Here is a 56,966-nt window from a genome sequence, read left to right as displayed (position 1 = left end):
CGGGTCGGCCTGGACCTCGCGGGAGGCGAGGTCGAGCGGGTGGCGGCTGTTGCGGCCGAAGCCGGTGTCGACCAGCCACTGCCGGCCGTCGAGGGTGACCCGCAGGGCGAGGTGGCACATGGCGGCGCCGAGCTCGCCGCCCGGGCGGTGGACCCGGCCGGGGAGGATCTCGACCTGGTAGCCGAGGGCGGTGAGCAGGAAGGAGAAGGCCGGGTTGACCTCGTAGCAGCCGCCGCCGCGGTGCTGGCGGACGATCTTGTCGAGGACCTGCTCGTCCATGTGGATCGGCTCGTCGAGGTGGTAGCCGAGGTTCTCGAACGGGACGGCGAGCACGTGGCGCTCCTGCAGGTGCCGCAGGGCGTCCAGGTCGGCCCGCTCGGGGCGCCGGGCGCCGATCCGCGCGAGGTACTCGTCCACCAGGGTGTCGTCCAGCACCGCTGTCTCCTTGTCGGGCGAACTGTCGGGAAGTCTTGAAGGGGTGGGGTCGGGGCCCCGGGGTCACCAGCGCAGCAGCGCGAGGCCCATGGCCATGCCGCCGCCGAAGCCGGCCAGCAGCACCAGGTCGCCGGGGGCGAGGTCGCCGGCGCGGGCGGCCAGGTCGAGGGTGATCGCGATCGAGGCGGAGCCGGTGTTGCCGTACTCCTGGAAGCTGGTGGCGGTGTGCCCGAAGGGGATGCCGAGGCGGTCGGCGAGGTCCTCGAGCATCCGTCCGTTGGCCTGGTGCGGCACGAAGCGGGCGACGTCGGCGGGGGTGTGTCCGGCGTCGGCGAGGAAGGCGTGGACGGCGGGCGGGACGTTGTCGTTGACGAAGTCCCGGACGCCGCGGCCGTTCATCCGGAAGAAGTGCAGGCCCTCCTGGACCGTCTCCACGGTGGCCGGGAGGCGGCTGCCGCCGGCCGGGACCTCGATCAGGTCGCGGTCGGCGCCGAAGCTCGCCAGCCGGCCGGCGATCAGGCCGCGGCCGGGGCCCGGCGCGAGGCCGAGCACCACGGCGCCGGCGCCGTCGCCGAACAGGATGGCGGTCTTGCGGTCGGCCGGGTTGAGGATCCGGGAGTAGATGTCGGCGCCGATCACCAGGGCGTAGCGGGAGTCCGAGTCGCGCAGGATCCGCTCGGCGGTGGTGAGGGCGAAGACGAAGCCGCTGCAGACCGCGTTGACGTCGAATGCGGCGGTGCCGGGGGCGCAGCCGAGTTCGTCGGCGACCACACAGGCGGTGGGGGGCTGCGGCGAGTCGGGGGTGGAGGTGGCGACCACGACCAGCGAGACGTCCGAGGGCCGGATTCCGGCGTCCTCCAGGGCGGCCCGGGCGGCGATGACCGCGAGGTCGCTGGTGGCCTCGTCGGGCTTGGCCCGGCGGCGGTTCAGAATTCCGGTCTTCGCGTGAATCCATTCGCCGGTGACTCCGGCCGGCTCGCCGACCTCGGAATTGGTCACCACATGGGCCGGAAGGTACGAGCCGGTTCCCACGATGCCGATGGCGGAATCGGCCCGGACGTTGCCGGGAATTCCCGTCGTGATCATCCTTTTCCCCTCGCTCTTTCGAATTCCTCCGCCCTTCGATGGTCCCGCTCCGGTATTCGGCCGGGCAAAGCCCTCGGGCGCACCTTGTCAGGTAGTCGGAAATGCCAGCCCGAGCCGGGCCAGGGTGGGCAGTTGGTGTACGCCCTCGGTGGTGGCCTCGACCTCGAACGAGAGCCGTTCGTCGGGCAGGCGGCCGATCAGTTCGGCGGCCCGGGTGGAGAGCGGCTGACGGGCCGCCTCGGCGGACTCCCAGAGCTGGAAGGCGCCCCAGCGGTTGCGCTCGCGGTCGGCGATCCACACCTTCAGCAGGAGGCCGGGGTAGCCGGCCCAGCGCTCGACCGCCTCCTCGCGCAGGAACTCCCGCAGCGAGTCGACGGTCTGCGCCGAGCCGTCCAGGTCCCACCAGGCGACGACCGCCCTCATCGGGCCGCCGCCGCGACGGCGCCGAGCACCTGGGCGATCAGGTCGCCGGTGATGCGTACGCCGTCCTGGGTGAGCACCGATTCGGCGTGGAACTGCATGGAGGCGAAGTGCGGCCCGCGCAGGGCGTGCACCTCCCCGGTGGCCGCGTCCCGGCTGACCGTGACCGGCCCGACGCCGGGGGCGTCGAACTCGTCGGCGGGGCTGTTGGCGGCGAAGGTGTTGTAGAAGCCGACCCGCTCGGGCCGGCCGAACAGGTCGATCGGCTTCTGCACGCCCTGGTTGGGCACCTCGCGGCGGCGCAGGTCGAGTCCGAGCGCCAGCGAGAGCACCTGGTGGCTGAGGCAGACCGCGAGGAACGGGCGGCGCTCGTCCAGCAGGCGCCGTACCGCGCCGCGCAGGTGGGCGATCTTCGGGTGGCCGGCCTCGCGCGGGTCGCCGGGGCCGGGGCCCATCACCACCAGGTCGTGGCCGTCGAGGTCGTACGGCTCGTCGAAGCGGCGGACGGTGACGTGCAGGCCGAGCGAGCGCAGCTGGTGGTCGATCATCGAGGTGAAGGTGTCCTCGGCGTCCACCACCAGGACCCGGCGGCCGGCCAACTCGTGGCGCGGACGCTCGCGTTCGGCGTCCTGGGCGAGCCAGAAGCCGGCGATCGAGCGGTTGCGCTCCTCGAGGGCGGCGCGCACGCTCGGGTGGGCGCCGAACCGGGTCCGGTCGCCGGACTCCAGGGCGGCGATCAGGCCGGCCGCCTTGGCCCGGGTCTCGGCCACCTCGGAGAGCGGGTCGGAGTGGCGGACCAGGGTGGCACCGACGCCGATCCGGACCTTGCCGGCGGCGTCGATGTCGGCGGTGCGGATCAGGATCGCCGAGTCCAGCGAGCGTCCGCCGGCCGCGTCCCGGCCGATCAGCGCCGCCACGCCGCTGTAGTAACCGCGGCCGTCCGGCTCGTACTTGCGGATCACCCGGGCGGCCGACTCCAGCGGGCTGCCGGTGACGGTTGGGGCGAACATGGTCTCCCGCAGGATCTCCCGCGGGTCGCGGGCGGTGCGGCCCTCGATGAAGTACTCGGTGTGCGCGAGGCGGGCCATCTCCTTGAGGTACGGGCCGACCACGCGGCCGCCCGTCTCGCAGATCCGGGCCATCATCTTCAGTTCCTCGTCGACCACCATGTAGAGCTCGTCGGCCTCCTTGCGGTCGGCGAGGAAGTCCATCACCTCGGGCAGCGAGGGCCCGGCGGCCGGGTAGCGGTAGGTGCCGCTGATCGGGTTCATCACCGCGGTGCCGCCGTGCACGCTGATGTGCCGCTCGGGGGTGGCGCCGACGAAGGTCCGCTCCCCGGTGTGCACCACGAAGGTCCAGTACGCGCCCTGCTCGCGCTGGAGCAGGCGGCGGAACAGGGCCAGCGCGGCGGCCGGGGTGTAGCCGGTGATGTCGACGGTGAAGGAGCGCTTGACGACGAAGTTCGCCCCGGCGCCCTCGCCGATCTCCTCGGCGATCACCCGGCGGACGGTCTCGGCGTACGCCTCGTCGTCCACGTCGAAGTGCCCGCCGGTGAGGTGGATGTCCACGTCGGGGATCCGCGCGGACACCTCGGCCAGCGGCAGCACCTCCTGGCCGGTGACGGTGAGCGCGATCAGCGGGGCGCCGTCGTCCGGCGCCTCGAAGCCGCGCTCGGCGATCTGCCGGTACGGGACCAGCGCGAACACCTCGTGGCGGGGGCCGCCGGCCGGGGTGCCGTCCGAGGGCAGCGGGATGCCGGCCAGGGTGGCCGGGGTGGAGACCTCGCCGAGCAGCACCTCCACCAGGCCGGGGCCGGTGGCCTCCGGCCGGTGGAGCAGCGCGAACGCCGGCGGCCGCTCGGCGAGGACGGCGTCGAGCAGCGTCATGCCGCCACCTCCTTGGCGGTCAGCACCACGGCGCAGCGCTGGGCCGCGTACTCCAGGGCCATCCAGTGGTGGTCCTCGGTGAAGTCGGCGACGGCGTCGGCGACCAGGAAGGTCTCGATGTCGTTGGTGAACGCCTCGACCGCGGTCATCAGCACGCCGACGTGCGCGTACACCCCGCAGACGACCAGCTGGTCGCGGCCGGCGGCGCGCATCCGGTCCAGGAAGTCGTTGTTGAAGAACGCGCTGTAGCGCCACTTGGTGACCAGCCAGTCCTCCGGTCCGGGGGCGAGCCGGTCGACGATCTCCCGGTCCGCCGGGTCGACCTTCATGCCGGGGCCCCAGAAGTCCATCAGCAGTCCGCGCTGCTCGGTGGTCATCCCACCGGGCTGCGCGGTGTACGCGACCGGGACGCCGTGGGCCACGGCCCAGTCGCGCAGCAGCACGGCGTTGGCGAGCAGCTCGGTCTCCTCGCCGAACGGCTTGAGGAAGTAGCGCTGCATGTCGTGGACGAGCAGCACGGCGCGGGCCGGGTCGACCGTCCACAGGGCGGTGTTGGCGGGCAGGTCGCCCGCGGTGGGCATCGGGTAGGGGGCGATGGCGGGTATGCCTGTCATGGGGGTTTCTCCTGGTTCGGCTGGGTGAGGACGCGGCCGGTGCCGCGTCGGGCAGCCCTGGTCGCAACAGGGGGCGACGACTGCCCGACGCGGCACTAGGCACCGAGTCCGGCACCTCCGTCCACGGTGAGGTCGTGCAGGGTGATGTGGCCGGCGTCGTCCGAGAGCAGGAAGACGACGGCGTTGGCGACGTCGGCGGGCGCGGCGAGCTTGCCCAGCGGGATGCCGACCCGGTACGCGGCCGGGCGGCCCTCGATGGTGCCGCGGCGACCGCTGTCGTCGTGCCACATCGAGCTGAGCATCGCGGTGTCGGTCGAGCCGGGCGCCACCAGGTTGCAGCGGATGCCGTACTGCGCGACCTCCAGGCCGAGGCTCTTGGTGAAGAGCGTCGCGGCCGCCTTGGAGGCGGCGTACGCGGCCATCTCGGTGCGCGGGGTGACGGCGGCGTTGGACGCCACCGTGACGATGGCGCCGGACTCGCGCGGCACCATCCGGTTGACCACGGCGCGCGAGACGTGGAAGACGCCGTCGACGTTGACCGAGAAGGTCGTGTGCCAGTCCTCGTCGGTGAAGTCGCGGACCTCGCCGAGGCGCAGCACGCCGGCCGCGTTGACCAGGTAGTCGAGCGGGCCGAGGCGCCGCTCCACCGCCTCGACCATCGCGTTGACCGAGCCGCTGTCGGTCACGTCGGCGGGGAACGCCTCGGCCTTCAGGCCGTCCGCGACCAGCTTGCCGACCACCTCGTCGAGGCGGTCGGCGTCCCGGTCGACGGCCGCCACCGAGGCGCCGCGCTCGCCCAGCGCCCGGACCACCGCGGCGCCGATACCTCCGGCCGCCCCGGTGACCAGGGCCACCTTGTTCTCCATGTGTTCGGACCTCCCTGGGTGCCGGCCCGGATCCCGGGCCGGCGGCAGTGGGTTGGGGATCCCCGCGACCCGAGGTCAGCCGCGCCAGGCCGAGACCACGGAGATGGCCTGGGCCGGGTTGAGCCGTGGGTCGCAGAAGCTCGTGTACTTGTCGCCGATCCCGGGCAGGCCCGCGGCGTCGTGGGCGCACTCGGTGACGTCGTCCGGCGTGGTCTCCAGGTGGAGGCCGCCGGCGGTGCCGCCGGCCGCGCGGACGGCGCGCTGGAAGTCCTCGACCTCGCGGACGACGGTCTCCACCAGCCGGGTCTTCAGCCCGTCCGGGCCGGTGACGGTGTTGCCGTGCATCGGGTCGGTGAGCCAGATGACCGGGTGGCCGGCCGCGCGGGCGGCCTGGACCAGGGCGGGCAGCCGCTCGGCGGCGTGCTGCGCGCCCATCCGGGCGATCAGGGTGAGCCGTCCGGGCTCACGGTCGGGGTCGAGCAGCTCGCACAGGCGGGTCAGCTCGTCCGGGGTCATGGTGGGGCCGACCTTGCAGGCGATCGGGTTGACCACCTTGGCGAGGAGGGCGACATGGGCGCCGTCGAGCTGCCGGGTGCGCTCGCCGATCCACGGGAAGTGCGTGGAGGTGAGCAGCAGTTGGCCCTCCTCGTCGCGGCGCAGCATCGGCAGCTCGTAGTCCAGCAGCAGCGCCTCGTGGCTGGTCCACACCGGCGGGCAGCTCGGGGAGCGTCTGCCGGGCTCGACCCAGCCGAGGTGGACGTACGCCTCGCGGGCGGCCTCGTAGCCGGCCAGCAGGCGGCGCGGGTCGGGGATGCGGCCCTGCGGGTCGGGTTCCGGGCTGTTGACCATGTGGCCGCGGTAGACCGGGAGTTCGACGCCGTTGCAGGTCTCGGTGGCGCTGGAGCGGGGCTTGCCGAACTGGCCGGCCATCCGGCCGATCCGGACCACCGGGCGGTGGGTGGTGATCTTCAGGACGCCGGCCAGCGCGTCCAGCAGGCCGGCCTTGCGGGCGACGTAGCCACCGGAGCACTCGGCCGGGTCCTCGGCGCAGTCGCCGGCCTGGACCACGTGCGCCTCGCCGTCGGCGACCTGCGCGAGCAGCGAGCGCAGCCGCCGTACGTCGTGCCCGTTGACCAGCGCCGGGCGGACGGCCAACTCATCTCGTACGGACTGGAGTTCGAACCGGTCGGGCCAGTCGGGCTGCTGCAGCGCAGGCCGCGCCTCGACCATCTCCTTCTCCGACCGCCGGACGTCGTCCGGGAGCCGGAGGTCGAGCAGGGCGTTGTCCACTGATGTCTCCATGGGTGAGGTGCGCGGCCCGGGAGGGCCGGACTCAGGCGGTGTTCAGGTTCCGGACGACGGAGGCCACCTGGACCACGCGGCGGGCCTGGAACTCCACGGCCGCCAGGTTCTCCTCGTGCACGTTGCCGGGACGGTTCCGCGAGACCGCGCTACTGCCGTACGGGTTACCGTTGTTGGGCTTGAACAGGACCGGATCGGTGGAGCCGTTGCCGAGGATGAGCGAGCCCCAGTGGCAGAAGGCGTTGTGCAGCGCGAGGATGGTGGTCTCGTGGCCCCCGTGCGGGGCGGACCCCGAGGTGAACGCGGAGACCGCCTTGTTCGCCAGGTGGCCCGGGATCGACAGCGGGGCGGTGGTGTCGATGAACCGGGAGACCGCGGCGGCCGGCAGGCCGAAGCGCACCGGCGAGCCGACCAGGATGCCGTCCGCCCAGGCGAGGTCGTCCAACTCCACCTCGGGAACGGTGGCGTTGTGCTCGCGCAGGGCCGCGACCGCCGCCTCGGTACCGGGCACCACGGTCTCCTGCGCCGGATCGGCGATCCGGCGCAGCCGCACCTCGGCGCCGGCCTTCTCGGCGGCCGCAGCCGCGGCCTCGGCGAGCCGCGCGACATTTCCGGTCGACGAGTAATAGATGACGGCTATCTTGGTCATGGCCATGAACTCCTACGGGTGGCTGCTCGTTCAGCAGATCCTCGGCAGCGCGGGGAGAGCCGGCCAACGGCTGGATCGGCACTTCGTCAGGTGACCGGGACTCCATCGAATACTTCATCAGGTACACGATTCGGGTCCGACCTGACATGGAGTACCGAGGCGGGTTTTCCGGGCACGAATGGCTCCATATCCTCGTGCTCCCAGCACCCTGTCCACGTGCTGATGCAGAGCCGAGGAGCAGTGATCCCACCGTGAAGGAAACCCCCGTCGCACCGGTGAATCGCCGAGATCTGCGGCCGCTGGTCGCCGAAGGCGTCTCCCCCTGGCTGGACGGGATCCATCGCGACCTGACCAGTTCGGGCGAGCTGTCCCGGCTGGTCGCCGAGACCGGCCTGCGCGGTGCCACGTCCAACCCCGAACAGCTGGCCGCCCGGCTGCACCGCGACCCGGTGTACCTGGAGCAGCTGGCCCGACTGGCCGACCACCGGGTCTCGGTGGAGGGCGCGGTGTGGGCCGCCTCGGTCCACGACCTGCGCCAGGCCTGCGACGTGATGCTCCCGGTGTTCACCGACACCCACGGCTACGACGGCCTGGTGTCGATGGACATGGACCCGCGGATGGCGCACGACGCCGCCGCGACCACCGCCGAGGCCACCGAGCTGGCCCGCGCGGTCGCCCGGCCCAACATGCTGGTGAAGATCCCGGCGACCCTGGAGGGCCTGGAGGCGCTGCGCGGCTGCGTGGCCGCCGGCATCGGCGTGCACGTCACCGGGGTGTACTCGGTGCGCCGCTACGGGGAGGTGGTGGACGCCTACTTCGACGGCCTGGAGAAGGCCCTGGCGGACGGCCGCCAGCTCTCCGCGATCGCCTCGGTGGCCTCCCTGCCGGTGGGCCGCCTCGACCGCGAGGTGGACGGCCGGCTCGCCGAGATCGGCGGCCCGGACGCCGGCACCCTGCGCGGCCGGGCCGGACTCGCCGTCGCCCGGCTGATGTACCGGGCGTACGAGGAGCGGCTCGGCTCGGCCCGCTGGCGGGCCCTGCGCGCCTCCGGAGCCCGTCCGCAGCGCCTGCTGTGGTCCGCCTCCGCGCTGGCCGATCCGGCCGCCGCCCGGGCCCGCTACGTCGAGGGCCTGGTCTCCTGGGGCACCGTGCACGCGATGACCCGTCCGGTCCTGGACGAGGCGGCGGACCGACTGGAGCTGCGCGGCGACACCCTGATGGGGCAGCACGAGACGGCCCAGACCGTCCTCGACTCGCTGGGCCGCCTGGGCATCTCGTACGACGCGGTGGAGCGCCGGCTGGAGGCCGACACCGTCACCGGGCTGATCGACTCCTGGCTCGGTCTGCACACCGCGGTGGGCGCGCGCATGCACGCCCTCGCGGTCACCCGACCGGGATCCTGACCGGCTCCGCCTGCCGGACCGGGCCCGTGCGGACCGGTTCCGTGCGGACCGCTTCCGTCTGCCGGGCGGCACCCTCGGGTACGGCGCCCGCCGCTGCCGCGGTCCGGCGCGCCCCATCCGTCCTCGCCCGCCCGACCGGGAACTCCCCGCCGGTCAGCGCGATCACCGGCGCCGCCTTCATCACGGTCTCCTGGTACTCCGCCTCGGCGTCCGACAGCGCGATCACCGCGCCGCCGACCCCGTAGCGGATCCGGCCCTTGGTGACCACCGCGGTGCGGATCACCACACTGAGGTCGCATGCCCCGTTCGGGGAGAACCAGCCGATCGCGCCCGAGTAGACGCCGCGCGGCCCCTGCTCCAGCCGGTCGATGATCTGCATGGTGCGGCGCTTGGGCGCGCCGGTCATCGAGCCGGGCGGGAAGGCGGCCCGGACGCAGTCCACCGAGGTGTGGTCGGCGCGCAGGGTGGCCCGCACGGTGGAGACCAACTGGTGGGCCTTGGCGAAGGTCTCGACCCGGAAGACGTCGTCGGCCTCCACACTGCCGACCTCGGCGACCCGTCCCAGGTCGTTGCGGACCAGGTCGACGATCATCAGGTTCTCGGCCCGGTCCTTCTCGTTGGTGAGCAGGTCCTCGGCGAGCGCCCGGTCCTCGCGGTGGGTGGCGCCGCGCGGCCGGCTGCCCTTGATCGGGCGGGACTCGGCCCGGCGGGAGCGGTCCACCTTGAGGAAGCGCTCCGGGGAGCTGCTGAGCACCGAGACCCCGCCGAACTGGAGCAGTGCGGCGAACGGCGCGGGATTGACCCGGCGCAGGTAGCGGTAGCCCTCCCAGGGGTCCATCTCCCCGTCCACCCGGAGCATGTTGGTCAGGCAGACCTCGTAGGTCTCGCCGGCCGCGATCTCCTCCTGGCAGCGGGCGATCAGGTCGAGGTACTCCTGCCGGTCGTGGCGGGCCTCGATCCGGCCGAGCGGCATCGGCTGGGCGGTGAGCCGCAGTCCGCTGCGCACGGCCCGGGCGAGCCGCTCGGCGGCGTCGGCCAGCCAGGCCCGCGCCCCGTCCTCGTCACCCTCCTCGGCCAGCGCCAGCAGGTAGGTGGTGTCGGTGGCGTGGTCGAGCACCAGCGCCCGGCCGCTGAACACCATGGCGGCGTCGGGCAGGTCGGAGCGGTGGGTGCGGTCGCCGCCGCACTCGGCCTTGAGTTCGTAGCCCAGGTAGCCGACCCAGCCGAGGGCGAAGTCGAAGGGCAGCTCGGGCGTGTCCACGGCGGTCTGCCGCAGGTCCTGGTCGAGCCAGTCGAGGAAGGTGCCGGAGACCACCTCGGCGCCGGAGGCGTCGCGGACCAGCACGGTGGAGTTCCAGGCGTCGGCGGTGGCGACCCGGCCGAGCGGGCCGGAGGCGTCGCCCATGATCGAGAAGCGGCCCCGGTCGGCGTCCGGCCGGCTGCTGTCCAGCCAGTACGCGTGCGGTCCGCCGCGGAAGAGCCGGTCGTAGGCGACCTCGTCCTCCCAGCGGGTGGGCAGTTCCTCGACCAGCAGCTTCAGTTGCCGCTGCGGCGCGAACCGCAGGTCCGGGACCGGCAGCACCGGGCGGGCCGGGCGGAGCCGGCGGCCGGTGCGGCGGGCGTGCTCCTCGGTGAGGTCGCGGAAGTTGGCCAGCAGCCGGTGGCCGTACTGGCCGGAGATCGACTCCGGGTGGAACTGCACGCCCCACTGCGGCCGTTCGCGGTGGCGCAGGCCCATCAGCACGCCGTCCTCGGTCCACGCGGTGGCGACCAGGTCGGGCGAGAGCCGGTCGACCGCGAGCGAGTGGTAGCGCACCACCTCGAACGGCGAGGGCAGTCCGGCGAACAGCTCGGTGCCGTCGTGCACCACCGAGCAGACCCGGCCGTGGTACGGCTCGGGGGCGCGGGAGACCCGGCCGCCGTGCAGCGCCGCCAGGCCCTGGTGGCCCAGGCACACCCCGAGCGTGGGCAGGTGGCCGCGCTGCAGGATCTCCCGGCAGATGCCGAAGTCGGCGGGTCGTTCCGGGTTGCCGGGTCCGGGCGAGATCACCACGTTGTCGAACTCGTCGAGCCGGGTGTACTGCCAGGCGGGGTCGTCGTTGACGACCACCTCGGGCTCCCGGCCGTTGACCTCGGCCAGGTAGTGGAACAGGTTGTAGGTGAACGAGTCGTAGTTGTCGACCAGTAGCGTGCGCATCGTCTCTCCTCGCCTCAGCCCCGGCGGCCCTGTCGCGGCACCTCGCGGGTGCGCTGCCCGGGCACGAACGGCTGCCGGTGGCGCGGGGCGACCTCTATCAACATGTGCTGGACCTCGTGCTCGCCCTCCTGGACCGGCAGCACCCGCAGCATCCGCAGCGCCCGGCCGACCTCCCCGGCGATCCGGAGCAGGCTGACCAGGTCACCGCGGCTGGAGAAGTGCAGCAGCACCGATCCGCCCGGGGTGAGCCACTCCGGCGCCTCCGCGAGGAAGCGGCGGTGGGCGGTGTAGCCGGCGTCCACGTACGCCCGCTCGTGCGGGTGCTCGTAGTCGTAGTCCGCCGGCGCCATCACGTAGTTGGAACTCCAGAAGATGGTGTCGAAACGCTCGCCGGGCTCCAGCGCGTCGAACAGGTCGCTGTGCACGGTGCGGACCTTGTGCGCGACGTCGTGCCGTTCGGCGTTGAGCTCGGCGTTCTCGGCGGCGACCGGGTTGATGTCGGAGGCGACCACCCGCTCGCAGCCGGCCAGCGCGCTGGTGACCGCGATCAGGCCGGTGCCGCAGCCGATCTCCAGCACCGAACCGCGGGCGGTGACGGCCGGGCCGGCCAGGCCCAGCAGGTCCAGGGCGATCTGGGTGGAGGGGGAGTCGCTCGGCGCGAAGACGCCGGGCAGCAGGTCCCACTCCCGGCCCTGCATGGTGAACACGGACGCCCCGTCCCGGCGCATCCGGGAAAGCCGGCTGCGCTCGAGCGAACGCCTGTAGTCCATCACGTCCTGCATGTTGGGGCCCCCTCGCAGCTTCACTGGCTGACTGCCGCACTGACGTTCCGTTAGGCCACAAGCGTCACTCAAGCCCGCCGTACACCGGAAGGTGATCCGGCAACACACCGTGCGACCGTCATGGGTGGCCCGGGCACCGGTGGCCCGACCACATCACTTGACCAAAGCTTGACGAGGGCATACGCAGGCGCATACCGTCCGGTCGCAGGCAGTCACGTAGTCTTGGCGACTCGATGGCGCTGGGGGGTGTCGGGGGAGGGGAACCCAAAGGTGAACGGTCGGCTGGCCGATTCGGTCGCGTTCAGCGTCCTTGAACTGCTGGCCAGCGAGGCACCGCTCGCCCAGTTCGAGGACCTCATCGAGGAGGCCCGGCGCGCCTGCGCGGCCGACGAGGAGCTCGAACTGCTCGGCCGCCTGAAGCAGCTGAGCCTGTCGATCCGCTCCCAGTCCAAGCGCCGCCAGCAGCGCGAGGCCGGCCTGTCCGCGCTGGTGGACACCGCGCGCGACCTGGCCATGCCGTACGACCTCGACTCCCTCCTCAAGGTCATCACTCGCCGGGCACGCCTGCTTCTCGGCGTGGACATGTCATACATTAGCTTCCCCGACGACGAACACGGCTACGTCTACGTCCGCACCTCCGACGGGCACACCTCCACCCTCAGCGTCGGACTGCGGCTGCCGGACGGCTCCGGCCTCGGCTCCAGCGTGCTGGCCAACCCCGCCCCGTTCTGGACCCCGGACTACCTGGCCGACGAGCGGATCCAGCACAGCCCGGTGATCGACGACGTGGTGTCGGCCGAGGGCCTGCACGCCATCATGGGCGTGCCGCTCAGCCACCGCACCCGCCCGTTCGGCGTGCTGTACGTGGCCGACCGCAACGTCCGCTACTTCACCACCGACGAGATCGCGCTGATGAGCTCGCTCGGCGACCTGGCGGGCGTGGCCATCGAGAAGGCGCGGCTGCTGGACCAGTCCACCGCCACCGTCTCCAAGCTCGAACTGCACAGCTCCCGCGCCGAGGCCGGCCTCCAGGAGGTCCGCGAACTCAGCGAGGTCCACGTGGAACTGCTGGACCTCGCGCTCTCCGGCGCCGACCCGCACGCACTGGTCCGCGAGGCCGGCCGCCGGCTCGACCTGGGCCTGCGGGTGCACGCCTCGGACGGCACCGTGGTGACCTCGGCCGGCGACCTGCCCGAGCTGGACGAGGCCGGAGTGGTGGCCGCCGCGATGGACGCGCACGCCACCCGCCGAGCGGTCCCGCTGGCCGACGGGCTGTGGGCCGCCCCGGTCCGGGCCGGCTCCGCCCACCTGGGCACCCTGCTGATCCGCCCGTCCGCCGAACACGCCGACCACGCCGAGCAGTTCGCCCGACTGATCGCCCAGGTGGTGGCGGTCCCGCTGCTGCTGGACAACAGCCGGGCCGCCACCGCGCTCGGCCACGTCCGCGACGAACTGCTGGACGAACTGCTGGCCACCCCGCAGCGGCCGCCGCAGCAACTGGCCCAGCGCGCCCGCCGGATCGGCATCGATCTCTCCCACCCCCATGTCGTCGTGATCGCCCGTCCCGAGGGCGACTCCCAGGGCAAGGCCGCCACCTGGGCCTCGCTGTACGCCCACCGGCTGAGCGGGCTCAAGCGGGTGGACAACGGCCGGGCCGTCCTGCTGCTGCCCGGGAGCGACCCCGGCGCCGCGGCCCGCGCGGTCTCCGAGGAGCTCACCCCGCTGCTCGGCGGCCCCGTCACGGTCAGCGCGGCCGGGCCCGCCGCCGATCCGGTGTCGGTGTTCCACGCCTACCAGGAGGCGCTGCGCTGCCTGGACGCGATGACCTCGCTCGGGGCCGTGGGCCGCGCCGCCTCCGCCCGCGAGCTGGGCTTCATCGGCGTGCTGCTCTCCGACAACCACGACGTCGCGGGGTTCATCGACTCCACCATCGGCCCGGTGCTCGACTACGACCAGCAGCGGTTCACCGAGCTGGCCCGTACGCTGACCGCCTACTTCGAGACCGGCAACAGCCCCACCTACGCCGCCCAGAAGCTGCACGTGCACACCAACACGGTGGCCCGGCGGCTGGAGCGGATCAGCGAGCTGCTCGGCCCGGAGTGGCAGAAGCCCGAGCGGTCCTTCGAGATCCAGCTGGCCATGCGGCTCTCCCAGGTGCAGCAGCTGCTGCTGGACCGGCCGGGCGGCGAGGACACCGCCGGCCAGGAGGCCTGAGCCGCGGTCAGGAGGCGTGGCTCATCCTCCCGTCGTGCACGTCACGGGTGAGGGCGGCCACCGCGTGCGCGGCCGAGGCCAGCGTGATGTGGCGGTGCCACCCGCCGAACGAGCGCCCGGCGAAGTCCCGGACACCCACCTGCTCGGAGATCCGGTCGAAGTCCCGGTCCACCCGACCGACCAGCCGGCTGAGCCGCAGCAGGCCGGTGAGCTGCATGTCCACCAGGTCGGTCAGCCACAGCTCGGTGGGCCAGCGCCGGCCGGGCACGCCCACGCCGAGCAGCAGCAGCTCCTCGCCGCGCGACCCGGTGGCCGTCCGGGAACCGGGCACCCGGACCCGCACCGGAGCGACCAGCGCGGTGCGCACCCCGCCGGTGTGGCCGGACCACACCACCGGGCGGCGCTGGTCGCGGGCGGCCCCGATCAGCTGGAAGGCGGGGGTCGGCTCGGCCGGGCGGCCGGGCACGGTGGTGCCCGCGGGCAGCAGCGGGAAGGAGCCGTTGATCCGCGCCAGCATCGGCACCCGCTCGGCGCGCAGCCGGCGCACGGTGCGCGGCGCGTCGGCGTCCCGGGCGTCCAGCACCACCGGACGGGTGGGCAGGCCCCACCGGGCGGGCAGGCCGAGCACGGCCTCCAGGGCGCAGTCGGCGAGCGTCTCCGCGTCCACCTCGTCCGGGATCAGTGCCTGGTTGCGGCGCGGCTCGTTCTCCAGCCAGGCCTGCGGCAGGTGCAGCCGCCAGTTGATCGGGCTGGTGAGACCCTCGGACGCGGCCCAGACGCCGACCGCCTGCTGGGCGTTGAGCACCTGGCCGAGCGCCGGGATGAAGCGCCTGTCGACGCCGACCGAGTGGTCGCCGGCCTTGGGGATGACCATCGGGCGCAGCACGTACGCCTGCGGCGGCGCGATTCTGGCGAGGTGCTGGGCCAGGGCCTGGCGGACCGGGCTCCAGTCCCAGGTCGAGCTGGTGATGAAGTGGTGCAGGCTCTGCTCGGCGGCCAGGCCGCCGACCACGGTGGCGATGTTCCGGATGGACTTGCGTCCCTGTGCCCCGAGCAGGCCGCGCAGGTACTGCGCGCCCTTGAGCCGCTGGTCGCTCCGGGGCAGGGAGGCGAACAGGACGGAGCCGAGCTCCGCGAGCATGACCTCGTGGGAGTGCGTGTGCGAGTACGAGGCCGCGTGCGAGTGGGACTGGGAGGACAGGGCGAGACCGCTCATGGGGACCCCTCGGATGGATGGTTGCCTGGTGCGCGCCGCCTCTCCAACCTAGGAATCGGGCCCTCTCCCGCTAAGGTGCGCAGCTCACCCGTCTCGGCCCGCCGATGGTGGCCGCACCACCTCCCCCATCCCGCCACCGGCGCGGATCCCCGACCGGAGCCCACCGCCGGTGTGGTGGGGCCACCACCCCCGATCGGCCCCCGGAACGCCGCGAGGCTCCCGCGGGCGGGGCGGACCCGGGGGTCCGCCGCCGTCCGCGGGAGCCTCGTGCTCCCCGGCCGGGGTCAGGCGGTGAAGTCCTGCGCGTGGTCCTTCGCCCACTCGGCGAAGGTGCGGGCCGGCTTGCCGGTGATCTTCTCGACGTTGTCGGTGAGGTGGCTGGGGACGCCGTCGGAGCCGGCCCAGTAGCCGACCACGGCGTCCATGACCCAGATCGGGACGATCGGGGAGAGCGCCTCGCGGGCCTCGGCCTCGGTCAGCTCGACGTACTCCAGCGGGCGGCCGAGCACCTCGGAGAGGACCTCCAGCTGGCGGCGCTGGGTGATCGACTCGGGGCCGCTGATGAAGTACGCCTGGTTCTCGTGGCCGGGCCGGGTGAGCGCGGCCACCGCGACGGCGGCGATGTCCTTCTCGTGGATGGCGTCGCTGTGCGACTCCGGGAACGGGAAGCGGATCCTCCCCTCGGTCCTGATCGACTCCGGCCAGCCCCACATCAGGATGTTGGTGGCGAAGTTGTGCGGCCGCACGAAGGTGTACGCGATGCCGGAGGCCACGATGGCGTCCTCGACCGCGCGGTGCATGTCGGTGATCGGCTTCTGCACCGGGAAGGCGTCGACGACGGTCTGGGAGGAGAGCAGCACGATGTGCTCGACACCGGTGCTCCTCGCCGCCTCCAGGAAGGCGTCGATGCCCTGCGGCACGGCGTAGAGGAAGACCTTGGAGACGCCGTTCAGCGCCTCCTTGAGGCTCTCCGGCTCCAGCAGGTCGGCCTTGACCACCTCGACCGAGGCGGGCAGGGAGAGCTTCTCGGGGTTGCGGGCGCTGGCGCGGACCTCGGCGCCGGTCTCCAGCAGCTGCTCGACGACCGAGGCGCCGACCTGACCGCCCGCACCGATGACCAGGATCTTGCTCATGGGGAATCTCGCTTTCTCGACGGCGGGTCAGGCGGAGAGCTTGCGGCGCGGCTTGGAGAACCGGCGGACGATCGGCGTCTCGACCAGGCGGTAGAGCGCCCAGGAGAGCGCCAGGGTGGCCAGCGCGGCGCCGACCAGCAGGCCGATGCCCTCGGCGGTGGAGAACATCCGGGTGCCGAGCAGGTTGCGCAGGTAGGCCAGCACGACGAAGTGCAGCAGGTAGAAGGCGAAGGAGACCTCGCCCAGCCAGGTCATCGCCCGGTTGCGGAAGAGCGTGAAGCGGCCCTCGTTGTCGGCGATCGCCGCGGCGGCGATCAGCAGCACGATCGGGACGATGGTGACCACGCGCTGGCCGTACAGGTAGGGGACGTAGTTCGTGGCCACGTAGCCGGCGACCAGCAGCAGCGAGGACCAGACCATCCCGATGTTGCGCCAGCGTCCGCTGCGCACCGCGTGGGCGACCAGCATGCCGAGCGCGAAGTCCATCATCCGGACCGGCGGGAGCACGTAGGTGAACCAGTACTGGACCACCGAGGACTGCAGGCCGCCGGGGACGCCCGGGGAGTCGGGGAGCAGCGCGTAGGCGACGGCCGGGGTGGCGACGATTCCGGCCACCGTGCCGAGCAGCCAGTACTTGATGTTCTGCGGACGGATGGTGCGGAACACCCGGTGCAGCAGCGGGAAGGCGAGGTAGAAGATCGCCTCGGCGCCCAGCGACCAGCTCGGCGGGTCCACGCTGAAGTTGGTGTTGAAGTCGGGTATCCAGACCTGCAGCATCAGCAGGTTGAGGATCGCGGTCCGCATCGGCGTGTAGGCGCTGGCGAAGAGGACCATCGCCAGCACCCAGGCGACCACGTAGTTCGGGTAGATCTTGACGAAGCGGCGGCGCCAGAAGCCGGTGGTGGTGTCGGTGGCGCGGGCCGACCAGGTCAGCACGAAGCCGCTGAGCACGAAGAAGAACGAGACGCCGAGGCCGCCGGCCTGGCCGGCCAGGTCGGCGAAGCGGAACTCGGTGGCGTCGTCGCCGAACAGCCTGAGCGAGGGGATCGGCAGCGCGGCGTGGTACGCGAACACCGCGAGCGCGGCCGGGAAGCGCAGGCCGGTCAGCGAGGGGAGTCTGTTGGTGAACGAGCGAGCCGGCTGCTCCGGCGCCGCGGCCGCCGGCTCGGGCCGGACGACGAGTTGATCGGTGGCCATGGGATCCGTCCTTACAGATGTGGTGGCGACGGGGATAGGAGTACCGGCCGCGGCCGCCGGCCGCCCGGATCCCCGCGGCACTGCGTCAAGTCGGCTCCGCGTCGGGCTTCCCGTTCGGGAGAAGGGAGTTGACGAACGATGCGGTAATTTCGGCGCGGCCGCCCCGGGCTGTCGCAGGATCGGGCTCATGCGTGCAGCCTTCATCGAGCGGCTCGGTCCCCCGGCGAACATCCGCCACGGTGACCTGCCCGCCCCCGTCCCCGGCCCGACCGACGTCCTGGTCGATGTCGCCGCGGTCTCCGTCAACCCGGTGGACACCTTCGTCCGCTCCGGGGTGTTCCGTACGCCGGTCGCGTTCCCGTTCGTGGTCGGCCGCGACCTGGTCGGCACGGTGGCGGCGGCCGGCCCCGGCGCCGCCGGGTTCGCGGTCGGCGACCGGGTGTGGAGCAACAGCCTCGGCCACGAGGGCCGGCAGGGTGCGGCGGCCGAGCAGGCCGTGGTGTCCGCCGACCGGCTCTACCACCTCCCCCCGGGGGTGGACGAGGACGAGGCGGTCGCCACCGTGCACCCGGCCGCGACCGCGTACCTGGCGCTGTTCACCCACGGGCGGCTGCGCGCGGGCGAGACGGTGCTGGTCGCCGGCGCCGCCGGGAACGTCGGCAGCGCCCTGGTGGTGCTCGCCGCCGGGGCCGGGGCACGGGTGGTCGCCACCGCCCGGGCCGAGGACGCCGAGTACTGCCGGGGCCTGGGCGCCGCCGAGGTGCTCGACTACCGCGACCCCGAGCTCGCCGCCCGGCTGCGCGCGGCCTGCCCGGACGGCGTCGACGTCCACCTGGACACCTCCGGCGCCAACGACCTGACCGGCGCGGTCGAGCTGCTCGCGCCGCGCGGCCGGATCGTCCTGCTGGCCGGCGCGCGGTCCACCCCCGTGCTGCCCGCCGGACAGCTCTACATGAAGGACGGCTCGATCCGCGGGTTCGTCATCTCGCACGCCACCTCCGCCGAGCTCGCCGAGGCGGCCGGGGCGATCAACCGGGCCCTGCTCGGCGGGCGGCTGCGCCCCCGGGTGCTGGAGCGGCTGCCGCTGAGCGCCGCCGCCGAGACCCACCTCCGGCTGGAGCGGGGCGAGTTGAACGGCAAGCGGGCCGTGCTGCGCACCGATCTCTGAGCCGGCCCTCCCTCACCACAGAAAGGCACACCATGTCCCCGTCCGACGGCGCCGTCCAGGCGTCCGGGCAGCGCCGCCCGGGCCTGCTCCTGGCCCTGCTGGCGTTCGCCCAGCTGATCGTCTCCATCGACTACAACATCGTCTACGTGGCGCTCCCCGAGATCGGCAGCGGCCTCGGCTTCTCCGCGCAGAACCTGCAGTGGGTGGTCAGCGCCTACGCCGTCGCCTTCGGCGGCTTCCTGCTCTTCGGCGGCCGCGCCTCCGACCTGTTCGGCCGCCGCCGGATGTTCGTCCTGGGCCTCGGGCTGTACGCGGTCTCCTCGCTGGTCGGCGGCCTGGCCTCCGGTCCCGGCCTGCTGATCGGCGCCCGGGCGGTGCAGGGCCTCGGCGGTGCCTTCCTGTTCCCGGCCACCCTGGCGCTGGTGGTCACCAGCTTCGCCGAGGGCCGCGAGCGCAACCGCGCGCTGTCGGTCTGGGCCGCGGCCGGCGCCTCCGGCATGATCATCGGCTCGCTGCTCGGCGGTGTGCTCACCGAGGCCTTCGGCTGGCAGGCGGTCTTCTATGTCAACGTCCCGCTGGCCGGCGGCGCCGCGCTGCTCGCCTTCTCCCTGATCAGCCCGGACGGCGCCCGCGAGAAGGGCCGCACCTTCGACCTGCCCGGCGCGCTGACCGCCACCGTAGGCGCCACCCTGGTGGTCTTCACCCTGGTCCAGGCGCCCACCTCCGGCTGGACCTCGCCGCTGATCCTCACCACCGCCGTGGCCGGCCTCGCCCTGGTCGCCGCGTTCCTGGTGATCGAGTCGCGCAGCGCCGACCCGCTGATGCCGCTGCGGCTGTTCGGCAACCGCAACCTGTCCACCGGCGTGGTCACCACGTTCCTGTTCATGGCGACCTTCGGCACCCTGCTGTACTTCCTCACCGTCTACTTCCAGACCGTGCACGGCTACAGCGCGATGGAGACCGGCAACGCCTTCCTCATCCCGATGGTCTGCGGCTTCCTCGGCTCGATGCTGGGCGGCCGGATCGCCACCCGCTTCGGCATCCGCTCCACCCTGATCGGCAGCTTCGTGCTGGGCGCGATCGGCACCGCCGCGATGGCCCTCGCCATGGCGCCGGACGGCAGCTACGTCGCGCTGCTGCCCGGCCTGGTGGTGCTCAGCGTCTGCCAGGGCGTCATCTTCACCACGATGTTCGCCGCCGCCTCCACCGGCGTCCACCCGTACGAGCAGGGCATCGCCTCCGGCATCGTCTCCACCGGCCAGCAGGTCGGCAGCGCGGTCGGCCTCGCGGTGCTGGTCGCCATCGCCAACTCCGGCACCGCCGGCCTGACCGGCGAGGCGCTGCGCACCGCCACCACCGACGGCCTGCGCACCGCGGTGTTCGTCGCCACCGCCGGCATCGTGCTGCTGATCCTGGTCGCGCTCAACTTCGAGCGCGGCCCCGAGCAGTCGCCGGCCGCCGAGGCGCCGGCCGAGGAGCCGGTGCTGGTTGCCGGCTCCTGACCCGCACCACCCGTCCGTCCGGACCGGTGGCGGCCCGACCTGACACTCTCTCGGTCGTGGCCGACCGATCGGCGCCGCCGCCGGTTTGAATGGACAACGACACCACACCCCGAAGGAGTACAACCACCATGCCTACCGTCTCCGCCGGCAACGCCAACGTGCACTACCGGGTGAACGGCACCGGCCCGGGCCTGGTCTTCGTCCACGGCACCGGCTTCGGCGCCGAGGGCACCTGGGGCCACCTCGCCGAGAACTTCACCGACAGCCGCACCGTGATCCTCCCCGACTTCTCCGGCTGCGGCGAGACCACGGACGACGGCGGCGAGCTCACCGTCGAGCAGCTGGCCGCGCAGATCATCGGCGTGATCGAGGACGCCGGCGACGGCCCGGTCGACCTGGTCGGCTTCTCGCTCGGCGCCGTGGTGTCGGCCACCGTCGCGGCCCTGCGCCCCGACCTGGTCCGCCGCCTGGTGCTGACCGCCGGCTGGACCCGTCCGGACGACGCCTACCTCAGCAACCACATGACCACCTGGAAGGCCACCCGGGGCGACGCGGAGGCCTTCGGCCGCTTCGGCACCCTGACCGCCTTCAGCCGCGACTTCCTCGCCATGATCGGCCCCGAGCAGGTCGAGGCCATCGTCAAGGGCAACCAGCCCAGCGAGGGCGCGCTGCGCCACATCGAGGTCAACCTGCGCACCGACATCCGCGACCTGCTGCCGAAGATCGAGGCGGAGACCCTGGTCGTCGGCTGCGGCAAGGACCACACCGTCCCGGTCGAGCTGCACCGCGAGCTGGCCGAGGCCGTCCAGGGCAGCACCTACGTGGAGCTGGACAGCGGCCACGTGGTGGTCTTCGAGAAGGGCGCCGAGTACGTCGAGCTGGTCAAGGGCTTCCTGCTCAAGGACTGACGCCCCGTCTGCGGCCCCACAGGGCCCCCCGGAACGCCGCGTGCCCGCCAGGGCGCGCGGCGTTCGGCGTTCCCGCCGGTCCGCTCGGGCTCAGAGCACGTCGGCCAGGCGCTTCACGGCCTGGCTCAGCTCGGCGAGCTCGTCGGCGACGCCGTTCAGCTCCTTCATCCGGCCCTGCGCGTGCGAGGTGAACGCGTCGGCCGCCGCACCGTGCCAGTGCAGTCCGCCGAGGGTCCGGCCGACCTCCTGGCCGAGTCCGTCCACCTGCTTGCCCAACTCGGCCAGCTCGCCCGCGATCCGGCCCAGCTCGCCGTCCGCGTCGCCGAACATCTGTCCCAGCGCCCAGTGCGCGATCTGCGCCGGTGCCATGACCAGGTCCTCACCGACCTTGACCACATCTCCGGCGAGATTGGTGACGTCGTCCCACAGCCCCATGGCCCACTCCCCCGTACGGTTCGAACCCAACCGGTGCCGCCGGACCGACCCGGTCCGCCTGACACGGCACCAATGAGGTTATCCGACCACCCGGTTGGCAGGGAGTACCGGCGCCGCTACCGCACCGCCGTGGCCAGCAGCGCCACCGCGGGCACCCGCAGCAGGCCGTCCGGTCCCGCCTCGGCGGCCGCCAGCCGGTCGTACGCCGCCTTCATCCCCAGGTACGCCTCCGGCTCCAGCCCGCGCACCACCAGCCCCAGGTTGGCCACCCCCTCGGCCGGGCCGCGCCACCACTCCTGCGGGTCGACCAGGTGGGTCCAGGACACCTTCCGACACTCCACCTCCGACCAGCCCGCCTCGTCCAGCAGGCCGGCCAGGCCCTCGGTGGTCCGCTCGTAGTCCACCGGCAGCCGGGGGAAGGCCGGCCGCTCGATCGCCGCCTCGTCCATCGCCCGGCTGAACAGGCCCATCGCCTGCGCGCCCACCGCCGTGTCCCAGACGGTCACCGCGGTCCGCCCGCCGGGCCGGACCACCCGGCGCAGCTCGGCCAGCGCCGCCACCGGCTCCTCGACGTGGTTCACCACGAAGTTGCCGAGCGCCGCGTCGAAGGCGCCGTCCGCGAACGGCAGCGTCGGCAGCGCCGCGCAGTACAGCTCCGCCTCCGGCGCGTTGGCCGCCGCCAGCTCCAGCATCCCCGGCTCGGCGTCCACCGCCGCCACCCGCGCCCCGCGCCGCCCGGCCTCGGCGGCCACCGTCCCGGGCCCGGTGCCGACGTCCAGCACCCGCGCCCCCGGCCGCACCGCGGCCGCCGCCACCAGCTCCGGCACCGCCCCGGCGCACAGCAACCCGAAGGTCCCCGCGTACGCCTCGGCACTGCCCGCCCACATCCGCCGCTCATGACGGTCGAAGTCCCCACCCATGCGACGCACCCTAGCGGCCGCCCCACCGGCCCGACACCGCCCGAATCCGGCCCCGACCGAAAACCGCCCCCGCCGTCCCCGGTGCGGACCCCGCAGCCGCTCCCGGCGGTGCGCGAAATCCGCGTCGCGTCCCCGTTGGCCGTCCGTGCTGCGGGCCTGTGACACTGGAGGCGCTCGAAAACCGAGGTGCGCCCAGCCCGTACCTCCTTGCAACCTAGAGGGATGCCCGCAGTGAGTTCTCCCGTAGCCCAGCCCTCCGATGCGCCCACCATCGGGGAGCTGGCCGCCAGGCTGCCCGATCTGATGCTGCGCGACCAGCAGCGGATCGGCCGCCGGCTGGACGGCACCCGCCGCGTCCGCAGCCCCGAGGCCCGCGCCAAGGTCGCCGCCGAGCTGGCGGCGGACGTGGCCGCGGCGGAGCTGCGCGTGGAGCAGCGCCGTGCCGCCGTGCCGGCGATCCGGTATCCGCAGGAGTTGCCGGTCAGCCAGAAGAAGGACGAGATCCTGGCGGCGATCCGCGACCACCAGGTGGTGATCGTCGCGGGGGAGACGGGTTCCGGCAAGACCACCCAGATCCCGAAGATCTGTCTGGAGCTGGGCCGCGGGGTGAAGGGCCTGGTCGGCCACACCCAGCCGCGCCGGATCGCGGCCCGTACGGTCGCCGAGCGCGTCGCGGAGGAGTTGGCGACGCCGCTGGGCGAGGCGGTCGGCTGGAAGGTGCGCTTCACCGACCAGGTCGGCCAGGACACCCTGGTGAAGCTGATGACGGACGGCATCCTGCTGGCCGAGATCCAGACCGACCGGGAGCTGCGCCAGTACGACACCCTGATCATCGACGAGGCGCACGAGCGCAGCCTCAACATCGACTTCCTGCTCGGCTACCTGAAGCAGCTGCTGCCCAAGCGCCCCGACCTCAAGGTCGTGATCACCTCGGCCACCATCGACCCGGAGCGGTTCGCCGAGCACTTCGGCGACGCCCCGATCGTCGAGGTCTCCGGCCGCACCTATCCGGTCGAGGTCAGGTACCGGCCGCTGCTGGACGACGACGCCACCGAGGACGAGGACGTCGATCGCGACCGCGACCAGATCCAGGCGATCTGCGACGCGGTGGAGGAGCTGCAGGCGGAGGGCCCGGGCGACATCCTGGTGTTCCTCTCCGGCGAGCGGGAGATCCGCGACACCGCCGACGCGCTGAACCGGCTCAAACTCAAGTTCACCGAGGTCCTGCCGCTCTACGCCCGGCTGAGCTCCGCCGAGCAGCACCGGGTCTTCCAGCGCTCGAACTCCCGCCGGATCGTCCTGGCCACCAACGTCGCCGAGACCTCGCTCACCGTCCCCGGCATCAAGTACGTGATCGACCCCGGTACGGCGCGGATCTCCCGCTACAGCCACCGCACCAAGGTCCAGCGCCTCCCGATCGAGGCGGTCAGCCAGGCCAGCGCCAACCAGCGCAAGGGCCGCTGCGGCCGTACCAGCGACGGCATCTGCATCCGGCTGTACTCGGAGGAGGACTTCCTCTCCCGCCCCGAGTTCACCGACGCGGAGATCCTGCGCACCAACCTGGCCTCGGTGATCCTCCAGATGACCGCCGCGGGCCTCGGCGACATCGCCGCCTTCCCGTTCCTGGACCCGCCGGACTCCCGCAACATCCGGGACGGCGTCCACCTGCTCCACGAGCTGGGCGCGCTCGACCCGGAGGAGAAGGACCCGAAGAAGCGGCTCACCCCGCTCGGCCGCAAGCTCGCCCAGCTGCCGGTCGACCCGCGGATGGCCCGGATGGTGCTGGAGGCCGACCGCCTGGGCTGCGTCCGCGACGTGATGGTGATCGCCGCCGCGCTGTCCATCCAGGACCCGCGCGAGCGGCCCGCCGAGAAGCGCCAGGCCGCCGACGACCGGCACCGCCGCTTCAACAGTGAGACCTCCGACTTCCTCTCCTACCTCGCGATGTGGAGGTACGTCCGGGAGCAGCAGAAGGAGCTGTCCTCCTCGGCGTTCCGCCGGATGTGCAAGACCGAGTTCCTGAACTACCTGCGGATACGGGAGTGGCAGGACGTCTACACCCAGCTCCGCACGGTCGCCAAGCAGCTCGGCGTGACGATCGACGAGCCGCTCCCCGATGCCGAGCCGGACGCCGACCGGATCCACCAGGCGCTGCTCTCCGGTCTGCTCTCCCACCTCGGCCTGTTCGACGTGGAGAAGCGCGAGTACGCGGGCGCCCGCGGCGCCCGGTTCGCGGTCTTCCCGGGCTCGGGGCTGTTCAAGAAGCCGCCGCGCTGGGTGATGTCCGCCGAGCTGGTCGAGACCTCGCGGCTGTGGGCGCGGATCAACGCCAAGATCGATCCCGAGTGGGTCGAGCCCCTCGCCGGCCACCTGATCAAGCGCAGCTACAGCGAGCCGCACTGGGAGAAGAAGGCCGGCGCGGTGATGGCGTACGAGAAGGTGACCCTGTACGGGATGCCGGTCGTCGCCCAGCGCAAGGTCAACTACGGCCGGATCGACCGGGAGCTCTGCCGCGAGCTGTTCATCCGCAACGCGCTGGTCGAGGGCGACTGGGAGACCCACCACAAGTTCTTCGGCGAGAACCGCAAGCTGCTCTCCGAGGTGGAGGAGCTGGAGAACCGGGCCCGCCGCCGGGACATCCTGGTGGACGACCAGACCCTCTTCGACTTCTACGACGCCCGGCTGCCGGAGGAGATCGTCTCCACCCGGCACTTCGACTCCTGGTGGAAGAAGGCCCGGCACGACCAGCCGGACCTGCTGAACTTCGAGAAGTCGATGCTGATCAACGAGTCGGCCGACGGCGTCACCGAGGCCGACTACCCGGACCACTGGCAGCAGGGCAAGCTCCGGTTCCGGCTGACCTACCAGTTCGAGCCGGGCAGCGACGCGGACGGCGTGACCGTCCACATCCCGCTGCCGGTGCTCAACCAGGTGACCTCCGAGGGCTTCGACTGGCAGATCCCGGGCCTGCGCGAGGAACTGGTGACGGCCTACATCCGGGCGCTGCCCAAGGCGATCCGCCGCAACTTCGTCCCGGCCCCGGACTTCGCCAGGGCCGCCCTGCGCGAGATGAAGGACCGTCAGGAGCCGCTGCTGCCGACCCTGGAACGGGTGCTGCACCGGATGGCGGCCATCCCGATCCCGCCGGAGGCGTGGGACGACGAGCGGGTGCCGGACCACCTGAAGGTGACCTTCCGGGTGGTGGACGGCAAGCGGAAGCTGGCCGAGTCCAAGGACCTGGAGGAGCTGCGGCTGAAGCTCCAGCCCAAGTTGAGCGCGACGCTCTCCAGTGCGGCCTCCGGGCAGGGCATCGAGCGCTCCGGGCTGACCGCCTGGCCGGCCGACCTGCCGACCCTGCAGCGCACCTTCGAGCAGCGCTCGCGGGGCCACTCGCTGCGCGCCTACCCGGCGCTGGTGGACGAGAAGGACGCGGTGGCGATCCGGCTGTTCGACACCCCGGAGGCCCAGGAGCGGGCCATGTGGGCGGGCACCCGCCGGCTGCTGATGCTCCAGGTCAACTCGCCGGCCAAGTCGATCCAGGGGCGTCTGGGCAACCAGGCGAAGCTCGCCCTGTCGTACAACCCGCACGGCTCGATCCCGGCCCTGTTCGAGGATGTGGTGGCGGCCGCCACCGACCGGCTGATGGCGCTGCACGGCGGCCCGGCGTGGGACGAGGCCGCGTTCACCGCGCTGTACGACAAGGTCCGGGCCGATCTGTACGACCTGTCGGCGGACACCACGCTGAAGACGGCCACCGCGCTGATCGCCTTCCACAAGGCGTCCAGCCGTCTGAAGTCGGTCTCCAGCCCGGTGCTGCTGACCGCGGTGAACGACGTGAAGCTGCACCTGACCTCGCTGGTCCACCCGGGCTTCGTGACGGACACCACCTGGCAGCGGCTGCCCGACCTGAAGCGCTACCTGCTGGCGGTGGACCGCCGGCTGGAGGCGCTGCCCAACCACCCGCAGCGGGACCTGCAGCACCTGCAGAAGGTCCAGGCGGTCCAGCAGGCGTACGGCGAGCTGCTGGCCCGGGTGCCGGCCGGGCGGGAGCCCTCGCCGGAGATCCGGGCGATCCGCTGGATGATCGAGGAGCTGCGGGTGAGCTTCTTCGCCCAGGGTCTGGGCACCCCGAGCCCGGTCTCGGAGAAGCGCATCCTGAAGGCGATGGAGGCCGCGGCGGCGACCCTGTAGAGCTGGTTCGACCTGGGGGTCGACATGCAGTACGATCTGTCTTGTTCGCAAGCGAGAGCAAGCGGGCAAGGATCAGATCTCTGGTCCCGTGGAGCAGTTGGTTAGCTCGCCACCCTGTCAAGGTGGAGGTCGCGGGTTCAAGTCCCGTCGGGATCGCAGTGCAACGTAAGGCCCGGAGCCGCAAGGTTCCGGGCCTTCGTCGTCATCGGGTGACGCGTGGTCAGCTCATACCTCATTCCAGGTCTAGACCACAAGATTACGAGACTGTGACAGTCGTCACTTTTCTTTTCCTGATACCGACCATCACGAGACCCCCTCCGAAGCCCCATAATTTAATATATAAAATTGCACTGTTATTCACTGAATTCCCCCCACCCCCACCGACCCCAATGGGAATGGTCGATTCCGAGGGCGTGCGGACATGCGGACGGACACGCAAAGGGGCCGCGCCTCCCGACCCGGCGGAGTCGGGGGACGCGGCCCCTTTGGAAAAGCCTCAGGAAGGCGCTCAGGCCTCCGTACGCTGCGCCGGAATCCCGGCCAGCAGGGCACGCACCTCCGCCTCGCGGTAGCGGCGGTGGCCGCCGAGGGTGCGGATCGACGTGAGCTTGCCGGCCTTGGCCCAGCGGGTCACGGTCTTGGGGTCCACACGGAACATGGTGGCTACCTCTGCCGGCGTCAGCAGAGGTTCAGCGTCAGGGGTACGAGCGGTCATGAGCGGCCTCCTCGGGAGAACCGAACCAGGGCGGTTCTATCCTTCAAATTCTGCACCTTGACCCGCGATGCCCGAAATGGCACACGCGGGCCGAGTCGGTTATAGGACGAACGGCTTGTCCTGATGTCTACAACTACACCATCCGTCCAGCCCCATCGACCAAACCGCCAAAATTGACCCCTCACGGGCTCAAGCGCGACGGATGGCCATGGACCATCCCATAACGGACAGTCACACAGCGATGACATCCGGTTACGGCACCCGAACTCGCTCCACCTGAGTGAACTTGGGCTGGTTGTCCCATTTTGGCACATAGGGGTGAGTTCGCGTCAACGGTGAGTAGTGTCACGTTCGGAGGCTATTGACCCGAACCGGGACCATGGTCCCGAACACCAGCCCGAAGGTATGTACCATCCTGCCGGGTGGCACCGACATTCGACCAGGGCCGCTCTCTGACCCCCGCTCAGCTGGCCTGACGCAGCGCGAGCACCTTCCGCCAGCGAGCGGTCAGCGTCTCGTACGCCGCCAGCGCGGCCTCCCCGTCACCGGAGCGCAGCGCGCCGAGGCCCGCGGTCAGCTCGGCCACCGAGTTCTCCTCGGCCAGTTGCGCGGGGCCCAGCAGGTGGACCAGGCCGCCGTAGTCCAACTCCACCAGCGAGCGCGGGTGGAACTCCTCCAGCCAGCGCCCCACCTGCTCCGCCCCCTCCACCAGCGGCCCGCGCGGCAGCCGCTCGCGCAGCACCCGGTAGCCGCGGGCCACCCGGCGGCGGGCCTGCACCATCGGGGTCAGGTAGAAGAGCGCCGGCGGGGTCGGCCGCTCGCCCTCGCCGGCCGGCACGTAGCGGCGGTCCTCCTCGCCGAACGGCAGGAACCAGCGCACCGGCACCTCCCACCGGCTGGTCAGGATCCACGGCCGGGCGTCCGGGTGGGCGGTCCGCCAGGCGGTCCGGTCGGCCTCCGCGGCGGCTCGTACCGCCGGCGGCAGCACGGTGTCGAGCAGATGCGCCGGAAGGGTGCGGTGCAGCTCCTCCAGCGCCTGCCAGCTGCGCAGCCGGGTGGTCCGCGGGCAGACGTGGACCACCCCGTCCAGGACCCGGACGAAGGCCCGCTCGCTCTCGTGCTCGGGCAGTGGGCGCGGGGTGCGGGCGGCCAGTTCGGCCAGCGCCTCGCGCTGCTCGGCCAGCGCGGCCCCGGCCACCGGCTGGTCGGCGCCCTCGGCGTCCGGGCCGCCCGCGGCGGCGTACGCCTGCCAGCGCGTCCGCGCGGCCGCCGGGAAGGCGGCCAGCGGCTCGTAGACCCGCAGATGGGCGGCGTAGGGGGGCAGCACCGAGGTTCGCACAGCGGTCACGTTCGGCATCGTCGCACGCACCACGGGTGTGCCGGGAGGGTACCGGCGCGGCTTTCCGGTCGTTATGTCTCAGGGACCGTCAGGGGGCAGCTCGGCGGACGGTCCCGGGGCTAGGCTTCGATCAGACGCCCGCACCACAGCCGCGGGCCACGCAAATTACTGGAGTCACCACCGTGACCGACGTACACACCACTTCTGCCACGCACCCCGCACCCGGCGTGCTCGGCAGGATCTTCGGCAGCGACGCCGGCGGCGCCCCGGGCGACGGCCACGAGCAGGTCGTGTTCTGCCACGACCGCGCGAGCGGCCTCAAGGCCATCGTCGCGATCCACTCCACCGCGCTGGGCCCGGCCCTCGGCGGCACCCGCTTCTTCCCGTACGCGACCGAGGAGGAGGCGCTGCAGGACGCGCTGAACCTCTCGCGCGGCATGAGCTACAAGAACGCCCTCGCCGGGCTGGACCTCGGCGGCGGCAAGGCCGTCATCATCGGCGACCCGAACAAGGACAAGAACGAGGCGATGCTCCGTGCGTACGGCCGCTTCGTGCAGTCGCTGCGCGGCCGCTACATCACCGCCTGCGACGTGGGCACCTACGTGCAGGACATGGACGTGGTGGCCCGGGAGACCGAGTTCGTGACCGGCCGCTCGCCCGAGCACGGCGGCGCCGGCGACTCCTCGATCCTCACCGCCTTCGGCGTCTTCCAGGGCATGCGCGCCTCCGCGCAGGCCCGCTGGGGCCAGCCCACCCTGCGCGGCAAGCGGGTCGGCGTGGCCGGCGTCGGCAAGGTCGGCCACTACCTGGTCGGCCACCTGGTCGCGGACGGCGCCACCGTGGTCGTCACGGACGTCTCCGAGGCGGCCGTCAACCGCGTCAAGGCCGCCCACCCCGAGGTGGAGGTGGCCGCGGACACCGCGGCCCTGCTGCAGGCCTCGCTGGACGTCTACGCCCCCTGTGCGCTGGGCGGCGCGCTGGACGACCACACCGTCGGCGCGCTGGGCGCGGCCGGCACCTCGATCGTCTGCGGCGCGGCCAACAACCAGCTGGCCCACGCCGGTGTGGAGAAGGACCTGGCCGACCGCGGCATCCTGTACGCGCCCGACTACCTGGTGAACTCGGGCGGCGTGATCCAGGTGGCCGACGAGATCGACGGCTTCAACTTCGAGCGCGCCAAGAACAAGGCGACCCGGATCTTCGACACCACCCTGGAGATCTTCACCCGGGCCGCCAGCGACGGCGTGCCGCCGGCCGTGGCCGCCGACCGCCTCGCCGAGAAGCGGATGCGGGAGATCAGCGCGCTGCGCTCGATCCTGCTGCCGGGCGCCCGCCGGGCCTGACCGTGAGCGAGGGGGCGGACACCCTCCGCCCCCTCGCATCACGATGTGGAACCGGATTCTCAGTTCGTCGCCCGATCGGGCGATGCCAGGGCCTCCTTCGGGGGATAATCACTGCGGGAACGACGGGCCCGGCGATGCTCCGGGCAGCCTGCGAAAGCCCGGAAAACCTGCCCTGACCAGCGAAGACCTGGTTCGGTGAGGCGAAGGTGCGCGCCACGTCACACGCGCGACGTACCGTCCGGCGGCGGAAACAGGTACCGTTAATGCTCCAAGGGACGGTTCTCCCACTGAGGGCGGCCGGACCTGATCATCGAATGTGTCAGACTCGGGGCTGCGAGCCCCACCGTTGAGGGGGTCGACCCATGGGGCGCGGCCGGGCCAAGGCCAAGCAGACGAAGGTCGCCCGCCAGCTGAAGTACAACAGCGGCGGCTTCGACGCTAACCGTCTGTCGAATGAGCTGGGCGTATCTCCGTCCACCGCGATCGAGCCGGAGCCGATCGAGGACGAGGACGAGGACGACCCCTACGCGGCGTACGCGGATCTCTACGACGACGAGGACGACGACGAGGACGCGGACAGCGGCCCGTCGCGCCGTCGGGCGTAACAACAGCTGGACCCGGGACCGGTCCCGCGCTCACCGAGCGCCGGACCGGTCTTCGGCGTGCCCGCGGCCGGGAGCCGGACGGCCCCGGTAGCACGAAGGGCCCCGCCGGAGCGGGGCCCTTCGCGGTGGTCGTCTCAGAGCTGGAAGCCCTCGTACGCGTTGTAGAGCGCGGCACCGTCGGTGTGCTCGTCGGTGCGGTCGACGATGTCGCCGAGCAGCCAGGCCTCGACGCCGCGGTCCTCCAGGATGGAGAGCACCACGTCGACCGAGGACGGCGGGACGACGGCGACCATGCCGACGCCCATGTTCAGGGTCTTCTCGATCTCCAGGGCCTTCATCCGGCCGACCTCGGCGACGGTCTGGAAGACCGGCATCGGGGTCCAGGTACCGCGGTCCAGGCGGGCGTGCAGGCCGGCCGGGATGACCCGGGCCAGGTTGGCCGCCAGGCCGCCGCCGGTGACGTGCGAGAAGGCGTGGATCTCGGTGGCCCGGGTGAGCGCCAGGCAGTCCAGGCTGTAGATCCGGGTCGGCTCGAGGAGCTCCTCGCCGAGGGTGCGGCCGAACTCCTCGACCCGGCGGTCCAGCGACCAGCCGGCCTGGTTCAGCAGCACGTGGCGGACCAGCGAGTAGCCGTTGGAGTGCAGGCCGGAGGCGGCCATCGCGATCACCACGTCGCCGGCCCGGACGCGGTCGGCGCCGAGCAGCGCGTCCGCCTCCACCACACCGGTGCCGGCGCCCGCGACGTCGTACTCGTCCGGGCCGAGCAGGCCCGGGTGCTCCGCGGTCTCGCCGCCGACCAGCGCGCAGCCGGCCAGGGTGCAGCCCTCGGCGATGCCCTTGACGATCGCGGCGACCCGCTCCGGGACGACCTTGCCGACGCAGATGTAGTCGGTCATGAACAGCGGCTCGGCGCCGCAGACCACCAGGTCGTCGACGACCATGCCGACCAGGTCGTGGCCGATGGTGTCGTGCTTGTCCATCGCCTGGGCGATGGCCACCTTGGTGCCCACGCCGTCGGTGGCGGTGGCCAGCAGCGGACGCTCGTAGCGCTTGAAGGCGGAGGCGTCGAAGAGCCCGGCGAAGCCGCCGAGGCCGCCGACCACCTCGGGCCGGTCCGCCTTCTTCACCCACTGCTTCATGAGCTCGACGGCCCGGTCGCCGGCCTCGATGTCGACACCCGCGGCGGCGTAGGTCGCCCCGTTCTCGTTGCTGGTCACCTTACGTGGCCCTTTCAGAAATGGGTCGGAGCAGACAGGGGCGCGAGGAACCGCGCGACCGGCCCACCCTGACGGTGGGCATGTGGTCGGTCGCGCAGTTCCTCGCGCCCCCAACGTGTTGCATGGTTACGGCCGGCGGAGTGCATCCGCCGCGCCCGCGCCGCCGAACAGGGACTGGACGCCGTCCAGGTCGCTGGTCGGCTTGCCGCCGCGGACGGCGGGCTTGGCCTGGCTGCCCGCGATCTCGGCCTCCAGCAGCAGCTTGCCGAGCAGCGCCGGGTCCGGCAGCTCCATCGGGTACTCGCCGTCGAAGCAGGCCCGGCAGAGCCGGTCCTTGGGCTGCGCGGTGGCCTCGATCATGCCGTCGAGCGAGATGTACGCGAGCGAGTCGGCCCCGAGGGTGCGGCCGATCTCCTCGATGGTCATGCCGTTGGCGATCAGCTCCGCGCGGGTGGCGAAGTCGATGCCGAAGAAGCAGGGCCACTTGACCGGCGGGGAGGAGATCCGGATGTGGACCTCGGCGGCGCCGGCCTCGCGGAGCATCTTCACCAGCGCCCGCTGGGTGTTGCCGCGGACGATCGAGTCGTCCACGACCACCAGCCGCTTGCCGGCGATGACCTCCTTCAGCGGGTTCAGCTTGAGCCGGATGCCGAGCTGGCGGATGGTCTGGCTGGGCTGGATGAAGGTGCGGCCGACGTAGGCGTTCTTCACCAGGCCGGAGCCGTACGGGATGCCGCTGGCCTCGGCGTAGCCGATGGCGGCCGGGGTGCCGGACTCCGGAGTCGCTATCACCAGGTCGGCCTCGACCGGGGCCTCCTTGGCGAGCCGGCGGCCCATCTCCACCCGGGAGAGGTGCACGTTCCGGCCGGCGATGGTGGTGTCCGGGCGCGCCAGGTAGACGTACTCGAAGACGCAGCCCTTGGGCTTGGCCTCGGCGAAGCGCGAGGTGCGCAGGCCGTTCTCGTCGATGGCGATGAGCTCGCCGGGCTCGACCTCGCGGATGAAGGAGGCGCCGCAGATGTCGAGCGCCGCCGTCTCGGAGGCGACCACCCAGCCGCGCTCGAGCCGGCCCAGCACCAGCGGGCGGATGCCCTGCGGGTCGCGGGCCGCGTAGAGGGTGTGCTCGTCCATGAAGACGAGCGAGAAGGCGCCGCGGACCCTCGGCAGGATCTGCCGGGCGGTCTCCTCGATGGACAGGTCCGGGTGGCCGGCCAGCAGGGCGGTCACCAGGTCGGTGTCGTTGGTCGCTGCCGAGCGGCCGGAGCGGGAGACGTGCTCCTCGCCGGGCAGCTCGGCGACCATCGCCGCCAGTTCGGCGGTGTTGACCAGGTTTCCGTTGTGGCCGAGGGCCAGCGAACCGTGTGCGGTCGCCCGGAAGGTCGGTTGGGCGTTCTCCCAGACCGACGAGCCTGTCGTCGAATAGCGGGCATGTCCGACGGCGATATGCCCGTGCAACGACCCCAGGGAGGTCTCGTCGAAGACCTGGGACACGAGGCCCATGTCCTTGAAGACGAGAATCTGGGAGCCGTTGCTCACTGCGATGCCCGCGGATTCCTGTCCGCGGTGCTGCAGGGCATAGAGGCCGAAGTACGTGAGCTTGGCGACCTCCTCGCCGGGAGCCCAGACACCGAAGACGCCGCAAGCGTCCTGGGGGCCCTTCTCGCCGGGAAGGAGATCGTGGTTGAGTCGTCCGTCACCACGTGGCACGTCTTCGAGTCTAGGGCAGGTCGCCGGGCCGTCCCGAAAGGGCGGCCGACGGACGCGCGTAGACCCAGCCCCTTACCGCACTTTCGTCCAACTCGCCACCCACTTCACGCCCTTGTCGCAGGCGCTTCGCACAGTGGACGGGCACCGGAAACGTGAGCCTGCTCACCCGGACGGCAGCAGCAGCGCCCAGGACCCGGCGTGCACCGTCCAGGTCCGCTGGCGGACCGGCCCGAGCGGCACGCCGTCCGCTTCGTACCCGAAGGCCCGGCCGGTGACCGAGAGGGTGGCGACCCGGTGCAGCTGGTGCCGGCCGTCGAGCCGCAGCGACAGCTCCATCACCCCGTCGGCCATCCCCACCCGCAGGCGGCCCACCTCCTGGTGGATGTCGGCCAGCAGCCGGCCGTCGGCCTCGATCCGCAGTTCCTCCACCGCGGGACCCTTCGCCTGCTCGGCCGCAGCCAATTTCGCCCATAGCGAACGCCAGCCACCCGGACGGCCCAGCCGGGGTCCGGTGAAGCGGACCTCGCCGAGCACCACCCCGCCGCCGTCGTCCACCAGCAGGTCGAGCTTGCGCGGGGCGCCGCCGAGCACCGCGCGGGCCGCCGCCACCGGCTCGGCCGGCACCCCCAGCGCGCGCACCGAACCGGTGGCCGCGGGCCGCCCGACCGGGACCACCCCGACCGGGTCCGCGCCCAACTCGCGCTGGCGGTGCAACGCCTGGAGCACCCGCTGAACGGCCTGATCGGATCCGATCACCACCGGTCGGCGCCGCCCACGATGGGACAGCACCCGGTCGAGTTCGGACGGCGACTCGGGCAGCGCCACCTTGCAGTCCGCGCCGCCGCACAGCACGTCCTTGGCGATCCGCATCGACTCGCCGTCGGCCTGCTTCGCCACCGGGTCGAGGAGGACCAGCAGCGGCCCGGGGGCGTCGGGGTCCAGGGGGTGGGATGCGGGCGTGGACAGCGACGACACGACCGGTCCTTCCTCAGGTAATCTCTCGGTGCAAGAGCCCCTTGCGCTATTGCGCCAGGGGCTTCGTCTATCTCGGGTCAGACTGCGGCCTACGCAGGATGCCCCAACCGGAAGGGGTGTACGCCTGTGCCGGCACTCGTGCTCGTTGGTGCTCAGTGGGGAGACGAGGGCAAGGGGAAGGCCACCGACCTCCTCGGCGGCTCCGTCGACTACGTCGTCCGCTACCAGGGCGGCAACAACGCCGGTCACACGGTGGTCATCGGCGACCAGAAGTATGCCCTGCACCTGCTCCCTTCCGGAATCCTCAGCCCCAATGTCGTTCCGGTCATCGGCAACGGCGTGGTCATCGACCCGGGTGTGCTGCTCTCCGAGCTGAGCGGGCTGAACGAGCGCGGCATCGACACCTCGAAGCTGCTGGTCTCGGGCAACGCCCACCTGATCACCCCGTACCACCGCACGCTGGACAAGGTCACCGAGCGCTTCCTCGGCAAGCGCCGGATCGGCACCACCGGCCGCGGCATCGGCCCGACCTACGCGGACAAGATCAACCGCGTGGGCATCCGGGTGCAGGACCTGTTCGACGAATCGATCCTCCGCCAGAAGATCGAGGCGGCGCTGCACGACAAGAACCAGATCCTGGTCAAGCTCTACAACCGCCGCGCCATCCCGGCCGAGCTGGTGCTCGAGGAGTACCTCGGCTACGCCGACAAGATCAAGCCCTTCCTGGCCGACACCACCCTGGTGCTGGACGAGGCGCTGAAGGCGAACAAGGTCGTCCTGCTGGAGGGCGGCCAGGGCACCCTGCTGGACGTGGACCACGGCACGTACCCCTTCGTGACCTCGTCCAACCCGACCTCCGGCGGCGCCTGCACCGGCTCCGGCATCGGCCCGACCAAGATCGACCGGGTCATCGGCATCCTGAAGGCGTACACCACCCGCGTCGGCTCGGGCCCGTTCCCGACCGAGCTGCTGGACGCCGACGGCGACGCGCTGCGCCGGATCGGCGGCGAGCGCGGTGTGACCACCGGCCGTGACCGCCGCTGCGGCTGGTTCGACGCGGTGATCGCCCGCTACGCGACCCGGGTGAACGGCCTGACCGACTTCTTCCTCACCAAGCTGGACGTGCTGACCGGCTGGGAGCAGATCCCGGTCTGCGTGGCGTACGAGATCGACGGCCGCCGGGTCGAGGAGCTCCCGTACAACCAGTCGGACTTCCACCACGCGAAGCCGGTCTACGAGACCCTCCCCGGCTGGAGCGAGGACATCTCCAAGGCCAAGACCTTCGCCGACCTGCCGAAGAACGCGCAGGCCTACGTGAAGGCGCTGGAGGAGATGTCGGGCGCCCCGATCTCGGCGATCGGCGTCGGCCCCGGCCGCGACGAGACCATCCAGATCAACTCCTTCCTGTAGGAGCCTGCAGGAGTCCGGTCACGACCGAGCCCCACTTTGCACTAGTGCAGATATACATTGCGCCTAGTGCAAAGTGGGGCTACGTTGGCGTGCCATGACCGCGAAACTGCCTGCCCCGATCACCCTGACCGGCCGCCACGTCCGGCTGGAGCCGCTCACCCGCGCCCACACCCGCGACCTGTTCACGGCCGGCGGCGGCGACGAGGAGGTGTGGCGCTGGGTGCCGGTCCCGGTGCCGCGCACACCGGAGGAGATGGCGGACACCGTCGACGCGCGGCTCGCCGACCGGGAGTGCACGCCGTTCGCGGTGGTCGACCTCGGCTCGGGCCGGGCCATCGGCGTGACCTGCTACTTCGACGCCGACGCGGCGGAGGAGCAGGTGGAGATCGGCGGCACCTGGTACGCCCGCTCGGCCTGGCGCAGCGCCGTCAACACCGAGTCCAAGCTGCTGCTGCTCACCCACGCCTTCGAGGACCTCGGCATGGGCCGGATCTACTGGAAGACGGACCACCTCAACGAACGCTCGCAGAACGCGATCCGGCGGCTCGGCGCCACCTACGAGGGCACCTTCCGCCGGTCCAAGCAGCGGCCCGACGGCAGCTGGCGGGACAGTGTGTACTTCTCGATGCTGGGCGAGGAGTGGCCCGCGGCCAAGGCCCGGCTGACCGAGCGCCTGGCGGCGGGCTGAGCGACTCGCGGGCCGGGCGACCCGCGAGCCGGTCAGTAGATGGCGGCGGAGACGATCGCGGCGACCGCCAGGTTGGTGCTGGCGGTGACCCAGACCGCGGGGTGCGGTTCCGGGTCCACCAGCACCGCACCCAGCTTGCCCGGCGTGAAGACGTCGATCGCCCAGAACGCGAGGGCCAGCAGCACCAGGCCGAACAGCCCGAACACCGCGGCCGCCGCCAGGCCCTTGGCGAACTCCTGGTAGGTGGAGATGATCGCGGTGAACACGATGCCGCCGATCGCCACCAGCGCGGAGCACAGCACCACGGCGGCGTTCCGGTTGCGCTCCACCCAGATCTGGTGGCCGAGCTTCCCCGGGGTCAGCACGTCGACCAGGCCGACCCCGAGCAGCAGCAGCACCAGACCGACCGCCCCGTATCCGGCGGCCTCTCCGAGCTGGTGGACGATGTCACGCATTTCCGGCCCCTCCGTCGCTCTCAGGACCGACGGAGGATAGCGCACCACCGCACCCGGGGCACCGGTCAGTCGTTGTGCTCGACCAGGCGGTCCAGGCAGACCGCGACGGCCAGCATCAGCGGGACGTCGGCACCCTCCTCGATCTCCACGCCGTAGGTGTCGCGGATCCGGAACCACTTGCGGGAGACCTCGGCGACCCGGCGGCCGTCCGACTCGATCTTGTACTCCTTGTCGATCAGGTCGCCGTGCACCTCGAGCTCGCCGCCGGCCTCCAGCTCCACGTGGTACTTGTCGTGGAAGGGGGTGAAGAGCTTCTTGCGGACGGTGGCCACCACGTCCCCGTCGGCGTTCTCGATCTTCATCGCGTCGCGGACGGTCAGCACCTTCTCCTTGATGACCGCGACGACCTCGTCGTTGACGTCCTTCAGCTCGAAGGTGTCACGCAGCCGCAGCACCTTGCCGTCGACCAGGAACGCCTTCTCGCCGTCACCGTCCTCGATCCAGTAGTCGTCGCCGACCGCGAACAGCTTCTCCTTGACCACGTACTTCACGGGTGCTCTCCTCCGTCAGTTGCCGTCCTGCCGGCGCCCATCGTGCCACCCGGCCGCCGCCGCCCGGGCATCACCGGCCCCCGTGTTCTGCGGCCGCTCCGGCCGCCTCCCCGGCGGCCTCGGCGCCGCCGCGCCGCGGCCGGAGCGCGGGTGCCGGGCGGATGTGCCCATTCACCGAACAGCGGAAGCGATGTGAGATAGCGTCAGAACCCATTCGCAGAGGAAGCATCGCCGTGTCCGGGCGGCACCCGGGAGGACTGTTGGCCACGCAGGTCGGCCTCGGGGACCGCGTCCCCTTCCTGGCTCGCCTGGACGAGCCGGCCCGCCACGAGCTGCGCTCCCTCGGACTGCCGCAGTCGGTCGGCGCCGACACCGTGGTGCTGCACGAGGGCGAGCCGTCGACCCACGTCCTGCTGGTCCTGGACGGCTGGCTGCGGGTGACCGCCTCCTCCGCCAACGGCCACGAGGGCCTGCTCGCGCTGCGCGGCCCGGGCGACGTGGTCGGCGAACTGGCCGCGATCGACGGCCAGACCCGCTCGGCCCGGGTGTCGACCATGAGCTCCGCCCGGCTGCTGGCCGTCCGGTCCGCCGACTTCCGGGCCTTCCTGGAACGGACCCCCGGGGCGGCGCTCGCCCTGGTCGCCGTCCTCGCCGACCGCCTGCGGATCGCCGACCGCAAGCGACTGGAGGCGGCCGCCCACACCGTCCCCGAACGGCTGGCCCGCCTGCTGCTCGACCTGGTCGAACAGCACGGGACCGAACAGACCGACGGGATCGCCATCGCCATCGGCCTCTCCCAGCGCGAACTCGCCGGCTCCGTCGGCGCCTCCCGCGAGGCCGTCGCCCGGGTCCTGAAGGAGTTGCGGGACCGCGGCGTGGTCACCACCGACCGCCGCCGGGTGGTGGTCCGGCGCCCCGAGGTGCTGCGCCGGATCGCGGGCTCCGTGCACTCGGTCACAGACGCTCCGCGTCCCGCGTCACCGCGCGGCGGCGCCGAGCGCAGGAGCATGGGCGACGCGACCGGAGCGAGGAACGGGGGGCTTCGCTCCGGGCGCCCCGCAAAGCCGCCCGCCCCGACCGATCCCCCCGCCCTGCCCGATCAGACCGCCCTGCCCGATCCGACCGATCCGACCGGCCTGGAGTAGACGCCGTGAGTGACCCGCTCCACCAGACCATCCTGCTGACCGACATCGAGGGATCCGGGCTCCGCGACGATCTGGAGAAACCCGTCATCCGGCGCACCATGTACGAGGTCGTCCACGCCGCCCTGCGCGCCGCCGGGGCCGAGCGCACCCAGTACCGCACCGCCGACCGCGGCGACGGCGTCATGCTGCTGATCGACCCCGCGGTGCCCCGGCCCCGGCTGCTGCGGGCCGTCCTGCGCGACCTGGCCGACGACCTGACGTCCCGCAACCGGCTGGCCGGCCCCGGCACCCGGGTGCGGCTGCGGGTCGTCCTGCACGGCGGCGAGGTGAGCCGCGACCCCGAGGGCGAGAGCGGCGCCGACCTGGACGCCGCCTTCCGGATGCTGGATGCCGAACCGCTGCGCGCCGCCCTCCGCGCGAGCGACGGGCCGGTCGTGGTCGGCGTCTCCGACTTCGTCCACCGGGGGACGGTGCGGCACGGCTACCCGGGCATCCCGCCGGAGTCCTTCCGGCGCACCGAGTTCACGGCGAAGGAGGGCGTCCTGCCGCTCTGGGTGAACGGCCCGGCCGGCCCCGGCCCGGCCGCCCCCGCCGCCGCCGGGGCGCCGCAGGCCACCGCGCCCACCGGCGGGGTCGTCTTCCACACCGGTGTGGTGCTCGGCGACCAGATCGCCGGGAACAAGTACGTGCAGGGGACGGTCTGACCGCCGTGGACGCCCAAGCACAGCCCCGGGTGCACGTCCAGGGCCGGCCCGGTCAGGAGAAGCCCGCCGCGCCGGCGGCCGAGCAGGCGGGCGCGGCCGAGGCCGAGGCGCAGCCCGCCGAGCAGCCCGCGGCCCCCGCCGCCCCGCCCGCCCCCGAGGACCGACCGGACAGCCCCGACCTGCTCTACCGGCTGGGCGGCGCCAGGCAGGCCGAGGCCGGCGAACGCCGCCTGTACGCCGACTCGGTGGGCGGCGACCAGGTCGCCGGCAGCAAGCACGTGCACTACCACCGCGCGGACGAGGCCGCCGGCTACCGGCCCGGCCGGGTGAGCCCGGACGAGCTGCGCGCCCTGGACGAGGTGTACGTCGGCGGTCCCGTCCACGACGAGGCCGGGGCGGAACTCGCCCGGCGGCGCGTCCTGCTGCTGCAGGGCGCGCCCCGGACCGGCCGCAAGGCCGCCGCACTGCGCCTGCTGGACGCGGCCTGCGGGCGGCAGGTGTTCCGGCTCGACCCCGGTACCGACCTGGCCCGCTTCCCCGAGGAGGCCACCGCCCCCGGCGGCTACCTGCTGACCGAGCCCGTCACCCGGGCCTCCGACCCGCTGCGGGCCGCCCGGATCGCCGTTCTCGGCGAGCGCCTCGCCGCGCACGGCAGCCACCTGGTGATCGTCCTGGACCCGCAGGCGGCCGTCACCGGGATCCGCCCGCTGGCCTGGCGGCCGGCCGACGCCGGCCGGGTGCTCCGCGCCCACCTGCGCCGGGCACTGATCGCCGCCCTGCGCGAGCCCGACGGCGGCGACGCCGAGCGGCTGCTCGACCTGCCGCAGACCGGCGAGTTGCTGGCCGGCCGGCACGGCCCGGCCGAGTTGCGCGACTTCGCCGCCCTGCTGGTCGGCCACCTGGACGGCGAGGTCGCCGCGGACCTCCTCGACGACTTCGTGGCCAGCTCCGCCGCCGGCCGGGTCGCCGAGGTCCTGGACGACCCGGCCCGCGAGCTGCGCGACAAGGCGTTCCTGCTGGCCCTGGCCGTCTTCGAGGGCGCCTCCTACCAGCAGGTCACGGCCGAGTCCGACGCGCTCACCCTGGTCCTGCGGCAGGCCGAGGATCCCGAGCACCACCTCGGCCTGACCCGGTTCGACCGCGCCAGGTCCCGGCTGCTGGAACTCGTCCACGCCGTCGAGGAGCGCAGCTTCCACGAGAACGACTGGGGCCGGGTGCCGACCTCGTCCGTCTCCTTCCGCGACCCCGGCGCGGGTTTCCAGGCGCTGCGGCACCTGTGGCAGGAGCACCCGGCGGCGCGCGAGCCGGTCGCCGACTGGCTGCACGGCCTCGCCCGGTCCGACGCCGTCCTGCACCGGGTCCGCGCGGCGGTGGCCGCCGGGCTGCTCACCTCGGTCGACTTCTACAGCGGCTTCGGGACGTTCGTCGAGCCCTGGGCGTCCAGCAGCGGGCTGCGGCTGCGCCAGCTCGCCGCCTGGGCGCTTCAGGTCGCCTCCGAGGCGGGACTGCTCCCGCTGGTCCAGCGGATGCTGCGGGACTGGAGCGGCGACGAGGACGTGGCCCTCCGCTGGACGGCCGCCCGCGCGTACGCCACCTTCGGCGTCGACCACCCGGACTCGGCGCTGCAGGACCTCGAACGGATCGTCCGGGACGCCTCCCGCGAGCAGCTGATGGACGTCGTCCTCGACACGCTCGGCGCCCTGGTGCTGGGCGGCCGGCCCGGACCGGTGCTGGCCGCGCTGGTCCGCTGGTCGCAGGACCCGTCCCCGGAACTCCGGGAGGCCTGTCACCGGGCGTTCCTGCAGGCCGCCGGCGGATGGGACGACGGCGACGGCGAGTCCGACCCGTGGCCCCGGCTGCTGCGGATCGCGCTGCGGACCGGAGCCGCCGCCGGGTCCGCCGGGTCCGCCACGGCGGGGGAGACCGGGCAGACCGGGGAGCCCTCGGAGCGCGCCGAGACCGCGGCGGCCGTCCGGACGCTGTGGCGCACCGCGCTCGGCTCCGCCCCGTTCGGTGCGGCCGCGGCCGAGGCGCTCGCCGGCTGGATCGCCGGGGCGGAGCAGCGGCACGGTCTGGTCCCCGCGCTGGCCGCCTTCCTGCCCTCGCTGGTCCTGACCGAGCGCGACCGCGCCCGGCTCGACCACCTGCTCCGGCAGGTCGCGCGCACCGGCGGGCTGTCCGCCGCGGCGCTGGCCGAGCTGCGCGCCGCTCTCGCCGGGCCGGCCGCCGGGCCGGGGACGGCCGGGAGCCCGCACCCGTCGTACGCGGGCAGCGCCCACCTGGGCACCGCGTACGCGCCGGGCCCGTCCACCGGAGCCGGCCGTCCGGGGCCCCACCGCCCCGGGGCCGACGCCACCCCGTACCCGGGCACCACGCCCGCGCCGCCCGCCGTTCCCGGCGAACCGCGCGACACAGAGAGGACGCGAGGATGACGCACCAGCCGTGGGACCCGCAGCCCGGCCCCGAGCCGTACGGCCCGCCCCCGCACCAGCCGCCGCCCCCGCCGTACCAGGCGCAGCACCCGTACCCGGCCCCGCAGCCGTACCAGCCGCAGCCGCCGTACCCGCCGCAGGGCTGGCAGCCGCACCCGCAGCAGCCGCCGTACCCGCAGGGGCCGCCGCAGCCCTGGCAGGGTGCCCAGCAGTTCCTGCGGGACATCTTCGCCGGCGGTCCGGGCCCGGCGGCGCCCCCGGGCGCGCCGCCCGCGTTCATGACCGCGAACAATCCGATCATCGGCCCGCGCCCGCTCAGCCGGCTGGACAACCTGATCCGCCGGCCGACCGGCGCCGCCGCCACCGTGATCCTCTACGTGGCGCCGTCCGGCGAGCTGATCCCCAACGGCTCCGCCCGCGACCAGCGCAACAACGAGCCGGTCTGGCGCGTCTACCGCAGCTACTACGAGGTCGACATGGGCCGCCACCCCATGCAGGTGCACCACTCGGTGCCCAGCGAGGGCGACGCGCTGCACTTCACCGCCGTGGTCGACCTGACCTGGCAGGTGGTCGACCCGATCCAGGTGGTCCGGCAGCGGCTGAGCGACGTGCGGGCCGCCGTCGAACCGCTGCTGCTCTCCCGGCTGCGCGCGGTCACCCGGCGCTTCGACATCGAGAGCAGCGCGGACGCGGAGGAGGCCGTCAACAAGGACCTCGCGGCCGCCCCGATCGGCGGCGAACTCGGCCTGCAGACCACCGCCCTGGTCCGGCTCTCGCTCGACCAGCAGTCCACCGCCTACCTGGCCCGCCTGCGCGAGCAGCGCCGGGCGCTCACCACCACCGTCGGCGACCACGAACTGGACCGGCTGAAGCAGATCCACCGGCAGCAGCTGACCGCCGCCGCGGCCTCCTTCTACGCCGGGTACCTGGAGACCGGCGACGTGGCCCGGCTGGCCCTCCAGCTCGCCGAGCACCCGGGCGAGGCGGCCGCGGTGATCGGCGCGATGAACGAACGCGAGCGCAGTGAGGCGGCCCTGCGGGCGGATGTGCTCCGGCAGATGATCGAGCGGGGCCACATCCAGCCGCACGAGTTCGAGACCCCGCTGGACGGCGCCCTGGAGCACCTCCAGCAGATCATGCGGCTGGCCCCCGGACACACCGCCGCCCTCCCCTCGCACATCCCCCCGATGCCCTCCGCGCCCCCGCCGCCGCCCGGCCACCCGCCGACCACCCCGCCCCACGGGTACCGGCCATGACCGCGGCGGCGCGGCACGACCCGGCTGCGGAGGAGTACGACCGGGCCACCTCGGAGTGCCTCGAGCAGGCCCGTGCCCTGCTCGTCGGCGTCCGCGAGGAGATCGCCCGCGCCGACGGCAAGGCCGCGATCCTGCTCGGCGCCGTCGGTGCGACCGGCGCGGCGCTGATCGCCGTCCTCGCCGGACGGCAGTGGACCCCGGACGCGCTGCCCGTCGCCGCCCGCCTCCTCTGGTGGGCGGGCGCCTGCAGCTGGGTGCTCTCCCTGCTGCTGCTCCTCGCCGTGGTGGCCCCCCGGCCGCTGCGCAGCCGGTGGCAGCCCGGCCGGCCGCTCACCTACTTCGGCGACATCGCCCGCGCGGATCGCGACACCGCCGCGCTGCGCCAGGCCCTCACGCTCATGGCCCGCGACCCGCTGCCCCCGCTCCTCGACGCGCTGCGCACCACCAGCCGCATCGCCCGGACCAAGCACCGCTGCGTCCTGCTGGGCGCCGCCTTCTTCGGCACCGCGATCCTCGCCGCCCTCACCGCGGTCCTCACCACCTGAACCACCCACGGCTCACCGACGGCTCCCCCGCCCGCCGCCTGGTCCGGTGCGTGCCGTCCGGACCTTCGGCGGGCGGGGGAGGCTTCTCGGGGCGGGCCGGCTCAGCCGGTCCGGTCGGGCTGTCCGCCGCTGTCAGGCTGCTCGGCCTGGTCGGACTGGTGGTGGGTGGTCACCGTCGGCCGGACCGCACCGAGCGGCGCGAGCGCAGGCCCTTTCGCGGCGGCCGCCGCCTCCCGATCGAGGACGGCCTTGACCTGGTCGGCCAGCGCGTCGACCTGCTGGTGCACGACGGAGACCGGCTCCCGCGAGTTCTTCAGCGCGTCCAACTGGCGGTGGACGGCGGCCAGCTGGGCCTGGGCCTGGGCACTGAGGGTGAACGGGCGCGGCGCGGCGACGATGAACTGGTAGGCCACGGCCAGGGTCTGGCACCCCGCGCAGTGCTCGTTGAGCGCCCGGCCGGTGTTGCCGGCGCTCAGCCGCGTCTGATCGCCGGCCATGGTGACGATCTGGAAGGACAGCGCCACCGACCGGCACGGACGCTCCGGCCGGCAGCCCGCCGAGACGGCCAGCGCCCGGTTGTCCACGGCGGCGCCGACCACGGCGCCGAGCTGGCGGACGTCGAAGCTGCTCTGGAACTGGTCGGTGCGGGTGCGGTCGGCATGCGTACGCGCGAGGTCCCGGACCACCGGGACGTCACGGCCGGGGTGCGAGGAGGCGGGGACCGCCCCGGCGGGCCCGGCGATGCCGAGCGCGGCCAGACAGGCGACGGTCAGCACGCCGAGGCGCTGGGTGTTCCGGCCGAGCAGGCGGCGGGACGGCGGACGGTGGTTCACAGGGGTCTCCAGGGGTGGGCGGTACCGCCGGCGCCGGAGGGGTCGGCGAGGTCGGACGGGATGGAAGGGACGGGCGGTGCGGCCGGGGCGGGCTTCGGCCGGACGGCTGCGCGCGGCGCCCTCCGCCGTCCGGTTCCGCGCATCGCCCGGACGGCCGACGCGATCAGCAGCCGGCCGATCCTGGCCGCGAGGTAGGCGCCTCCGGCCAGCGGGCAGAGCAGCATCAGGATCCCGACGACACCGACGACCCCGTCCGGGATCCGGGCGGCGGCGAACGCCGCACCGGTGCCGGCGACCTGCTCGGCGAGCGACCGCAGCGCGGTGTGCAGGATCCGCGGCAGGTTCCACAGGACGTAGCCGAGCTCGCCGAGGAGCAGCGGGACCATGGTCAGCACCCACCCCGTGACGACGACCCTGGCGGAGCGTTTGAGGTCCGCGACCTCCGGCCCGACCGGTCGTCCTGGCAGCATGCCGAGCAGGATGGGCTTGATCTTGCCGAAGAGGTCGGGCACGCCGGCGAGGTCGCCGAGGATGTAGTAGCCGTCGAGGCGGACGGCCGGCATCAGCTGTTCGAGGATCTCCAGGTGCGCGACGAGGATCGCGGCCAGGAAGACCTGCCGGCCGGTGAGGGCGTAGGCGCCGCCCAGACCGAGCATGAAGACGACGTTGAAGTAGACCCCGCCGAGGTCGGTGCGCAGCCGGCCGACCCGGCCGATCCGGTAGACGTCGGTGACGTCGGTGTAGAGGGACGGCCAGAGGAGGTAGAGCCCGAAGCCGATGCGTCCCGGTTCGGCGCCCCCGTACACGCAGGCGGAGGCGTGTCCGAACTCGTGGAACAGGAGCGAGCCGAGGGTGAGGCCGAGGACCGCGAGCAGGAGCAGCGGCCGGTCCAGCACGCGCAGGACGGGCCCCATCGCCCCGTAGGAGCCGAACAGCCAGACGTCGAGGGCCAGCGCGGCGAGCAGGACGGCGGCCACCACCGGGGGACGGTGGAGCCAGGCCAGTGCGCGGGCGATCCGGGCGACCCGGGGCTCCGTCAACAGGGTCCGGCGGGCGGCGAGGGCGAGCAGCGGGTCGAGGCGCGGGGCCTCGCGGATCCGGTCGTCGCCGTCCTCGGCGGCGGTGAGGCCCATCGGTCGGAGCTTGTGCTCGACGAGGTGGCGGATGTTGTCGGCGGAGACCTCGCGGCCGAAGCGTGCGCTCACCCGGCGGGCGATCGCCTCGGTGTCCCGGGCGCCGTCCATGGAGCTCGCCACGAGGTGGAGCAGCCGCGACAGTTGGACGACCTGGCCGTCGCCGCGGCGGGCGAGGTAGCGGGGTTCGGTGAATCCGCCGCCCTGGTACTCGCCGTACAGCCGGAGTCCGGCGTCGAGGCGCGGGACGGGGAGCGGCCGGCCGGCCGCCGGCGCCTGCGGGTCGGTGTCCACGTGGTCCTCGCCCTTCTCGATCGGGGGTGGACCGCGCCGCGCGGGGCGGCGCAGCGCGGTCCACCGCACCTCGGATCCGTTACCGCTGGTGGATGCTGATCGACTGGCCGGCCTCGGACTCGGCGACCGCCCACGGCGAGTCGTAGTTCGCCGCGGCGGACTCGTTGTGCGCCCAGACGTTGGCGACGTTGACGTGGATCTTCACGAACTTCAGCCGGCCCAGCGCCTCGCGGCTGGGCAGCAGCTCGACGGTCTCGGCGTTGAGCTCGGCGATGTCCATGCTCATGGCAGTGCCTTTCCTCTGCGGGCCGGGTGAACCCCAGCCCGTCCAATATGCCCGGACGAACTGTCCGACGAGATTGGACGCTAGGCGGCGCACGGATCCATCGCAAGCGTGAACACGCCCACGTGTCGCGGCCTTCACCCGTGACGGTGACAAATCACCAGGTGGGACCCGTGATCACCGTCCCGGGTGACCGAGCGCCCTAGAATGAATCACCCGGATGGGCCCGAGCCGGCCCGGCAGAGGAAGCAGCCGCCCCGTGGCCGATGCACTGCAGCAGATGATGAAACAGCGCCTGGACGCACAGGGCTGGTCCTACGGCGACGTCGCCCGCCTCGGCGGCCTGCCCCGGTCCACCGTCCACCACCTCGCCACCGCCGAGCTGGTCCGCATGCCGCAGCCCGCGACCCTGGAACGCCTCGCCCGCGGCCTGCAGCTGCCCCTGGACGTCGTACGCCGCGCGGCCGCCGAGTCCTGCGGCATCCACGTCTACGCCGAAGGCGCCGCCGCCACCTCGCCCGACCCCGAGGTCGCCACCCTCATCGCCAGCCTCCAGCAGCTGTCCCCGGCCGACCGCAAGCACGTCGCCGCCCTGGTCGACTCCCTCCTCCAGCGCGCCACCGACACCGACTGACGGCCACCCACCCCGGGCAAGCGCGACGCGCCCGTGCCGAACCGCGCAAAGGGATGAAAACCGGGCGATCGGGTCTATCGTCGTCCCCTACCGGGACGCGTGGTTCGCACGCGCCTTCGGCACAGGAGATGCGCTCGTCACTGCGGAGGGGACGTGCTGGTCGTCCACGGAGGCTCGAACACCGCCGTCGTCCGCGATCGGACCGGCCACCCGGTCGTCCTGCTCTCCGGCCCCCGGCCCGAGCACCTCACCTCCGCCATACTCACCACCCTGCTCGACCTCGCCGCCGCCGTCCTCACCCCCGGCGAGACCGAACGCCTCGCCCGCTGCCTCACCGCCCTCCGCCACGGCGAAACGGTCCCCCGCAGCCGCCTCGAACTCAACGGCGAAAGCTTCACCCTCTACGCCACCGGCCCCTGACCGCACCCACCGGTTGAGCACCCTGCGGCCAGGACCATGAACCCGTCGACCTGGCACTGGCGGACTTCCGCGGCAAGATCATAATCTTGGATTTCTGGATGTCCTGAACCATTGAGGTAACTCCAGATAGGGTGTATCGCGTGCACCACCACACCATCGCTGACCTCTACCTTCGCCTATCCCTGGACAGGGACGGGAAGACAGCGATCGACCGCCAGGAAGCCGACTGCCGCGCATGGGCGGAGCGCAACGGGCTGACCGTCCGCAAGGTCCACATCGACCGGGGACGCAGCGGGTACAAGGACGTGAGTCGCAAGGGCTTCGATGCCGCGCTCACTGCTGTCACGTCCGGCGTGGTCGGCGTCCTGGTCGTCTGGAAGCTCGATCGTCTCTCCCGCAAGGGAATCGGCGAAGTCGGCTCCGCACTGGACGCCATCGGACGCGTTGGCGGCCGTCTCGTCTCCGTCATGGATGGGCTCGACACAGCCAACGACAGCGCCCGGGTCACGATTGCCCTGCTCTCCGAGCTTGCCCGCTCGGAGTCGCGGAACATTGGCACCCGCGTGAGCAGCGCAAAGCGGTACCTGCGCCAGAAGGGCCAGTGGATCGGCGGTCAGCCGCCTTACGGGCTCGCCGTGGACCCGGAGACCAAGAAGCTGGTGCACGACCCGGACACCGCCGTCTACGCCCGACTGATCGCAGACGAGGCGCTGGGCGGCAAGGCGCTGGTGCACATCGCCCGCTTTCTGAATGAGCACGAGATCGAGTCCCCACGTGGCGGCAAGTGGAGCTCTTCCAGCGTCATGCAGTTGCTCCGCGCCCCGGCGTTCGCCGGCCTCATGCCTCAGACGGAGTACACGGAGGCGGCGGACGGAACGCGCAAGTACGGCAGCCGAGTCGTGCCCTACCGCGACCCCGAGACGCTGGACACGGTCGGCATCGGCGAGGGCATCATCACCCCCGGCGAGCGGGAGCTGATCATCCGGCAACTGGAGTCCCGTACGTTCCCGCATGCGGGCAAGCGCCACGGCCACAAGCAGGGTACGGCGCTTCTCACTGGTCTTGCCCGCTGCGCCCTGTGCAAGTCACCAATGAGCCAGTCGGGGACTTCCTACGTCTGCGCCAACAAGCGCATGGGGCGGGGATGCTCGGGTGTCACAGCACGAGTCGAGAGCCTTGATCGCCACGTGACCGATGCGTTCCTGAGCCGTCTTCCGGCGCTGGAACCGGGAGACCCGCTCCTGTCCGCCATCGCAGCCCGGTGGGTTCGGCGGCAGGACCCCGAGGTATTCGCGAAGCGGGACGCGATAGAGGCGGAGATCAGCGAAGAGAGCGCCCGTCTGGCCGACCTGGAAGACGCTCGCTACCTGCGCGGCGAATTCTCGGGGGCCGATGCGATCGAGCGGTACAACCGTCTCGCTGGCCGCTTGCGAGGCCGAATCGACGGCCTGCGCGCCAACTTGGCAGCAATGCCGACCCCGGCGGTCGACATCTCCCCACTGTTGGACGGTGAGACTCTGCGGGAAGCGTGGGAAGGCGACGTCGTGGCAGGCCAGCGCGACCGGCTGAAGCTCGCCATTGACCGTGTGGTCGTCAGTCGTGGCGAACGGGGCAAGCGCTTCGTTGGCCACGAACGGTGCGTCATCGAATGGGCCGACATGACGCCCGAGGACGCATAGCCGCCCCATGGTGGCCCCTCACAGGCCCGTCCGGCATTCCTTGGCTGGGCGGGGTTCTTCGCGCGCAAACAGGCGGCGCAGGGTCGCCGACAGCGCCCTCGGCCGTCCGGATCGCCTCGACCCCGCCTCAGCCACCGGGCCCGCTGCAAGCCTCCACCCACCTATTTTGCCGTCCCTCCGAACCGGCGAAAGGGCACAGCCCTTGGCGCGATTGAGCGTCCATGTCGTGACGCTGTGGACTCTCCACAACAGCCCAAGCGTGTTGGCGTCCGCCCCCAGATCAGCGAACCTGAGCGCCGCCGCGGGATGCATGGCACTCACCCCTTGTGGTTCTGGGCAAGCTCGGTGTCCTGGAATGACCTCTGGATCTGCTGCTGTCTGGGCTCGCGGGGTTGGCAGCCGGAGTCAGAACACGCCGCTCCCGGAATGTCTCCACAGCCCGATGAGGTTGGATAACGGCATGGCTTCTCGTGCACGTGTCCGCGCCCCTGAACTGGTCGGCGCCGGTGGATGGCTCAACACAGGCGGCAAGGATCTGTCCCTGGCAGACTTCCGAGGTCGCATTTTGGTACTAGACTTCTGGACGTTCTGCTGCATCAACTGCCTCCACGTCCTGGACGAACTCCGGGAGCTGGAGGAGAAGCACCGCGACACCGTGGTGATCGTCGGCGTGCACTCGCCGAAGTTCGTCCACGAGGCCGAGCACCAGGCCGTGGTGGACGCGGTGGCGCGGTACGAGGTGCACCACCCGGTACTGGATGATCCGGAGCTGGCGACGTGGAAGCAGTACGCGGTGCGGGCGTGGCCGACGCTGGTGGTGATCGACCCGGAGGGGTACGTGGTCGCCCAGCACGCGGGTGAGGGGCACGCGCACGCGATCGCGAAGCTGGTGGAGGAGTTGGAGGCGGAGCACTCGGCGAAGGGGACGCTGCGCCGCGGCGACAGCCCGTACGTGCCGCCGGAGCCGACGGCGGGGGACCTGAAGTTCCCGGGCAAGGCGGTGCGGCTGCCGGACGGGCACTTCCTGGTGGCGGACTCGGGGCACCACTCGCTGGTGGAGCTGGCCGAGGACGGCGAGACGGTGGTGCGCCGGATCGGTGACGGGGAGCGCGGCTTCCGCGACGGCACGGACGGCGGGGACGGCGGGGAGGGCGGCGAGCGGCCGCGGTTCAGCGAGCCGCAGGGTCTGGCGCTGGTCCCGGCCGGGCTGGGGCTGGACTACGACGTGATCGTGGCGGACACGGTCAACCACGCGCTGCGCGGCGTGCGGCTGGCGGACGGCGCGGTGACCACGCTGGCCGGCACGGGGAAGCAGTGGTGGCAGGGTTCGGCGACGGAGGGTCCGGCGCTGGAGGTGGACCTGTCCTCGCCGTGGGACGTGGCGTTCTTCGACGGCCGGGTGTGGATCGCGATGGCGGGCGTGCACCAGCTGTGGGCGTTCGACCCGGTGGCGGGGACGGTGGCGGTCGCGGCGGGCACCACCAACGAGGGCCTGGTGGACGGTCCGGTGGCCGAGGCGTGGTTCGCGCAGCCGTCGGGCCTGGCGGTCTCGGCTGACGGCGAGCGGCTGTGGGTGGCCGACTCGGAGACGTCCGCGCTGCGCTGGGTGTCGCGGGAGGGGATGGCGGTGCACACCGCGGTGGGTTCCGGCCTGTTCGACTTCGGGCACCGGGACGGCGACGCCGAGCAGGCGCTGCTGCAGCACCCGCTGGGGGTGACGGTGCTGCCGGACGGTTCGGTGGCGGTCAGCGACACGTACAACCACGCGCTGCGCCGGTTCGATCCGGCGAGCGGCGAGGTGACCACGGTGGCGACCGATCTGCGCGAGCCGTCGGGTGCGGTGCTGGTGGACGGGGACATCGTGGTGGTGGAGTCGGCGCGGCACCGGTTGACCCGGCTGCGGCTGCCGGAGGAGGCGGTCCGGGTGGAGGCGGTGGCGCACCGCACCCAGCGCGCGGCCACCGAGGTGGCGCCGGGCCCGCTGCGGCTGGACGTGGTGTTCAGCGCGCCGTCCGGTCAGAAGCTGGACGAGCGGTACGGCCCGTCGACGCGGCTGCTGGTCAGTTCGACGCCGCCGGAGCTGCTGCTGTCGGGTTCGGGTGCGGACACCGACCTGTCGCGTGAGCTGGTGCTGAACGGCGAGGTCGCCGAGGGCGTGCTGCACGTGTCGGCGATGGCGGCGTCCTGCGACGACGATCCGGAGATCGAGTTCCCGGCGTGCCATGTGCACCAGCAGGACTGGGGTGTGCCGGTGCGGCTGACCGAGGGCGGGGCGAGCCGGCTGCCGCTGGTGCTGGCGGGCATGGAGTAGGGCCGTTCGGGGGCCGCCGGCCGGCGGCCCCCATGCCACCCGCGCCGCCGGCCCCCGCCGACGATGAACCCGTCGGCGGTCAGCCCTCCAGGAACGCCTTGATGGCGCTGGCCAGCAGGTACGGGTCGTCGGCGCCGCACAGCTCGCGCGCCGAGTGCATGGACAGCGCGGCGATGCCGCAGTCCACCGTGGTGATGCCGAGCCGGGCCGCGGTGATCGGGCCGATGGTGGTGCCGCAGGGCATGGCGTTGTTGGAGACGAAGGTCTGCCACGGCACGCCGGCCTTCTCGCAGGCGGCGGCGAAGACGGCCCGGCCGACCGCGTCGGTGGCGTAGCGGTTGTTGACGTTGACCTTGAGGATCGGGCCGCCGTTGGGCATCGGGTGGTGGCCGGGCTCGTGCCGCTCGCTGTAGTTGGGGTGGACGGCGTGGCCCATGTCGGAGGAGAGGCAGACGGTGCCGGCCAGGGCGCGGGCCCGGTCCTCGGGGCTGCCGCCACGTGCGTAGATGCTCCGCTCGAGGACGTTGCCGAGCAGCGGGCTCTGCGCGCCGGTGTCGGACTCGCTGCCGGTCTCCTCGTGGTCGAAGGCGGCGAGGACCGGGATGTACGGGAGGTCCGCGCCGGCGAGGGCGGCGAGGGCGGCGGTGGCGGCGTGGACCGAGAGCTGGTTGTCCAGGCGGGGACCGGCGAGCAGCTCGCGGTCGCGGCCGAGGTAGGACGGCGGCTGCACGTCGTGGGTCATCAGGTCCCAGCCGGCGATGTCGGCGGCCGCGACGCCGGCCTTCTCGGCGACGTACTCGACGAGGGCGCCCTCGGTGGTGGCGCCGATGCCCCAGATCGGCGTCAGGTGGCGCTGCTTGTCGAGCTTGAGGCCCTCGTTGACCTGGCGGTCGAGGTGGATGGCGAGCTGCGGGACGCGCAGCAGCGGCTCGTCGATCTGGACCAGGCGGGCGCTGCCGTCGCGCAGGGCGAGGCGGCCGGAGAGGCCGAGGTCGCGGTCGAGCCAGGTGTTGAGCGGGACGCCGCCGTAGATCTCGACGGCGATCTGGCGCCAGCCCGCCGCGCCGGTGTCGGGGAGCGGCTTGACCCGGAGGTTGGGCGAGTCGGTGTGGGTGCCGACGATGCGGAACGGGGTGGCCGCGGTGGCGCCCTCGGGCACGTACCAGGCGATCAGCGCGCCGCCGCGGATCAGGTAGCGCCCCCCGGCCGCACCTTCCCAGGCGTCGGTCTCCTGGACCTTCCGGAAGCCCGCCTTCTCCAGCCGCTCGGCCGCGCTCGCCACCGCGTGGTACGGGGACGGCGAGGAGCCGAGGAAGGCGATCAGGTCGTCGGTGTGCGTCCGGTCGAAGTAGGCCGTGCGGGCGGCGGTCGACATGTTGCTCCTGAGTTGAGGGACGGCGGCGACCGGATGGGGGACCGGTTCCGCACCCGAGCATATGCCCGTACACGGACAGGGCACCGGGATCCCGCGAACAGTGACAGAACGGTGAAGAGCCGTCACACACGGCGGGGCCCGGTGTGCACCGGGCCCCGCGTGTTGAGGGTGTGTCAGGCGGTCGTGGTGACCGGCCGGGAGGGGGTCCTAGAAGACGTCCTCCGACAGGTCCATCAGCTCGTTGTCGATGCGCTCGGCGATCTTGCGCTGCGAGGTGACGGTGGGCAGGACGTTGCGGGCGAAGAAGCGGGCCGCGGCGACCTTGCCCTGGTAGAACGGGACGTCCTTCTCGGAGGCGCCGGCCTCCAGCTTGGCCAGCGCGACGGCGGCCTGGCGCAGCAGCAGCCAGCCGACCACCACGTCGCCGGAGACCATCAGCAGGCGGGTGGTGTTCTGACCCACCTTGTACATGTTCTTGACGTCCTGCTCGACCGAGGAGAGGTCGGCGAGCAGCGTGCCGACGATGGCCTCCAGGTCGCCGGCGGCCTTGGCGAGCGCGGCGCGCTCGTCGGCCAGGGCGTCGCCGCCCTCGGCGGTGCCGATGAACTTCTGGATCTGCTCGGAGACCGCGGTCAGGGCCTGGCCGCCGTCCTTCACGATCTTGCGGAAGAAGAAGTCCATGCCCTGGATCGCCGTGGTGCCCTCGTAGAGGGTGTCGATCTTGGCGTCGCGGATGTACTGCTCGATCGGGTACTCCTGCAGGTAGCCGGAGCCACCGAAGATCTGCAGGGACTGGGCGAGCTGCTCGTAGGACTTCTCCGAGCCGTAGCCCTTGACGATCGGCAGCAGCAGGTCGTTCAGGCGCTCGGCGGCCTCGTCGGTCTCGCCGCGCAGGCGGGCGGCGAGCACGTCGTCCTGGGTGGAGGCGGTGAACAGGACCAGGGCGCGCATGCCCTCGGCGTACGCCTTCTGGGTGAGCAGCGAGCGGCGGACGTCCGGGTGGTGGGTGATGGTGACGCGCGGGGCGGTCTTGTCCAGGAACTGCGAGATGTCGGCGCCCTGCACGCGCTCCTTGGCGTACTCCAGCGCGTTCAGGTAGCCGGTGGAGAGGGTGGCGATCGCCTTCGTGCCGACCATCATGCGGGCGAACTCGATGATCTTGAACATCTGGCGGATGCCGTCGACCTTCTCGCCGAGCAGCCAGCCCTTGGCCGGGTGCTTGGCGCCGAAGGTCATCTCGCAGGTGTTGGAGGCCTTGAGGCCCATCTTGTGCTCGACGTTGGTGGCGTAGGCGCCGTTGCGCTCGCCGAGCTCGCCGGTCTCCCAGTCGAAGTCGTACTTCGGCACGATGTAGAGGCCGAGGCCCTTGGTGCCGGGGGCGCCGCCCTCGGGGCGGGCCAGCACCAGGTGGATGATGTTGTCGGACATGTCGTGCTCACCGGAGGTGATGAAGCGCTTCACACCCTCGATGTGCCAGGAGCCGTCCTCCTGCTTGATCGCCTTGGTGCGGCCGGCGCCCACGTCCGAACCGGCGTCCGGCTCGGTCAGCACCATGGTGGCGCCCCACAGGCCGTCGACCATGCGCTGGGCGACCTTCTGCTGCTCCTCGGTGCCCTCCTCGAAGACGACGCCGGCGAAGGCCGGGCCGGAGGAGTACATCCAGATCGCCGGGTTGGAGCCGAGGATCTGCTCGGCGTACGCCCAGACGAGGGAGGACGGGGTGACCTGGCCGCCGATGCCCTCCGGGATGCCCAGGCGCCACCACTCGGCGTCCATGAACGCCTGGTAGCTGCTCTTGAAGGTGGCCGGCACCGGAGCGGTGTTGGTCTCCGGGTCGAAGACCGGCGGGTTGCGGTCGGCGTCGACGAAGGACGCGGCGAGCTCGTTCTCGGCCAGGCGCGAGATCTCGCTCAGGATGTTCTTCGCGGTGTCGACGTCCATGTCGGCGAACGGACCGGTGCCGTACACCTGGTCGCGGCCGAACACCTCGAAGAGGTTGAACTCCACGTCCCGCAGGTTGGACTTGTAGTGACCCATGACCGTATCTCCGGTTCGTCTGCTTCCGCGGGGCCGCCACATTGAGCGTCCCACTTACCCACCAGTAGGGACCATGATGCTACCGGTTGGTAACTTGTTCAAGCCCCTGGAGCCGATGGGGCTATGAACGTGGTCACGTCCCACAATGCCGCCCGGGGCCGCATTGTGCGGATCACCGCCCCACAACGAACCGTTCGCCCGATAGCCTTGTCCCTGTGTACGGCTACGAGCAGAGCGCCTACCAGGGCGACCCCTACCAGCAGCAGATGCAGCAGGGGATGGCAGGCATGCCCGGCGCGGGCCCGTACGGCGACCCGCAGGGCGCCCAGCAGTCCCTGTACCCCGAACCGTCGCCGCCATCCCTCGCGGATGCGGTCCGGGCCTTCACGACCGGCTCGATGGCGGTCGAGGACTTCCAGGCCATCTTCATCACCTCCAAGGTGTACTGCCCGCGCGGCGACCGCCCCGGCTTCCTGGCCCTGCACAACACCCCGACCCCGGTGATCCCGATGTTCAGCTCGCTCAAGGAGCTGAAGCGCTACGCCGGCAAGGAGTCCAAGCACTTCAGCGTCAGCGGCGCCGAGATCCTGGACCTGCTGCCGACCGGGTACGGCTTCGCCCTGGACATGGAGGGCGAGCACCGGATGGTGTTCGACGCCAAGGCGGTCCAGGAGATGGTCGACTTCACCATGCGCCGGATGTACGGCTGATCCACTCCCCCTCACGGGCCGGGCCGGAATACGCCCACATAGTTCAATGTTCAACCTTGCAAGTGGTTGAGACTTGAACTACTGTGGTTCCTGTAGGCCACGAACCCTGAAGGAGGCCGACATGCCAGCCGTGACTGTCGAGAACCCGCTGACCCTGCCGCGCGTCGCCACCCCGGACGCCACCGTCGCGGTGCCGCGTCCGGTGCTCACCGTGGCCACCGCCCCGGAGGGATTCGAGGGCGAGGGCTTCCCGGTGCGCCGCGCCTTCGCCAAGATCAACACCAAGTACCTCGACCCGTTCATCATGATGGACCAGATGGGCGAGGTGGACTACGCGGCCGGCGAGCCCAAGGGCACCCCCTGGCACCCGCACCGCGGCTTCGAGACGGTGACCTACATCATCGACGGCACCTTCGTGCACCAGGACTCGCACGGCGGCGGCGGCGTGATCACCGACGGCGACACCCAGTGGATGACGGCCGGCTCCGGCCTGCTGCACATCGAGACCCCGCCGGAGTCGCTGGTGTCCTCCGGCGGCCTCTTCCACGGGCTCCAGCTCTGGGTCAACCTGCCCGCCTCGGACAAGATGATCACCCCGAAGTACCAGGACATCCGCGGCGGCAGCGTCAAGCTGCTCGCCTCCGAGGACGGCGGCGGCCTGCTGCGGCTGATCGCCGGCGAGGTCGGCGGCCACCAGGGCCCCGGCGTCACCCACACCCCGATCACCATGATCCACGTGTCGGTGAACCCCGGCGCCCAGGTCACCCTCCCCTGGCGGTCCGACTTCAACGCCCTGGCGTACGGCCTGGCCGGCAGCGGCTCGGCGGGCGCCGAGCGCCGCCCGTTCCACATGGGCCAGGCCGTGGTCTTCGGCGACGGCGACTCGATCACCATCCGCGCCGACGAACGGCAGGACGGCCGCACCGCCAACTTCGAGGTGGTCCTGCTCGGCGGCCTGCCGATCCGCGAGCCGGTCGCCTGGTACGGGCCGTTCGTGATGAACAGCCACCGCGAGCTCCAGCAGGCCATGGAGGACTTCCAGGCCGGCCGCCTCGGCACCATCCCGGCCGACGCCCGCTGACGGCCTGCTGCCGGCCCGCGCGAACACCCCGTGCCGGGGCTGCTCGCGCGGGCGGCGGGTTGCGCCTACCTCGGTGAGACGGTCCGGGTCCGCCCCAACGCGGCAGCGAGGTGGGCCCGCCCCCGGGCCGCCCGCCACGGTGTCACGGCAACTGCCAGGGACCCGGCAGCGAGCGCCGCACCGGCGATGGCCCAACAGCCCAGGGACATCGGTGGCTGGTGCGTCCAGTCCCACCACCTGTTGCGACCCTGTCCGTCGTACTGCCAGTAGGTGAGCGGAAACACGCTGGCCATGGGCAGGATGAAGGAGAGCCGCCAACCGAAGACCCGTCCGGACAGCAGCGCGATGCCGGTCCACACCAGAAGCGCCCGCAGGAGGATGACCGCCGTAGCGGGCGGGCTGATGATCAGTTCTTCGACGGTGAGGACGACCGCCGCAGAGGTCACGACGCCGCCCAGCCAAGCATGCTGGGCGGCGCGGAAGGCCGCTGCGGCGGTCTCTTCGAAGCGGCGCATCGGGCTGGACAGTGAGGCGGCAGCCACCGAGGCGAACGCGAGCGGGAGTT

49 protein-coding genes and 1 tRNA gene (2 of these 50 running past the window's edge) are annotated in these 56,966 nt (G+C 72.3%); 22 read left to right on the top strand and 28 right to left on the bottom strand.

All coding sequences use genetic code 11. The features are described from left to right. The 8 genes from FHR36_RS32665 to FHR36_RS32630 form a co-directional block, all read right to left on the bottom strand. A protein-coding gene (locus tag FHR36_RS32665; RefSeq protein ID WP_253803153.1) for an arylamine N-acetyltransferase family protein crosses the window boundary here: on the bottom strand, positions 1-435 show its 5' portion. It extends 372 nt beyond the left edge of the window; the window shows 435 of its 807 coding nt (coding positions 1-435); it begins with the start codon at positions 433-435; its stop codon lies beyond the left edge, outside the window. Between the two features lie 63 nt (positions 436-498). Continuing rightward, positions 499-1,521 (bottom strand): 3-oxoacyl-ACP synthase III family protein, encoded by a 1,023-nt coding sequence (locus tag FHR36_RS32660; RefSeq protein ID WP_253803150.1) that lies wholly within the window; start codon positions 1,519-1,521, stop codon positions 499-501. A gap of 87 nt (positions 1,522-1,608) precedes the next feature. Beyond that, a complete protein-coding gene (locus FHR36_RS32655) occupies positions 1,609-1,944 on the bottom strand; it encodes a YdhR family protein (RefSeq protein WP_253803148.1) in 336 nt (111 codons plus the stop codon). Beyond that, complete coding sequence (locus FHR36_RS32650) at positions 1,941-3,827, bottom strand: anthranilate synthase family protein (protein ID WP_253803145.1); 1,887 nt, start codon at positions 3,825-3,827, stop codon at positions 1,941-1,943. The genes FHR36_RS32655 and FHR36_RS32650 overlap by 4 nt, the downstream gene beginning before the upstream one ends. Continuing rightward, positions 3,824-4,441, bottom strand: a complete 618-nt coding sequence (locus FHR36_RS32645) for an isochorismatase family protein (RefSeq protein WP_253803143.1) — start codon at positions 4,439-4,441, stop codon at positions 3,824-3,826. The genes FHR36_RS32650 and FHR36_RS32645 overlap by 4 nt, the downstream gene beginning before the upstream one ends. 95 nt (positions 4,442-4,536) lie before the next feature. Then, a complete protein-coding gene (locus tag FHR36_RS32640; protein WP_253803139.1) occupies positions 4,537-5,307 on the bottom strand; it encodes a 2,3-dihydro-2,3-dihydroxybenzoate dehydrogenase in 771 nt (256 codons plus the stop codon). Between the two features lie 75 nt (positions 5,308-5,382). Then, on the bottom strand, positions 5,383-6,597 hold the full coding sequence (locus FHR36_RS32635; protein ID WP_380230655.1) for a 3-deoxy-7-phosphoheptulonate synthase: 1,215 nt from the start codon (positions 6,595-6,597) through the stop codon (positions 5,383-5,385). A gap of 43 nt (positions 6,598-6,640) precedes the next feature. Then, positions 6,641-7,258, bottom strand: coding sequence for a flavodoxin family protein (locus tag FHR36_RS32630; protein ID WP_253803136.1), 618 nt, complete (start codon positions 7,256-7,258; stop codon positions 6,641-6,643). A gap of 275 nt (positions 7,259-7,533) precedes the next feature. On the opposite strand from FHR36_RS32630, the gene tal reads away from it, so the two are divergent. Beyond that, complete coding sequence (gene tal, locus FHR36_RS32625) at positions 7,534-8,661, top strand: transaldolase (protein ID WP_253803133.1); 1,128 nt, start codon at positions 7,534-7,536, stop codon at positions 8,659-8,661. On the opposite strand, the gene pabB is transcribed toward tal, so the two are convergent. Then, entirely contained in the window at positions 8,642-10,858 is a 2,217-nt protein-coding gene (gene pabB / locus FHR36_RS32620; RefSeq protein ID WP_253803131.1) for an aminodeoxychorismate synthase component I, read from the bottom strand. The genes tal and pabB overlap by 20 nt on opposite strands. Positions 10,859-10,872: 14 nt before the next feature. Further along, positions 10,873-11,640 (bottom strand): methyltransferase domain-containing protein, encoded by a 768-nt coding sequence (locus tag FHR36_RS32615; RefSeq protein WP_253803128.1) that lies wholly within the window; start codon positions 11,638-11,640, stop codon positions 10,873-10,875. Between the two features lie 270 nt (positions 11,641-11,910). On the opposite strand from FHR36_RS32615, the gene FHR36_RS32610 reads away from it, so the two are divergent. Then, the gene (locus FHR36_RS32610) at positions 11,911-13,854 is read left to right on the top strand and encodes a helix-turn-helix domain-containing protein (protein ID WP_253803125.1); all 1,944 of its coding nucleotides are present in this window, start codon (positions 11,911-11,913) and stop codon (positions 13,852-13,854) included. A 7-nt stretch (positions 13,855-13,861) separates the two neighbouring features. Here FHR36_RS32610 and FHR36_RS32605 read toward each other — a convergent pair whose 3' ends face one another. The 3 genes from FHR36_RS32605 to FHR36_RS32595 form a co-directional block, all read right to left on the bottom strand. After that, a complete protein-coding gene (locus FHR36_RS32605; protein WP_253803122.1) occupies positions 13,862-15,070 on the bottom strand; it encodes an IS701 family transposase in 1,209 nt (402 codons plus the stop codon). A 284-nt stretch (positions 15,071-15,354) separates the two neighbouring features. Beyond that, positions 15,355-16,203 (bottom strand): NAD(P)H-binding protein, encoded by an 849-nt coding sequence (locus FHR36_RS32600; RefSeq protein ID WP_253803120.1) that lies wholly within the window; start codon positions 16,201-16,203, stop codon positions 15,355-15,357. Between the two features lie 27 nt (positions 16,204-16,230). Then, positions 16,231-17,400, bottom strand: a complete 1,170-nt coding sequence (locus FHR36_RS32595) for an acyltransferase family protein (protein WP_253803118.1) — start codon at positions 17,398-17,400, stop codon at positions 16,231-16,233. A gap of 187 nt (positions 17,401-17,587) precedes the next feature. On the opposite strand from FHR36_RS32595, the gene FHR36_RS32590 reads away from it, so the two are divergent. From FHR36_RS32590 to FHR36_RS32580, 3 genes are all read left to right on the top strand, one after another. Further along, entirely contained in the window at positions 17,588-18,568 is a 981-nt protein-coding gene (locus FHR36_RS32590) for an NADPH:quinone reductase (protein WP_253803115.1), read from the top strand. A gap of 32 nt (positions 18,569-18,600) precedes the next feature. Then, positions 18,601-20,070 carry an MFS transporter gene (locus FHR36_RS32585; RefSeq protein ID WP_253803112.1) on the top strand — a complete coding sequence of 490 codons (1,470 nt, stop codon included), beginning with the start codon at positions 18,601-18,603 and terminating at the stop codon, positions 20,068-20,070. Positions 20,071-20,198: 128 nt separating this feature from the next. Next, positions 20,199-20,978 carry an alpha/beta fold hydrolase gene (locus FHR36_RS32580; RefSeq protein ID WP_253803109.1) on the top strand — a complete coding sequence of 260 codons (780 nt, stop codon included), beginning with the start codon at positions 20,199-20,201 and terminating at the stop codon, positions 20,976-20,978. A gap of 90 nt (positions 20,979-21,068) precedes the next feature. Here FHR36_RS32580 and FHR36_RS32575 read toward each other — a convergent pair whose 3' ends face one another. Together FHR36_RS32575 and FHR36_RS32570 are read right to left on the bottom strand one after the other, a co-directional pair. After that, entirely contained in the window at positions 21,069-21,413 is a 345-nt protein-coding gene (locus FHR36_RS32575; protein ID WP_253803108.1) for a WXG100 family type VII secretion target, read from the bottom strand. Between the two features lie 116 nt (positions 21,414-21,529). After that, positions 21,530-22,333 (bottom strand): class I SAM-dependent methyltransferase, encoded by an 804-nt coding sequence (locus FHR36_RS32570; protein WP_253803106.1) that lies wholly within the window; start codon positions 22,331-22,333, stop codon positions 21,530-21,532. A 222-nt stretch (positions 22,334-22,555) separates the two neighbouring features. On the opposite strand from FHR36_RS32570, the gene hrpA reads away from it, so the two are divergent. Together hrpA and FHR36_RS32560 are read left to right on the top strand one after the other, a co-directional pair. Beyond that, on the top strand, positions 22,556-26,524 hold the full coding sequence (hrpA, locus tag FHR36_RS32565; RefSeq protein ID WP_380230659.1) for an ATP-dependent RNA helicase HrpA: 3,969 nt from the start codon (positions 22,556-22,558) through the stop codon (positions 26,522-26,524). 82 nt (positions 26,525-26,606) lie between these two features. Next, positions 26,607-26,680 (top strand) — tRNA-Asp (locus FHR36_RS32560). 352 nt (positions 26,681-27,032) lie between these two features. Here the strand turns inward: FHR36_RS32560 and bldC are convergent. Together bldC and FHR36_RS32550 are read right to left on the bottom strand one after the other, a co-directional pair. Continuing rightward, complete coding sequence (bldC, locus tag FHR36_RS32555) at positions 27,033-27,239, bottom strand: developmental transcriptional regulator BldC (RefSeq protein WP_014137253.1); 207 nt, start codon at positions 27,237-27,239, stop codon at positions 27,033-27,035. Between the two features lie 463 nt (positions 27,240-27,702). Next, complete coding sequence (locus FHR36_RS32550; RefSeq protein WP_253803104.1) at positions 27,703-28,596, bottom strand: DUF8083 family protein; 894 nt, start codon at positions 28,594-28,596, stop codon at positions 27,703-27,705. 164 nt (positions 28,597-28,760) lie between these two features. Between FHR36_RS32550 and FHR36_RS32545 the strand changes: the two genes are divergently transcribed. Together FHR36_RS32545 and FHR36_RS32540 are read left to right on the top strand one after the other, a co-directional pair. Beyond that, entirely contained in the window at positions 28,761-29,921 is a 1,161-nt protein-coding gene (locus FHR36_RS32545; protein ID WP_380230662.1) for a Glu/Leu/Phe/Val dehydrogenase dimerization domain-containing protein, read from the top strand. Between the two features lie 362 nt (positions 29,922-30,283). Further along, the gene (locus FHR36_RS32540; RefSeq protein ID WP_253803102.1) at positions 30,284-30,526 is read left to right on the top strand and encodes a DUF3073 domain-containing protein; all 243 of its coding nucleotides are present in this window, start codon (positions 30,284-30,286) and stop codon (positions 30,524-30,526) included. A gap of 134 nt (positions 30,527-30,660) precedes the next feature. Here the strand turns inward: FHR36_RS32540 and purM are convergent, their stop codons facing one another. From purM to FHR36_RS32525, 3 genes are all read right to left on the bottom strand, one after another. Then, positions 30,661-31,743, bottom strand: coding sequence for a phosphoribosylformylglycinamidine cyclo-ligase (gene purM, locus FHR36_RS32535; RefSeq protein ID WP_253803099.1), 1,083 nt, complete (start codon positions 31,741-31,743; stop codon positions 30,661-30,663). 126 nt (positions 31,744-31,869) lie between these two features. Beyond that, positions 31,870-33,450: an amidophosphoribosyltransferase gene (gene purF / locus FHR36_RS32530; protein WP_253803096.1), complete on the bottom strand. Its 1,581-nt coding sequence runs from the start codon at positions 33,448-33,450 to the stop codon at positions 31,870-31,872. Positions 33,451-33,612: 162 nt separating this feature from the next. Further along, positions 33,613-34,425: an acylglycerol kinase family protein gene (locus FHR36_RS32525; protein ID WP_253803094.1), complete on the bottom strand. Its 813-nt coding sequence runs from the start codon at positions 34,423-34,425 to the stop codon at positions 33,613-33,615. Positions 34,426-34,551: 126 nt separating this feature from the next. On the opposite strand from FHR36_RS32525, the gene FHR36_RS32520 reads away from it, so the two are divergent. Both FHR36_RS32520 and FHR36_RS32515 read left to right on the top strand, forming a co-directional pair. Beyond that, positions 34,552-35,835: an adenylosuccinate synthase gene (locus FHR36_RS32520; RefSeq protein ID WP_253803091.1), complete on the top strand. Its 1,284-nt coding sequence runs from the start codon at positions 34,552-34,554 to the stop codon at positions 35,833-35,835. Positions 35,836-35,929: 94 nt separating this feature from the next. Further along, a complete protein-coding gene (locus tag FHR36_RS32515) occupies positions 35,930-36,523 on the top strand; it encodes a GNAT family N-acetyltransferase (RefSeq protein ID WP_253803088.1) in 594 nt (197 codons plus the stop codon). Between the two features lie 32 nt (positions 36,524-36,555). Here the strand turns inward: FHR36_RS32515 and FHR36_RS32510 are convergent, their stop codons facing one another. Further along, entirely contained in the window at positions 36,556-36,978 is a 423-nt protein-coding gene (locus FHR36_RS32510) for a DUF350 domain-containing protein (protein ID WP_253803086.1), read from the bottom strand. Between the two features lie 65 nt (positions 36,979-37,043). After that, positions 37,044-37,529 carry an LURP-one-related/scramblase family protein gene (locus FHR36_RS32505; RefSeq protein WP_253803084.1) on the bottom strand — a complete coding sequence of 162 codons (486 nt, stop codon included), beginning with the start codon at positions 37,527-37,529 and terminating at the stop codon, positions 37,044-37,046. A gap of 260 nt (positions 37,530-37,789) precedes the next feature. Here FHR36_RS32505 and FHR36_RS32500 point away from each other — a divergent pair, with 260 nt between their 5' ends. The 5 genes from FHR36_RS32500 to FHR36_RS32480 are packed head-to-tail and all read left to right on the top strand — an operon-like array spanning position 37,790 to position 43,611. Continuing rightward, positions 37,790-38,674: a Crp/Fnr family transcriptional regulator gene (locus FHR36_RS32500; protein ID WP_308199699.1), complete on the top strand. Its 885-nt coding sequence runs from the start codon at positions 37,790-37,792 to the stop codon at positions 38,672-38,674. A 5-nt stretch (positions 38,675-38,679) separates the two neighbouring features. Further along, positions 38,680-39,378 carry a hypothetical protein gene (locus FHR36_RS32495; protein WP_253803082.1) on the top strand — a complete coding sequence of 233 codons (699 nt, stop codon included), beginning with the start codon at positions 38,680-38,682 and terminating at the stop codon, positions 39,376-39,378. A gap of 5 nt (positions 39,379-39,383) precedes the next feature. Then, positions 39,384-41,810 carry a hypothetical protein gene (locus FHR36_RS32490; protein ID WP_253803080.1) on the top strand — a complete coding sequence of 809 codons (2,427 nt, stop codon included), beginning with the start codon at positions 39,384-39,386 and terminating at the stop codon, positions 41,808-41,810. Beyond that, positions 41,807-43,066, top strand: a complete 1,260-nt coding sequence (locus tag FHR36_RS32485) for a hypothetical protein (protein ID WP_253803079.1) — start codon at positions 41,807-41,809, stop codon at positions 43,064-43,066. The genes FHR36_RS32490 and FHR36_RS32485 overlap by 4 nt, the downstream gene beginning before the upstream one ends. After that, positions 43,063-43,611, top strand: a complete 549-nt coding sequence (locus FHR36_RS32480; RefSeq protein ID WP_253803078.1) for a Pycsar system effector family protein — start codon at positions 43,063-43,065, stop codon at positions 43,609-43,611. The genes FHR36_RS32485 and FHR36_RS32480 overlap by 4 nt, the downstream gene beginning before the upstream one ends. 101 nt (positions 43,612-43,712) lie before the next feature. Here FHR36_RS32480 and FHR36_RS32475 read toward each other — a convergent pair whose 3' ends face one another. The 3 genes from FHR36_RS32475 to FHR36_RS32465 are packed head-to-tail and all read right to left on the bottom strand — an operon-like array spanning position 43,713 to position 46,157. Beyond that, positions 43,713-44,444: a hypothetical protein gene (locus tag FHR36_RS32475; RefSeq protein ID WP_253803076.1), complete on the bottom strand. Its 732-nt coding sequence runs from the start codon at positions 44,442-44,444 to the stop codon at positions 43,713-43,715. After that, the gene (locus tag FHR36_RS32470; RefSeq protein WP_253803073.1) at positions 44,441-45,940 is read right to left on the bottom strand and encodes a hypothetical protein; all 1,500 of its coding nucleotides are present in this window, start codon (positions 45,938-45,940) and stop codon (positions 44,441-44,443) included. Before FHR36_RS32470 ends, FHR36_RS32475 begins: the two co-directional genes overlap by 4 nt. 10 nt (positions 45,941-45,950) lie before the next feature. After that, entirely contained in the window at positions 45,951-46,157 is a 207-nt protein-coding gene (locus tag FHR36_RS32465) for a hypothetical protein (protein ID WP_253803071.1), read from the bottom strand. Between the two features lie 256 nt (positions 46,158-46,413). Between FHR36_RS32465 and FHR36_RS32460 the strand changes: the two genes are divergently transcribed. The 4 genes from FHR36_RS32460 (at position 46,414) to FHR36_RS32445 (ending at position 51,198) form a co-directional block, all read left to right on the top strand. Further along, positions 46,414-46,788, top strand: a complete 375-nt coding sequence (locus FHR36_RS32460; protein ID WP_253803067.1) for a helix-turn-helix domain-containing protein — start codon at positions 46,414-46,416, stop codon at positions 46,786-46,788. 153 nt (positions 46,789-46,941) lie between these two features. After that, entirely contained in the window at positions 46,942-47,208 is a 267-nt protein-coding gene (locus tag FHR36_RS32455) for a hypothetical protein (RefSeq protein WP_253803065.1), read from the top strand. Between the two features lie 140 nt (positions 47,209-47,348). After that, the gene (locus tag FHR36_RS32450) at positions 47,349-48,887 is read left to right on the top strand and encodes a recombinase family protein (protein ID WP_253803062.1); all 1,539 of its coding nucleotides are present in this window, start codon (positions 47,349-47,351) and stop codon (positions 48,885-48,887) included. A 460-nt stretch (positions 48,888-49,347) separates the two neighbouring features. After that, a complete protein-coding gene (locus FHR36_RS32445; protein WP_253803060.1) occupies positions 49,348-51,198 on the top strand; it encodes an NHL domain-containing thioredoxin family protein in 1,851 nt (616 codons plus the stop codon). Positions 51,199-51,277: 79 nt separating this feature from the next. Here FHR36_RS32445 and FHR36_RS32440 read toward each other — a convergent pair whose 3' ends face one another. Both FHR36_RS32440 and FHR36_RS32435 read right to left on the bottom strand, forming a co-directional pair. Then, entirely contained in the window at positions 51,278-52,573 is a 1,296-nt protein-coding gene (locus FHR36_RS32440; RefSeq protein ID WP_253803058.1) for a M18 family aminopeptidase, read from the bottom strand. 207 nt (positions 52,574-52,780) lie between these two features. Next, the gene (locus FHR36_RS32435; RefSeq protein ID WP_253803055.1) at positions 52,781-54,610 is read right to left on the bottom strand and encodes an acyl-CoA dehydrogenase; all 1,830 of its coding nucleotides are present in this window, start codon (positions 54,608-54,610) and stop codon (positions 52,781-52,783) included. A gap of 215 nt (positions 54,611-54,825) precedes the next feature. Here FHR36_RS32435 and FHR36_RS32430 point away from each other — a divergent pair, with 215 nt between their 5' ends. Together FHR36_RS32430 and FHR36_RS32425 are read left to right on the top strand one after the other, a co-directional pair. Next, positions 54,826-55,320, top strand: coding sequence for an SseB family protein (locus FHR36_RS32430; RefSeq protein ID WP_380230672.1), 495 nt, complete (start codon positions 54,826-54,828; stop codon positions 55,318-55,320). A gap of 121 nt (positions 55,321-55,441) precedes the next feature. Next, complete coding sequence (locus FHR36_RS32425; RefSeq protein ID WP_253803052.1) at positions 55,442-56,401, top strand: pirin family protein; 960 nt, start codon at positions 55,442-55,444, stop codon at positions 56,399-56,401. Positions 56,402-56,466: 65 nt separating this feature from the next. Here the strand turns inward: FHR36_RS32425 and FHR36_RS32420 are convergent, their stop codons facing one another. Next, positions 56,467-56,966, bottom strand: the 3' portion of a protein-coding gene (locus FHR36_RS32420; RefSeq protein ID WP_253803050.1) for a hypothetical protein. It continues 169 nt past the right edge of the window; the window shows 500 of its 669 coding nt (coding positions 170-669); its start codon lies beyond the right edge, outside the window; its stop codon occupies positions 56,467-56,469.

The sequence above is a fragment of the Kitasatospora cinereorecta genome, from assembly GCF_024172095.1.
In the GTDB taxonomy this organism is placed as follows: domain Bacteria; phylum Actinomycetota; class Actinomycetes; order Streptomycetales; family Streptomycetaceae; genus Kitasatospora; species Kitasatospora cinereorecta.
Note: the sequence above shows the minus strand (reverse complement) of the source record. Positions and strands in the feature narration are given on the sequence as shown.

Coding starts and splice junctions, on each gene's coding strand:
- FHR36_RS32660 (WP_253803150.1), bottom strand. CDS start 1,521: ATGATCACGACGGGAATTCCCGGCAACGTCCGGGCCGATTCCGCCATC.
- FHR36_RS32655 (WP_253803148.1), bottom strand. CDS start 1,944: ATGAGGGCGGTCGTCGCCTGGTGGGACCTGGACGGCTCGGCGCAGACC.
- FHR36_RS32650 (WP_253803145.1), bottom strand. CDS start 3,827: ATGACGCTGCTCGACGCCGTCCTCGCCGAGCGGCCGCCGGCGTTCGCG.
- FHR36_RS32645 (WP_253803143.1), bottom strand. CDS start 4,441: ATGACAGGCATACCCGCCATCGCCCCCTACCCGATGCCCACCGCGGGC.
- FHR36_RS32640 (WP_253803139.1), bottom strand. CDS start 5,307: ATGGAGAACAAGGTGGCCCTGGTCACCGGGGCGGCCGGAGGTATCGGC.
- FHR36_RS32630 (WP_253803136.1), bottom strand. CDS start 7,258: ATGACCAAGATAGCCGTCATCTATTACTCGTCGACCGGAAATGTCGCG.
- pabB (WP_253803131.1), bottom strand. CDS start 10,858: ATGCGCACGCTACTGGTCGACAACTACGACTCGTTCACCTACAACCTG.
- FHR36_RS32615 (WP_253803128.1), bottom strand. CDS start 11,640: ATGCAGGACGTGATGGACTACAGGCGTTCGCTCGAGCGCAGCCGGCTT.
- FHR36_RS32605 (WP_253803122.1), bottom strand. CDS start 15,070: ATGAGCGGTCTCGCCCTGTCCTCCCAGTCCCACTCGCACGCGGCCTCG.
- FHR36_RS32600 (WP_253803120.1), bottom strand. CDS start 16,203: ATGAGCAAGATCCTGGTCATCGGTGCGGGCGGTCAGGTCGGCGCCTCG.
- FHR36_RS32595 (WP_253803118.1), bottom strand. CDS start 17,400: ATGGCCACCGATCAACTCGTCGTCCGGCCCGAGCCGGCGGCCGCGGCG.
- FHR36_RS32590 (WP_253803115.1), top strand. CDS start 17,588: ATGCGTGCAGCCTTCATCGAGCGGCTCGGTCCCCCGGCGAACATCCGC.
- FHR36_RS32585 (WP_253803112.1), top strand. CDS start 18,601: ATGTCCCCGTCCGACGGCGCCGTCCAGGCGTCCGGGCAGCGCCGCCCG.
- FHR36_RS32580 (WP_253803109.1), top strand. CDS start 20,199: ATGCCTACCGTCTCCGCCGGCAACGCCAACGTGCACTACCGGGTGAAC.
- FHR36_RS32575 (WP_253803108.1), bottom strand. CDS start 21,413: ATGGGGCTGTGGGACGACGTCACCAATCTCGCCGGAGATGTGGTCAAG.
- FHR36_RS32570 (WP_253803106.1), bottom strand. CDS start 22,333: ATGGGTGGGGACTTCGACCGTCATGAGCGGCGGATGTGGGCGGGCAGT.
- hrpA (WP_380230659.1), top strand. CDS start 22,556: ATGCCCGCAGTGAGTTCTCCCGTAGCCCAGCCCTCCGATGCGCCCACC.
- bldC (WP_014137253.1), bottom strand. CDS start 27,239: ATGACCGCTCGTACCCCTGACGCTGAACCTCTGCTGACGCCGGCAGAG.
- FHR36_RS32550 (WP_253803104.1), bottom strand. CDS start 28,596: ATGCCGAACGTGACCGCTGTGCGAACCTCGGTGCTGCCCCCCTACGCC.
- FHR36_RS32540 (WP_253803102.1), top strand. CDS start 30,284: ATGGGGCGCGGCCGGGCCAAGGCCAAGCAGACGAAGGTCGCCCGCCAG.
- FHR36_RS32515 (WP_253803088.1), top strand. CDS start 35,930: ATGACCGCGAAACTGCCTGCCCCGATCACCCTGACCGGCCGCCACGTC.
- FHR36_RS32510 (WP_253803086.1), bottom strand. CDS start 36,978: ATGCGTGACATCGTCCACCAGCTCGGAGAGGCCGCCGGATACGGGGCG.
- FHR36_RS32485 (WP_253803079.1), top strand. CDS start 41,807: ATGACGCACCAGCCGTGGGACCCGCAGCCCGGCCCCGAGCCGTACGGC.
- FHR36_RS32480 (WP_253803078.1), top strand. CDS start 43,063: ATGACCGCGGCGGCGCGGCACGACCCGGCTGCGGAGGAGTACGACCGG.
- FHR36_RS32465 (WP_253803071.1), bottom strand. CDS start 46,157: ATGAGCATGGACATCGCCGAGCTCAACGCCGAGACCGTCGAGCTGCTG.
- FHR36_RS32445 (WP_253803060.1), top strand. CDS start 49,348: ATGGCTTCTCGTGCACGTGTCCGCGCCCCTGAACTGGTCGGCGCCGGT.
- FHR36_RS32440 (WP_253803058.1), bottom strand. CDS start 52,573: ATGTCGACCGCCGCCCGCACGGCCTACTTCGACCGGACGCACACCGAC.
- FHR36_RS32435 (WP_253803055.1), bottom strand. CDS start 54,610: ATGGGTCACTACAAGTCCAACCTGCGGGACGTGGAGTTCAACCTCTTC.
- FHR36_RS32425 (WP_253803052.1), top strand. CDS start 55,442: ATGCCAGCCGTGACTGTCGAGAACCCGCTGACCCTGCCGCGCGTCGCC.